Raw genomic sequence first — 57,671 nt, forward strand, 5'->3', positions numbered from 1 at the left:
CATCTTCCCCGAAGGGTAAGGTAATAATGAGTTTTCTTTTTTTATCTTAACTCGTTGCCTCGTTAAGCGGGTGCAAATATAAAACCCTTTTTTTAATCTCGCAATGTTTATTTGATTTTTTTTAAGACCGCTTTTGCAAGCTTTCCCATCCAAATCAAATCAACACTCAAAGAACTTTCTATCCTAAAAACGTTGCCGTTTTTAGCGGTTGCAAACTTACAACCTTTTTGTTTAATAACATGCTTTTATTTCTCTTTTTTAAAACTAATCTAAATCCGATAAATAATCTACTGTTAATGAACGTTTTGCTTACCTTTACTACCGTAGTTGACTCGCTAAGCGGGTGCAAATATACATACTTTCTTTCTTAGTAATCTAATGTTTTATAAGATTATTTTGAAATAATATGTAAAGCGAATGTTACTAGAGGGTTATGTGTGGGGAATAATTGGAAATGAAATGTGATTGACTAAAATAGATTCCTTTTAATACTAAATAGACACACTTTATAAGGACTAATTAAAAACAGCCTCTATATATAAAGGAGCTTACTCTTTTCAGGATACTACAATTCTTGGACACACAACCTTAAGCATTAATTTTCAATTAAAAAAAGGCGCATAGTTCGCCAAGAATAAGCTAACATCTACTAAAAACGGGAAAATAAATCTGATGCACATAAGCAGTTAGGAGATAAACTAACAGCTAACACCCGTTGACTCTGCAATAGAAAGACATTATGTTAGCCAGTTAAAAAGAATACATAAACTATCAGATAACAGGGAATTATTCCAAAACACCTAAAAGTACTTATCCTACACCCTATTATATCACATTTTATATACTCTAACATTTTAATGCATTACTATTTCAGACCAGACAATGTATAAAGATAAAAAAGAGCTCATTTTCTATTTTACTTATTTATTAATTTTAATCGAAAAACATTTTGCTAGACCAAACATCACTAACCATAAAATTCAGTTAATTATTTGTGTTGCAGTTAAAACTAAATTCATATTTTCAGACTCAATAAGATGTTCAGCAATTCCTATATAAATAAAGAGCAACTTACCTTCTGCTCTAAACTCTTTATCAAATGCAACTATTTTATATATTAATCATTTACGAGGAATTCTAGAATCTTGTATAATCAATCTTCCTGTATCATCATCTTTAATATGGAGTAAAAGATTAAATCTTGTTTCTTCTATAAAATTTTCACTTTCATCTAAATTATTACTTCAACTCGTTTTATTACATATGTAGTTTCCATTAAAAATCTGTAAAAAACAATTAATATGGAAAAAACATATAATTAAAAATTTCATCAAATTGAATTAAAACCAAGAACAACAATTAAGGAAGATTTAAAATAACTCTATTACAGTTTCCAAAAAATAGGTATTACAATTTTGACATTAGCTTAATCATAGCCTCACAACCTTTTTCTGCACAACCTTTCCTAACTTTCTTGTGTTACTTTCATTCTTAACGCCCCAATAATACTATTCAGATATTAATAATGGGGTACCCAAGATTAAAATGGGGTACCTGTAGAGGTACCAGAAATCATCTAAATACACGATATTCTCCTATTACAAACTATTACCACCTACAACACGAAAACCCTCACTATACACCACACCACTAGCCCCAAAGTATAACGCATAAAAAAAGCCCTACATTTCTGTAAGGCTTTTAGCTAGCTTTGCTCCCTCTCTTGGGCTCGAACCCTAAAGAATAACAATTTAACTATCAATACTTTACACTGCCCTTTATTTTAATGGTATCCGAAAAGAATGCCTTTTTATTTTTTATATTATTTTAAAGTTAGACTTTTTTTGCTAGAATTAAGATGGTTCCCGGTATAATAAATATACCACTTGTTTTTAACCTCAACTAAATCGACAACTGGTCAACTTATGATTTAGAATATCATTTACGATAACTAGATCTACATTTTACTAACTAGCAAAATTGCCATATAAATGTTCTTGAAATCCTATAAAGGTATTTCGAATTGAAGAAATATCTCCTAATTGATTTTTTGCATCTGCAATGGCTTGATATTTTAGAACTAATAAATCACCTAATTTATCGTCGTCTAATTCTTGTACACCAGATTTTATATACTGATCTAATACAAAGTTTAAGAACTCCTGTTGTGCAGGATTATAACTATCGAAATGAATTCTAGCTCGTTCCGCTCTTTCTTTACGGGGAACCAACTCTTTCTGATAGGCAATATATGAAAGCACATCGTATAAATCGCTGTCCTCTCCGTGTATTAATCTTTTTAAATCATCAATCTGAGATTCTGTATACCCTTTTTCAGATAAGGCTTCTATTAGTTTTTTACGCGTATCAGGCAAACTCCAAATACGTCTTAATTCTGCTTCATCTTTAAATAGGCTAGGGATATCTCCATATAATAGTTTAATAAATTCGACAGCAGAAATTTGACCTCCATTCGATGGGCTCCAAAACGTTGTCTTTATCATATGATCTATTTCTAGAGCTTTAGTACTTGACAACTTGACTTTCACCATTCGTACAGGTTCTTCTTCACATACACACGGATCGTTATTACAGACATAACACAATGGATCTGGTTCTTTAGCACACTGACATGGCTTCTGACCACATTCTGTACATGTTTTACCTTCTCCTCTTGGCGTTGGTTCTACAGGATCTAAAGGTTCTCCATCCCATTCAGGGTCTTTAAAGTGTTCGTGTGCTTCTACAAAATCGAATACAGTAAAATAGTCCTTACCATCGAATAAGCGCGTACCTCGTCCTACAATCTGCTTAAATTCTATCATAGATTTAACAGGACGCATTAATACGATATTACGTATCTCTGGTGCATCTACACCTGTACTTAATTTTTTAGAGGTTGTTAATATGGTTGGTATTCGTTTTTCATTATCCTGAAAATCACGTAAATGTTGCTCACCAATCTTTCCATCGTCAGCCGTTACACGACAACAATAATTAGGGTTCCTTGAAGAAGAAAATTGATTAATCAAATCTCGTACAGCTAAGGCGTGTACTTGTGTAGCACAAAACACCAACGTTTTCTGATCTTGATTAATCTCTTGCATAAATAACTTTACACGATAGGCTTCACGCTCTCTAATCTCGATAATACGATTAAAGTCTGATTCTGTGTATTCTCTGCCATCTTCTATTTCTCCAAACTCTACATCGTCATCGTCTGTAAAGGTGTAAGAGTCTAATGTCGTGCTTATCTCTTTTACTTTAAAGGGTGTTAAGAATCCATCGTTAATACCTTCTTTTAGAGAATAGATATATACAGGATCTCCGAAGTACGCATACGTATCTCCGTTAACATCTCGTTTTGGTGTAGCGGTTAATCCTAGCTGAACTGCGGGTTCAAAATACGTTAAAATAGCACGCCAAGAGCTTTCATCTTTAGCTCCACCACGATGACATTCGTCTATAATTATAAAGTCGAAAAAATCTTTAGGATACTCACCAAAATAAGGTGAATCGTCTGGACCCGACATAAAGGTTTGAAATATGGTAAAAAAGATACTACCGTTTTTAGGCACACGTTTCTTTTTCTTTATTTCTGAAGGATCAATACGCACCAAAGCATCTTCTTCGAATGCATTAAACGAATTGAAAGCTTGATCTGCTAAAATGTTACGATCTGCTAAAAACAATATTCGTGGTCTACGGCTTGCATCTCGCCTAAGATTCCATTTAGAATGAAATAACTTCCACGCTATTTGGAACGCAATAGCAGTCTTTCCTGTACCTGTAGCAAGCGTTAATAATATTCTGTCATTCTTTTCTGCAATAGCATCTAACACCTTTGTAATGGCGTTATTTTGATAGTAACGTGGTTGCCATGTACCGCTTCTATCTTCGAATGGCACAGCCATTAAACGCTGTTTCCATTGTTCTATTTCTACCTTATAATCTTCTTTAGGCTCAGGAAACGTCATCTCCCACAACTCGTCTGGTGTCGGGTATTTAGATACATCGCCTTCTATGCTTTGTTGCATATCGACTCCATAAATCTGAAGTCCATTTGTGGCATACGTGAATCTTATATTTAAACGCTCTGCATAATCTTTAGCCTGACCTAATCCTTCTGTATAATACGAACCTCGTTTTTTAGCCTCTATAACAGCCAAACGCCTGTTTTTATATTCTAATACATAATCTGCTTTTAAGGGAGCTGCACGCTTATTCTGACCAATAAGACGCCCTTTAGTAATAGGAAACTCTAGCCAAATACGACTACCTTCTACACTTCCCCAACCAGCTTCTTTTAAAGCGGGATCTATATAATCATATTTGGTTTGAGATTCGTTCATACTTTTTCACTTAAAATCAAAACTGAATCAAGAAACAAAAACCCATCAATCGCAATAGTTTTCAATACCTTATCAAAATTTTGTGTTTTTTTATCCCTTTGAGTCAAAACTGAATCAAGAAACTTTTATAACTTCTATTTCCAGAGCTTTATTTATAATGTTGCTTATATGTTACCAACTGTTGCTTAACAGCTAGAAACCGCCTAAAAATAGACATTTTTATTAATTTTTGCCTGTTGCTTAATTGGTACTACTTGTTTTTTAATGTTGCCTTTTAGCCTGCAATCAAATAAAAAACGCTTGTATTTCTGCACTTCATCTCAGTTATTAACACCTCTCATCAAATAACCATCAAATAAGATTATTGCGTTCATTGTCGTTTAAACCACCACCTCTTTATTAGTTAACTCACCCGCAAAAGCTTTTTGTAAAATTGATTTTTTAAGTTCCTCTAAATCTTTTAGTTTTTGAATATAATTTAATTCAATTTGCATTGTTTGTTTACCTAACTCCTCCATTTTTGGAATAATTTGTTTTTGTTCTACAATGCTAGGATATGAAATATTTATCCTCCGTAAATCAGAATTATATAATCTTGAAATTGTTGCTCCTTTAGAGGGGTTCCAATCACAAACTCCATAAAACTGATACAGATATTCATTAGTTACAAATTCTTCATTATTATCAATCCAAACAATATTAGAATCCTGAAAATAAGCTGGCATACCATCATATATTACTCGTCTCCCTATTGTACCTGAAGCAGAAATTAAGATATCTCCAACCTTTGGGAAAGAATATTTACTTTTAAAATCATCGTAAATCTCTTTTGAAATAAATGCATTTGCCTCTTTTCCAAATGTTCCTATTTTATAAAATGGAATTTCGCCATTAGGTGTAGTTTGCTTCTTCAAAATTCGCTTACACATTGAAACTTTACCCAACTCGCCCAAACTTTTCTCTTCCCAACCATCACCTGTTTGACTAAAAATGTCATTAAGTTTAGACTGAAACAACTCCTTAGCATTTTCTATATTTTTTTCAATATTAGCTTTGGCTTGGTCTATTGCGGTAAATGCTTCATCTAAAATCGCTACTATTTGTTGTTGTTCTTGGAGTGGTGGGATTGGAATTTGGATTTTTAACAAATCTGATTTAACTAAACTAGGTCTTCCTGAACCTTTATCTAAAGTCGTAAAATCAAAAGACTGACAGAAATAGAATAAATAAAATTTATTTAACCCATCTAAAGCATGCAAACCGAATGCTGTATCAACATTCCAAAATTTCGTTTCAATAAACATAGGGTTATTTATAGTCCCTTTACGTCCAATTATAGTTGTTCCCTCTTCACATATGTAATCATTTGCATAAGCCATTATTTTACCCGCACTACCAAGTATTGGATATTTACCTTTAGTGTCTTCAACTCCTTTTTGATTTCTACCACTTCTAATTTCAAGTACTTCTTTCCAATATTTCAAATTCGAATCGTTGCTCATATCAATTCTTTAATTGAATTCAAAATAGAATTGGTTTCCATATCCAAACGCTCCATTTCAGCTAGAATCACTTCTGGTGTTCGTAATGGAGCTTCTTCAGGTGTATTAGGGTTTTTAACAGAAAGATAGAACGTTGTGTCGTCTATATCTGCTATTTTAATATTCCAAGACTGTTCTGTTTCAGATTTTGTTTTTTGTGTGGTAACAAATGCCTCTAAATCTTTATCGTTTAAAGGATTTGTTTTACCCATATTACGCCCTGGGTTTAATTGGTAATACCATATGTTTTTAGTTGGTTCTCCTTTATCGAAGAACAACACTACCGTTTTTACACCGGCACCTAAAAATGTACCTCCGGGCATATCTAGAATAGTATGTAAATTACAGCTCTCTAATAGTAACTTACGTAAAGCAACGGAAGCATTGTCTGTATTACTAAGTACCGTGTTTTTAATAACTATTGCAGCGCGTCCTCCTGTTTTTAAACTTTTTAGAAAGTGTTGCATAAACAAGAATGCAGTCTCTCCTGTTTTAATATCGAAATTCTGTTGTACTTCTTTACGCTCTTTACCTCCAAATGGTGGGTTAGCTAATATAACATTGTAACGGTTTTTCTCTTGTATTTCGCGTATGCTTTCACCTAAGGTATTTGTATGTATAATGTTTGGTGCTTCGATGCCATGAAGGATCATATTCATAATCCCGATAACATAAGCAAGGTTCTTTTTTTCTTTACCGTAGAAGGTGTTTTCTTGTAGCGTTTTGAGGTTAGTCGTGTTCTTTTCCATACGCTCGTACATGTACTCGTATCCCTCGCACAGGAAGCCACAAGAGCCTGCTGCACCATCGTAAACCGTTTCTCCTATTTGTGGATCTATAACATTTACCATCGCTCTAATAAGCGGTCTTGGTGTGTAGTATTGCCCACCATTTCGACCTGCATTACCCATATTTTTGATCTTGGATTCGTACAGGTGGCTTAGTTCGTGTTTATCTTTTGAGGAACGAAAAGGCAACTCGTCTGCGTATTCTAAAATCTCACGTAAATTGTATCCGCTTTGAATTTTGTTTTTAAGTTCAGAAAAGATTTCACCTATTTTATATTCTATAGTTTGTGCACTTTCTGCTGTGTGCTTAAACTTTGCTAAATACGGAAACAGTTCGCCATCTACAAATTGTACTAAGTCGGGTCCCGTTAAAGAGACATGTATATCTAGTTTACCATCTGCGTCTTTAGGCATTGCCCAGCTTCCCCAACGGTATTTATCATCTAAGATGTAATTGTACTCTTGACCTCTTAATTCAGCTTCGTCTGCTTTATCTTGCTCTAGCTCATCTAAATACCTAAGGAACATCACCCACGAGGTTTGCCCAATGTAATCTAACTCACTATCTGCTCCTGAATCTTTATATAAAAGATCGTCTATATTTTTAAATGTTTGTTCGAACATTGATTGCTTTATAATTAATCTTCTAAAATAAAGAAAAGGGAGCTATTATGCTCCCCTTTCTTGGTTTAAATTTTTTAATAACTCCAAAGATAACCACCACTTTGTTTCCGTTCTCCTCTGCACGCTCTAGCGATACTTGTTTTGGATAAATTATTAAGTTTTGATGCTTGTGCTACTGACTTATAAGTTGACAACTTATCACCTTTTAAATTATACTGATGCACTTTCTTTTTCCGGAGATCCTCCTTTAATACATACGGCACAGTTAAATCGTAACTCCAATAAAAACCTTTGCACGTTTTGTTCTGACCAATGCACGTATTACCTATTGAGTTTTTACAGACTCCAACTGATTTGGATGCGTTTTCTAAACAATCGTATGTATTTAAAAGGCTTCCGTCCTCCACACTATATTGATAAACGGATTTTTTAAAACCTCCACCAGCATCTGCATTATAACCATTAGTTTTAGAGTTTAAGGCTTTAATTGTTTCCTTTTCCTTTCTAGCTAACTCGTTTGAATCTGATGCCGTATCTGTTTGCTCCCACATAAATGCATCTGCACCATAGGTTGCTATAGCTTGTGCAAAAGGTTGCTTCTCTCCCCGATTTGCTCGTTCTATATGATCTAATTTACGTTGTTGCATTGAATTTGTAGTTGCCCCAACGTAAGCTTCTCCTGTAATTTTATTCTTTACAGTATATATAATTGCTATTTTGTTATTTTTCATACTCTAATACTTTAATTTTAACTGTAACGCACTTCATTTTCATGTATCATATTACTGACTCCTACGAGCAAACTTCCAAATCTGCTTTCCATATCACCTCTAATGATTTTTTTAGCGTTAGTTGTAATCTTTCCAGCCATATGAGGACTATATAAACTGGTCCTCCCCATATTTTCAATTAACTTAGAATCCTCTTCAGACATAGTAAACCCTTTAAACTTTGGCACTATGGCTTTTAAACAATCATAAATTTGATTTATACATTGCCTGTAATCTTCTTCCTCAATAGGATAAGCATTTTCAATACTTTTAAGCTTTTCAATTAAATCTTCTAATTCACTTTGCTTATCATATAAATCATCCTCTTCAATCACCCCATTTATGGGGTTAGTAAGATTATTAGTAATCTTGTTCTTAGTATTCTTGTTCTTAGTTGTAGGAGAATTTTGATATTCTTGAAAGTCATTTTCTTCACTTCCTGAAAGGTAACTTTCAACCTTCTTACTGTTTTCGACACTTGGCACGGCATTTTCATTACGTACATCTAACCTCCATTTCTCGTATGCGGGCTCATTGTCTTTAATATATTCATGGATATAATTTATATCTAAATAATAATAATTTGGTTTACCTAAACCTTGTTGTGCAGTTTCAATTAATCCTGCCTTTTTTAATTGTTTAATTCTCTTTTTAATAATATTTTCAGAGAAACCTGTTTCTTCTTTAATATCTGAATAGCTTATATAAAACCCTATTTTTCCTTTATATGGTTCTAACTTACCTTCTTCTTCCCAGTATTTATGTTTATAGATTAATACTGCTAAAATATCGGCAGTAGCTGGGTCAAACATTATTCTAACCACCTTCGATGTTGCTATAAAATCATATGGAATTTCAGTGTTTTTACTCTGTTTATTTTTATTTAATTTTTTCGTCATTCTTCTAAATTTTAAAATTAAATGTCCTGTCCGCTCCATTAATAAATAACGCCGAACTTTTGTATTTAATCAATCCTTCTGATTAAATTTATTAATAAATAATTGTTAAAAATTTTTGTCGAGGCATTTGAACTTGCCTTAATAGAGAGCAGTACCTCTGCCTCTGTAGTATATGTGAATTCTTAATATTTAATTTTTATAGAATTCATTTACAACCTATTATCTATTATTGGACCATATAATTAAAAGAATAAAAAATTGTCAATTAGTCATATTTACTTTTACTAGGACCCTCATTTTTCGTGCCTGACAAAATAAAGGACTGACAAAAACATCAGCCCTTTTATTAATTGCAATTGCATTTTCAGGGGTTTTGTGTTTAGAGTGTAAAAACCATCTCAAAAGCTTGATTATCCAAAATACAGCATAAACCACTTTATTCTATAGCAAAATGTAAAAATGATAGTAGTAATACGCTTCTCCGTTTATAATAAAAACGGTCGTCATATTGGTTGAAATTTTCACGCTAGTTACCTGACATACATCATTCTTTTTTGACATTCCAATGTCATGTTTAACCTCAACATTGAAAGGACATTTTAATTCGATTACTCTATTTTCACTATTTACCACCAGAATACTTTTAGGCGAAGCGTATTTTAATAACTCCGCCCATTGTTTTGAATTCATAAAACCTGTTGAATTATGTATTATTAATTATTTAAGAACCAATTTGAACGCTCATTTTCTAACGAATTACATAGATCTCGTGTAAACTTAAAAGCGCACAAACTACGTTCTAGATAATTATCGATGTAGGATGACTTGTTAGCTTCAGTCAATAAATTGTATACACGCCACATGTCTATAGAGCCGTTTTCAGCTCGTTTAAAGTTTGGACAATTGTAATACTCCTTAACCATTTTAGTTATCTGAGAATCGTTCATATTAAACTTAAAAATATTATGTTGCTCAGATTTTGGCATACTTTGGAACATTCGGATCTTACCAATTAGATGTGCAAATTGTGATTCGTTAAGCACATAATTCTGCATCTGGTTTAATTCCTCTAAATGTTGTTTAAAATCGTATCCGTTAAACAATTTCTCCATACGTTCGTCTAGCTCTGAAATCGAACTAATCCGTATATCATCACATAACCCATCTGTGCTAACGCAAAGGTTCGTACACACCTTATTCGTGTACCCTATGAATATCTTGAACTTCTCAACTGACTTTCTACTATAAAGGTTTTCTTGATTTAAGCTTCGAACACCGCCTACACTTAACGTTAGTTTGTTACCGCTAACAGTACTCGTTATATCTGGTATATTAATTAGAAACGCACAGCGTTCATAATAAATGGTTTTTTCATTATCCAATAGCTCCTTTGCTGGCTTACCAATTGCAGAAGGAATTCTACCTTTAATTACATGACTAACACGTATGTCTGGCATATTCACCTTAATACCAGGAAAACTCGATTTAACGGCTTGAAAAGTTTGATCTACAAATTGAAAATGACTTATCGTACTTTCATTATCTTTAGAAAACACAGGTATAATACACTCGTCTCTTAAATGGTTTAATGTAACCGATTCCGTATTTGCCTCTATAAATCCACTCTTATTATTTGCTTTCATAACCACAACATCTTCAATGACGTGGCTTGAATTATTATTTAGTACTAAATCCATATTATCTATTATTTAAAATGTTATTAGAAGAAATAACTTGAGAGGTTACGTTTTCTATTTCTGTCTTGCGTTTAAGAATACTAGGCTGAATTGAATCTTTAATCGCTATATATTTCTGATAGATATGACGTAACCCTTCAACCGTTTCACAATTATTAATATCTATTTGAGCTTTGGCAATTAAATCATCTAGCTCGCACCACATTTTTAATTTTCTACCTGTAGATCCATTAATAATAAATTCAGGCTTCCCTGTAAACAATCCTGTTCTATCTTTACTTGATATAGCCATATGATTATCGTTAATTAATTCGAAGTTTACTGTAAGTTCATATTCAAAACCATCTCGTGTAATTTCTTTTGTTCCATGCTTAACCACTTTAGTTTTGCCGCTTGAATTAACATCCATAGAGTAGTCTATCTTACGTCTTGTTGTCGTTAAAACATGGCAAGACGACTTTAGTATAGCATCTATAAAAGATTGATGTCGAGGCGTTATTTTAGCCCAATCCTGAAACCTACCTCCAAGCTTTTCGTGGATTTGCAAACAACCTCCTGTACCCATCCATTCGTGAGATACACTATCGATTATCACGACTTCCATACCTGCATTTTGACACGTATTTAAAGCCTCAATATATCTTTCTGGGGCATATGGTTCCTGAAGTTGCAAGACGTTAAACTCGCCTAGATTAGCGTATAAATTAGCGCTATTATTCTCTGTATCAATGATTGCTATTTTACTCCAATCGTTTGTTATACCATACGCTAACAACAACGCAGAAAAGGTCTTTCCGAAGCCACTTGCTCCACTTAAACCAATTCTTAATTTTACCTGTTCTCTTTTTGCTACTTGTAATTTCATATTCTTGATTTTTAAATTGTTTTACTTCATTTTTGGACATAAAAAAAGAGCTCCATTTCTGAAGCTCTCCTCTATATGTTTTGTTACTAACTCTTAATTAATACTGTCTGATTGCTGGATGACATGATCCTGCAATACTTCTAAACTTTCGTCGACAAACTCCCAACGATGTTTTAATTCAATCAGCTCACCTGTAGATTCAACTACATAGGTGTACGGATCACACATTACTTTCTTAATCTGACCATCAAATTGAGTACCGAGGATGCTTTTACATACAGCTTCATCGAATGTAGTCGGAACAGTTGCAGTTCTTACCGTAAAGTACAACCTCCCAGTCTTCTGACTTTTAACTGACTCTACTCCACCTTGAACGATAAGTGCATGAAACACCTCACCGTTTTCTTTCTTAATTGTTTTAAAATCTTTAATTGTAACCATTGTGTAAATTTTTAATTGTTAAACATAAGGCGGGGTATCCCGCAATTTACAAAGGCTGGGGGGTTGATATATGGATTAGTAGGTTCTTGTAGAAATTGAAAAATTATTTTAAAAAATTACAAAAAAAAGAGCCTCATTTCTGGGGCTCTTGGATTATATTATTTTAAAAATAAATTTAATGCTTAATGATCTTTTTAACTTCTCTTCCTTTTTCTGAATCTATCTGAATAATGTAAATTCCTGTTGAAAGATTATTGACCTGAATGGTTTTTGGATTAGAATTAAAAGATTGTAATTCCTGACCTGATAATGAATAAACACGAACAGCCGTAATATTTAATGGAGATGAAATTGTAATAGTCTTAATAGAGCTACTGTAATATACTTTGCTATTCAAAGAATTGAAATCTTCTATACTTAGAGTACTACATTCTTCTTCATTATTTACAAATGTAGAATTAGCGTCAATATCAGTCCAATTTGCAGCACTAAAAGAGGCATCATCAACATAAATACATGTTAATTCAGGATTATTTTTTGAATTATAATGCCAAATTTCAGTATTATTTCCGTTTCTTAGATCTAGATAAGTTAATTGATTATCCTCACATCTAAACTGCCATAAAAAAGAATTAGAACTCAAATCCAACTCTTTAAGATAATTACCCTGACACCATAATAATTCCAAATCAGGATTTAAACCTACATCCAAACTACCTATTTGATTTCCCGAAAAATCTAGTTCTGCTAAAAGGAGATTTTGACTTACATCTATACTTTTTAATTGGTTCCCCCCGAACCACAACTGATGTAAACGCGTATTTAAATTTACATTTAAACTCGTTAACTGATTCCATTGACAATAAAGCTGGAGTAATTCCAAGTTAGAACTTAAATTCAAACTAGAAAGTTTATTCCAAGAACAAAACAAGGCATCCAACTTAGTATTTAAACTTATATCTAAACTGACTAATTCATTCCTTTCACAATACAACCACCTTAAATTAAGATTTGAAGTTACATCCAATTGACTAAGCTGATTATTATTACAGAATAAAAACATTAGGTTCACATTTGAGGCTACATCCAAACTGTTAATCATATTTTCATTACAATTTAAACTAGTTAAAGCTATAAAATCTTCTAAACCTGTTAAATCTGATATATTTTTATTAGAAACATCTAACTTATCAATTACGCTTATATTAGAAGTAAACACAACACCATTAATAATAGGATCATCATCAATACCTAGATCTATTAAAGCTTGTTCAAAATTAGGATCAGGTATCGCTGTTGTTTGCCCTTGCATAGATACATAAGTGAACAGCATTAAAAATAATGGTATTAGAGTAATTTTTTTCATATTGATTTGGGTTAGTTGTTATAACATCAAAATTAATTTATTCCCTACGATATATTTTACGACTACCCGTAAACCTAGTATTATAATATTGAAGTAACTTCTTTCGATAAAAATTATCCTTTTAAAAAATTTTTGAAATTTTCAAAATACAAAGACAAGTAAGGGTTATTAATTTTTAATAACTGATTTTCATAATTTCTAACTAACTCATGAAGAGTTTCAGACCTATATGGATATAATTTAGCTTGTTTTAAATGATGCTTATCCTTATAGGTATGACATAGTTTACATAAAATTTGTAAATTATCATTAGAACAATCGTTTTTATCGTAACCATTTACATGATCTACATCAAAATAAAATGCTTTATGTTTATCGTTTAATTTAAAACCACAATCATCACATTTCAAACCGTGCTGATCTTTGAAAGCTGAAGCTATTTCTTTCCAGTTAATAGGGTAGCCATATATATTATGCTGATTATCTGGAATTATATTAGTGGTTTTATCTTCATCATAAAACTCAACACTATCATTGCTATCAAAAAATTCTTCAGTATCTGAAATATTTTCATTTAACATTTTAGAACAAAAACTACACAAGGGCAACACCAAGTCTTCTTTCCATTGGTGATTTGCTCGTTCAAGAACTTTCACAGAATCAGCATTAGACCAATGATAATCACCGATAAACATAGATTTCTGCTTCATAGTTTGACAATTAAAAAGATGAAATCTAGGATTACCAAACTCCTTAATTTTATATGAATTCATATAATAATACCCTCTAATCCAATTCCCTCTATGTTTAAGATAAACTCCATCCTTTCTAAATTCAATATTGCCGGCATCCTTAGCTTTTATAAAATCAACATCTTTTAGCACTACATTACTATCGTAGAAATCTAATCTTGGAACATTTATGTTATCCAAAAACTTATGTGAAATATTGAAGGAATGAATTGCCATTATTTAAGCTGTTTTAAAATTTCATCAAATGCTTCTTCTGTTCTAGTCACGATTTTAAACTCTACACGCCTTGAATAAATATCATTTGGTTCATTTTTAGTAACCTCCACTAACTCCTTATCATTATCAAGCATCCTTCCAAACGACAACCCATTAGATGTTAGCATAAACAATAATTGGCTCTTATAATTTTGACTTAAATTATTATAATAATCTGAATCTTTAAAATACTTTAAAACCTCAGTCGACCTCTCTTGGGACAACATAATATTACTTATATATGGATCCTTATCGTATGCCCATGCAGTACTCTTATCGGTATGCCCTTCAATTCTAATCTCTAATATTTTTGATCGATATTGATCTGAAAGTAATATATTAAAATACCTAGGTAAGAAACTATCTAAAACCTCTCTGAACTTTGGTCTTAGATTTTTCTTCCCTTTCGCAAATAATATATCTGGATTAGTGAATTTAATAGATAAATTATCATCCATCTCGACATTCCAATCTTGAAAATCTTTACTGAATTCATTTTTTAAGTCTACTAAAAGACTATCCTTAGTATTTTGAAAATCATTTAAAATAATCTCAACTTTATCTTTTTCTTTTTCAACTTCGGAAATATAGGAGATCGCAATAAACATAAAAATCACCATTAAAGCGGTCATTAAATCTGAAAATGATATCCATGAGGATTCTGAATTTTTAATCATTAGTTTCTTTGATTACGCATTAACCTCTGAATTAACTCATCCAAACTCGTTAAAGTTGAACTTAACTGAGTTTGAAATTCTCTATTAATACCGTTTAAGCTAGAATTAAGCATATCCGATGTATTACTTATTACACCTACACCTTCATTTAACTGTTTTTTGGTCTGCTTCCAAAAATCTCCATTATACTCCTTTATCTTACTTATATCCTCTAATTGGGCCATTAATAATGAAACAGATTGTTTTACACCTCTCTCCTTATCTATCCAATCATTTAATTTATGTGTTGTCTTATCGAATGCATTAATATTTTTCTCTATTTTACCAATTGCATCTAAAAGGTTCTTTGTCGAATCCTTAAAACGATTATCTTCTAAAATGACTTGTTTAAGCGTATTAATTAAAGTAATTAATTCACTGTTCTTATTCGTTAGTTTATCAGTATTAACAACTATTTCAGAAGACACTTTAGAAAATTTTTGAATGTTTTCAGAACTTATTTTAAATTCATTTACAGTCTGCGTGTGCTTCTTAGTTAAGTCTGCAACCATCTCTTTATTCTCCATTTGCCAATCATTTAGTGTTTTAACACTATTATTTAACTCTTGAAAATTCTCCTGAACCAACTTATTTATCAACTCAGACATTTGTGCATTAAACTGTTCTGTAACACTTTTCATAACCTCAACTAATGCTTCTGTATTATTTTTGGCAAGCAATGTGCTAAATTCATCAAATTTGGTTTGAATTAGATTACTGTTTTTAGTCATATGATCGACAACTACCCCTACTTGCACATTTAAATTATATGAAGCATCTTTCTGAGATTCATAAATCTTTAATTGATTTTCACCAGAATACGTACTTGCTCTCTGTAAAAAATCATATACTTTTTTATTGTCTTCAAGAACCAGTTTATTATGGTTAACTCCCTCTAATCTAAGTTTCTTTATTTGAGTTAACAAGCTATTAGCTTGATCCGTACCTAATGCCGTTGAAATCTTATCTAATTCAATATTTTGTTTTTGAAATTCTTTATAACTTTCTAATTGATCCATTCTCATATTAAATAAAATACTACCAACGGAACCCTCCTGTGAACCACTTAACACTTGCTTTAATTCACTTAATTTTTCTGAATTAGAAATATTAAATCTAGATACTTCCTGAATTAGTAGATTTAAGGCACTAACCTCATCTGTGGGTTCTGGTTCTTTTTTACTTTCTGAATAACCTAAAACAATTTCACTAATTCGACCAAAAATAATTGAAAGCATTATCCCCAAAATAGATGTAACAAACGCACCTTTTAACCCCTCAAGTAATGTTGGAATGCTAGCTGTAATATCAGTAGGATTAAAATCTTGCAGACCAACATAAATACCTATGAATGTACCTAAGACTCCTAATGTTGTGAAAACGTTTGGAATTGCATTATATAAATAAGGGTTAACTCGTTCATTGGTAAAAGCCCAATACATTTGAAAAAAGGAAACAATCCCCCAAACAACAAAAGCTCCATAAATAATATTCGTCCACATATATTAACAATTAAATAATTGTTATAAATTTAAATATAAAGCACTTAGCTATTTTACGGTTTCCCGTAAAACGAAATTATAATTTACTCTTTAACTTAATCATAGCCTCACTCACCTTCTTTTGAACCACCTTTCCATAACTTTCTTGTGTTACTTTCATACTTGAATGCCCCAATAATTCACTAACAATCTCCATAGGAACATCGTTATAAAGCAGCACAGTAGATGCAAATGTTTTTCTGGCTATATGTGTCGTTAAATTCTTTTCTACACCTATAACCGGAGCTATCTCTTTTAAATATGAATTGAATTTTTGGTTACTGATTTTAGGGAAGATTAGACCATTTTCTTGCTTGTATTTATCTACTAGGACTCTAGCTTTTGGAAGCAGTGGAATACTGATAGGTTTAGATGTTTTATCTCGAATCATATTTATCCATAAATTATTATCAAACCCAATTGAAATGTGTTTTACTTCTAATTTAGAGAGCTCATTATAGGCTAACCCTGTATAACAGCAGAATACAAATAAATCCTTTACTAGATTTAGTCTAGCTTGTGTAAAGCCATAATTCTCTAGCTTCAACAACTCCTCTGTAGACAGAAATACAACCTGTTTTTTAACCGTTTTAGTCCTGTGTAGTACAAATGGATCTTTTTCTAAATAACCTTCAGCTACAGCTATTCTAATAGGCTTTCTAAACCGCTGTATAGCCTTATTTGTAGTAATTTGCTTTTGGTTCTTTTCTGTTTTTAAATAGTATTCAAAATCCTCTAAAAACTGTAGACTTAGTGAACCTAACGGAATATCCTTCTTCTTATATTTAGCATACACAAAGCTTTCAACATCGTTACATACGTATTGAAACTTATTAATTGTAGATTGTTTAATTTCTTTCCCTTCGAGCTTATCCAGTTTCTTTAAATACCTTTTAAACGTATTTACCACCGTATCTTCTAATTTGATATTACGACCAAAATATGAATCGCAAATATCCTCTGCATTAAAGTCAATGCTATTAAGTTGTATATTCAAATACACTTTTTTAAGCTTTTGTTGAATAATTAAAAGCTCACCGTTTAAGATATTACTGTTAGGATCTTGTGAAGTTACTTTCTGAGATTTACTATTCCAATGTTCAGGATTTACGAATTGTCCTGTTGAAAACTCCCTTCTTTTCTTTAGATATGTTACCCTACATTTTATAGGACAAATACCTTTACTGTTTGTTTTATCCTTCTTAATTACGAATAAAACCTTCATTGTTTGTTGTTGCATAACCAATTGTATTAAGATTTGACAATTGGCATTCTTTTCAAAGTTATAAAATGGGGCACCAGAGAATAAATTGGGGCACCCGTAGGGGCACCAGAAATCATCTAAACACACGATATTCTCCTATTACAAACTATTACCACCTACAACACGAAAACCCTCACTATACACCACACCACTAGCACCAAAGTATAACGCATAAAAAAAGCCCTACATTTCTGTAAGGCTTTTAGCTAGCTTTGCTCCCTCTCTTGGGCTCGAACCAAGGACCCTCTGATTAACAGTCAGATGCTCTAACCAACTGAGCTAAGAAGGAGTGTTTTGCATTAGCGAGTGCAAATATAGAACTTTATTTCAATTGCACAAAGCTTTTTAAAAAAATATTTAAAAAAATTATTTAAACACTGCTTTAAAGATATCATTTCCGTTCGCAAACAGCACTAACGCTATAAGAATGAAGAATCCAACCATTTGTGCATTCTCTAAAAATTTATCGCTTGGTTTACGTCCAGATATCATTTCGTATAGTAAAAACATAACATGCCCACCGTCTAGCGCTGGAATTGGTAATAAGTTTAGCACACCTAACATAATCGACAAGAATGCTGTAATGCCCCAGAATCGTTGCCAACTCCACGTACTAGGAAAGACATCAAAAATAGCTTTAAATCCACCTACTCCTTTATATGCACCTGTATTTGGGTTAAATATCATCCCTAACTGTGCCCAATAGCCTACAATCTGATCTTTAAACATAGTTGCTCCTACTCCAATACTTTCTACTACTCCGTATGTTTTAGTAATTACATTATAGTAACCTAACTCCTGAAGTGTTTCTGCACTAGCTGTTGGAAAATAAGAAATACCAAACCTACCATCTTCATCGACTTTAAGTGCTCTAGAAAAAGTTTCATTATCTCTTAAAACTTCAACATTTACTGTTTGTCCTTTAACAGATTCTAAAATAGAACGGAACTCGTCAAAATATTTTAATTTAGTATTATTTACGGCAGTAATAATATCACCTTGTTTTAGGTCTACGCCTTTATTAGCAGAAGAATCTGGAACTTGTGCCACTACAAACGGCATACGTAATTCAAACAATGTTCTGTCTTCGCTTGTACTTAATTGTCCTAAGAAATCTACTGGAGTGGTCAAGGTTATTTCTTCCCCATTACGGTTAATAGTAATGGTTTTGGCTTCAATTAACTTCGGCCTCATAGCTAAATACCCTGTTACAGGATCACCATTTATAGCCAGAACCATATCTCCTGTTTGCGCACCCATATTTTCCAGAATAGGATTTGTAATTAAATACCCATCTGTAATACTTTCTGTAGCAATATCTGTTTCACCATAAGCAAATGCCATAACCATATAAATAAGTGCTGCTAGAACAAAATTTACAGTTACACCACCAAGCATAATAATTAAACGCTGCCAAGCTGGTTTAGATCTAAATTCCCAAGGTTGTGGCGGTAAAGCCATTTGTTCCTTGTCCATGCTTTCGTCTATCATTCCTGATATTTTTACGTAACCACCTAAAGGCAACCACCCAATACCATAAACCGTATCTCCTATTTTCTTTTTAAATAAAGAAAACTTGACATCGAAAAACAAATAGAATTTTTCGACACGGGTTTTAAATAATTTTGCAGGAATAAAATGGCCTAGCTCGTGTAATACAATAAGAAGAGAAAGGCTTAATAGAAATTGAGAAATCTTAATTATAAACTCCATGAAGTTTTTACGGTTATATTTTAACGCGCAAAAATACGTTTTTTAAAGTCGTAAAAAAAAATAAACGCAATAACACCTCTTTTTTAACACGCTTTTATTATAAAAAGGAGTCCGTTAAACTTAATTTAACTTGTATTTTTGTACCCCTCACGATTAAAACAAGAATATGTTATCATTTTTTAAAGATTACAAATACTTCGCCATCGTTTTTTTCCTTATTTCGGTGGTAATCATTTCTATTATTTACAATATTTTGGATGTCGAAAAACCGCTACCTATTTATCAACCGTCGCAAGTTGAACAGGAATTGGTAGACAGTACACTTTACGATGTTAGAAAATATCATAAAATAGCCGACTTCAGTTTAATTAATCAAAATGGAAAAACTGTTACTCAAGACGATTATAAAGATAAAATTTATGTAGCCGATTTCTTTTTTACTACCTGCCAAACTATTTGCCCAATCATGACGGACCATATGGCCAACATTCAAAAAGAAATTTTAAATGACGACGAGGTTATGTTACTCTCGCACTCCGTAACACCACAAATTGATAATGTTGCCCAATTAAAAAAATATGCTTTAGAAAAAGGCGTGAATGATGCCAAGTGGAATTTAGTTACAGGCGATAAAAAACACATTTACGAACTGGCTAGAAAAAGTTATTTGGCAGTAAAAACCGTTGGAAACGGCGATGAATACGACATGATTCACACCGAAAACTTTATGCTTATCGATAAGAAAAAACAAATCAGAGGGTTTTACGATGGCACAGATCCTGAAGCAATAAAACAATTATTAATAGACATAGAAATCCTTAAAAGGGAATATAAAAAGTAGTTTTAGTGTCACAATTTTTTTAGCATTACTTTTTACCTTACTTTTGCTTCTTTAAAATCAATCTAAATAAGTTTGCAAGTAACTCTAGCTCATCTAAAACGTGGTGAAACTGCTGTAATAACAGATGTTTCATCCGATCAAATTCCGTTAAAACTATTAGAAATGGGTTGTCTTCCGGGCAATCAGGTAGAACTTGTGCAAATTGCACCTTTTAAAGATCCTCTTTATCTAAACATTAATGGCACACATTTGGCGATAAGAAAAGATACTGCAAGCCATATTTTAATTGAAAAATTATCGCATGAGTAAACAAATCAATGTTGCTTTAATAGGAAATCCTAATACAGGAAAAACATCGGTATTTAATGCCCTAACGGGATTGTATCAAAAAGTAGGAAACTACCCTGGGATTACTGTTGAAAAAAAAGAAGGTATCTGCAAATTACCACGTGGTTTAAAAGCACATATTATAGATCTTCCAGGAACGTACAGTTTAAATGCGTCTTCTTTAGATGAAAATGTGGTTATTGAATTACTTCTGAATAAAAACGATAAAGATTTCCCCGATATCGCTATAGTTGTTAGTGATGTGGAAAATTTAAAACGAAATCTACTCCTTTTTACACAAATAAAAGATTTAGAAATTCCGACCATTCTTGTTATTAACATGTCAGACCGAATGATACGTCGTGGAATTACATTAGATATCCCGTATTTAGAATCGGAATTACAAACTAAAATAGCGGTTGTTAGTACCCGAAAGAATGAAGGTATAGATCAAATAAAAAATCTAATTGCTAATTACAGAGAGCAATCTACAACGCCTTGTTTAAATGCTTCGGAAATAGATAAACCTTATTTTGAACGTTTACAAAAAGTATTTCCAAATCAGTTACTTTACAAATTGTGGTTAGTAATTACTCAGGATGTAAACTTCGGAAAAACCGATAGAAACGAATTTGAAGCCGTTTCCGATTTTAAAACAAAAAGTAAAACAGACTTAAAGCGATTACAGCAAAAAGAAACCATAAAACGCTATCAGTTTATTAATAATACGCTTAAAAAAGGACAAACTATAGATCCATCTAAAGCGAAAGATTTACGTACTAAATTGGATCGTATTTTAACGCATAAAGTTTGGGGATACATTATCTTTCTTTTCATTTTACTAACCATTTTCCAAGCTATTTACGAATGGTCTAGCGCACCAATGGATTTTATCGATTCGTCTTTCGCAGCTTTTAGTGAATGGGTTAAAAACGAACTCCCAACTGGAGCTTTCACAAGTTTATTAGCCGAAGGAATAATTCCTGGACTGGGAGGAATCGTTATTTTTATTCCACAAATTGCCTTCCTATTCTTATTCATTTCCATTTTAGAAGAAAGTGGATATATGAGTCGTGTCGTCTTTTTAATGGATCGTATTATGCGCAGATTTGGATTAAGCGGAAAAAGTGTTGTGCCCTTAATTTCTGGTACAGCTTGTGCTATTCCTGCAATTATGGCAACCCGTAATATTGAAAGTTGGAAAGAACGTTTAATTACCATTCTAGTTACTCCTTTTACAACCTGTTCTGCTAGGCTTCCTGTATATTTAATTATTATTTCGTTGGTAATTCCTGAAGGAAGATTTCTAGGACTTAGCTACCAAGCACTTACTTTAATGTTATTGTATTTACTAGGATTTGGAACAGCCATTTGTGCTGCTTATGTTCTAGACCGTATGATGAAACTTAAAAGCAAAACGTTTTTTGTGGTCGAAATGCCAAATTACAAATTGCCATTATTAAAAAATGTCGCTTTAACTGTACTTGAAAAAACAAAATCGTTTGTATTTGGAGCTGGTAAAATTATTCTTGCTATTTCTATTATTCTTTGGTTTTTAGCTTCTTATGGTCCTGGTGAAAATTTCAATAATGCAGATAGTATAATGACTGAAAAATATGCTTCGGAAAATTTATCTCAAGACGATTTAGATCATAAAATAGATTCTTATAAACTTGAACATTCATATATAGGTATTGCTGGTCATGCTATCGAACCTGCAATTAGACCTTTGGGTTACGACTGGAAAATTGGGATTGCCCTAGTAAGTTCGTTTGCAGCTCGTGAAGTATTTGTTGGAACGTTGGCAACAATTTACAGCGTTGGAAACGACCAAGAAGAAACAATTAAAAACCGAATGGCTGGCGAAGTAAACCCTATTTTGGGAGGTCCCCTCTTTAATTTTGCTTCAGGAATTTCACTATTATTGTTTTACGCGTTTGCCATGCAATGTATGAGTACTTTAGCCATTGTAAAAAGAGAAACCAATAGTTGGAAATGGCCTGTGTTACAATTGGTAGTTATGACAGGAATGGCTTATTTTTCAGCTTTAATAGCTTTTCAGATTTTAAAATAAAGAGTGAAAGTATTTACTTTAAAAACGACTATTAAATTATGAATACCATCATCCAAAACATACTAGTTTTTGCGTCCTTGGGATTTGCAATTGCCTTCATAATTAAAAAATACTTTTGGAAAAAAAACAAGCCAAAAAAAGCTTGCGGTTCTGACGGTGATGGCTGTGGCTGCCATTAAACGATACTAATTCATTAATAGTTTTTGTATTAATATTTTCAGTCATATCTAATAAGACACTGCAAAGCCTTTGAGATCTTAATTTTTATACCTTAACACCATTATTCTATACTCCTATAAAAACTATCATTTGTCTCTGATTAAAATTCTTGATTTCAGCTTAAAGCACTGGTATGAAAAAATTTATAATAAAAATCAATCGACTTACTTTTTAAAATATAAGTATTTATGTCTGTTTTATTAACAGATAAATTATTACTAACATGTATTTCAACCAGTTACAATCAAGTCTTTTGTCTTATATCTAACAACGGAGCGGTCTTGTTTCTTTTAGCGGACAACAATGAAAAACTATCTGATATAGCTTCCTGAAGTTTTGAGTAAATTAGACAAACTTATATACCTTGCGGCACTAAATCCTTTTGGCATATCTCCAAAAGTATGTTCTATTTTAAATTTAATAGATCCAATAATTCACCAGAAGTGTAATATTCAAAAACTCTATTTTTTACTGTAAAATCTTTATTTAAAATAATCGTGGCTGGTATTGAAAAAGGAAAATCGGCTCTTGCAGCTAATAAGAGTGGAATTTCATGTATGCCATTACGTTGTGTAAGCGATTGTTTATTGGTGAATACAGTATTGTCAAAGACAATAGAGTCTTTAGTTTCTACATCCATTTGTACGGCATAATAGTCGGCATTAATTTCTTTTATAACATCTGATTTTGTAAATATTTTACGTTCTATTTTTTTACAATAGGCGCACCATTCGGCATTAAAAAAGATGAAAACAGGTTTTGGGTTTTCGTTTAAAGCGGCTTCTAATTCAGAAAAGGTTTTCCAATGAATCTCGTCGAAGTTTTGCGAGATTGCATTGGAATATCCTCCCAAAATAACAAATGAATAAAGTAGTAATCTTAGCATTGTACGATGTATTTAAAAATCTCCAAATTTTAATCCAACATAGACTGTTCTTGGTTGGTTAGGGCCGTAGATATAAGTAGAATCACGTCCTGCACCAGAATCAAAATCATCTTGATAGCTGTTAAAAATATTTTGCACTCCACCACTTACTTCTACATGGAAAGCATCCATAGGATCAAAGTGATAGGTTAGTTTAATGTTCATGTCAAAGAAGTCATCAGTATCAACTAATTCCATATATCCAGTATCACTTATAATATGAGGAACTACCATAGTACCCGTGTAGTTAGCAGTAACATCGAGTCTTAAATCGTCAATCATTTCCCAGTTCGCCATTATAAATCCATAAACATTAGGGGAGCGTGGAAATTCTTCTAAAATAACATCATCTTCACCAACTACACTTCCGTCAGATTCAAAAAGTAACTGGTCTTCCTTATAAACTGATTTTTGGATCGTTATTCCGCCTTGAAAAAATAACGCTGAATTAGGTGAAACCGTTAACTCTAAATTCGTTCCTGCAACATAGGCACCTTCTCCATTACGTGTTTCTTCTAAAATAGAACCATTAGGTAAAGGTGTTCCTGTGCTTACAATAGTGAATGGGTTTTTTAGTGTGGTATAAAAACCTTCTGCTAAGAAGTTAGCTTGCGTCTTATTAAAAGTTTTAGTGAAATTTAAAGATGCTGTAAAGGCATTTGAAAATTCACTTTCAAGATCGTCAGATAGGATAACAAAACTTTGTTCTCCACCTACAGATGCAATATGAAGGTCTTCATTAAATGCTTGTGGTGCGCGGAAACCTCTAGCATAACCTCCTCTAAATTGAATGACATCGCTAATATTGTATAAAAGAGTTATACGTGGGCTCAATACGGTTTCATTTACTTCAGAGGAACTCTCTATGTCTTCTATAGTGTAGTAACCATCAACATCTACATAATCCAGACGGGCACCTAATAAGGCGGTAAAACGCTCTGTCGGCTTCCATTCATATTGACCATATAACCCATAATTATTAACTGTTTGGTCAATTAAGCGGTTATAACCATTAATAACATCTTTTGTGTCATTCATTTGGTATTCTATTCCTGTGATAAGTATATCGTTATTCTTAAAGTTATGGATGAATTTTACTCCAGCAACTACAGCCATATCTTTAGTAGAACCAAAGGCATTATTGGCAGCGATGGAATCTGCATGTGTGCGTCCACCTCCTAATCCACCATAATAACTGCCACGATCTGTGTTTTGTACAGAGACATAAGCGGTTAAGGAATTTGTTCGTGCATCGTTGAATAATTCGTAATCAAGGCCAGCAAATATAGTATTATGGTCTAGTTGTTCTGTTACATCTGTAAATTGTGGAGAAAGATCTAATTGATCTCCACCACGTCTATATTCGTTAATTGCTGTAAAATCTATTCCAATTTTACTGTTATCATTAGGTTTTATAAATGCTTTTGCACCAAGCGAGTTGTTGGTCAATTCTGTAATTTCACTAAAACCATCATCATTTGCGTCGTATGCACCTCTATTACGATACATACCATATACAGTAACTCCAGTTGTTAACGCTTCGTTTACAATAGAGGCGTTCATATTCACGACACGGTCTGGTGTTTGTCCGTCAATATATCCAAGATATGAACTTATATCCCAAGAGTTATTTACAGGTTCTTTTGTTATAATGTTAACCGTACCCGCAATGGCGTTAGATCCAAAAAGGGCAGAACCTCCACTTCTAACCACCTCTACACGATCGATAATACTTACCGGTATTTGTTCTAAACCATAGACACCGTTAAGTGCACTAAAAACTGGACGACTATTTACCAGTACTTGGGTATATTGGCCGCCAAGACCATTAAGTCTAACTTGAGTGAAACCACAGTTTTGGCAGTTTGTTTCTACACGAACTCCTGGTTGGTAGTCTAAACCATCTGCTAATGAGATGGATTCCGTAGCTCTGAATAATTTTGAAGTTAAAACATTTACGATAACGGGAGCCTCCTTTTTGGTAATTTGATTTCTTGTCGCGGTTACAACTATTTGGTCAAGACCTAAAGCATCTTCGGTTAGACTAAAATTAATGGTTTGATTAGCACCTGGAGTTACAGTAATTTTTTTTGATTGTGTGAGGTACCCTTGGTATTTAACGACCAGAGTGATTTCTCCTAGAGGAACGTTTAAAGAATAAGCACCATTTTCGTCTGTGTCGATGCCTTGGATTCCTGATTTAACATAAATACTAGCAAAAGCAACGGGTTTACCTTCGGAAGTAATAGTTCCTGAAATAGTTGTATTAGATTGTTGTGCCGAGACGACAAATCCTATCAAAAACATAAAGCAAAATATACATTTCATTTGTTCTAAATTTATTTATTTGGTTAGCTAATTAAAAGTTTAGACAAACCTAAATAAATATTATGAAGATAAAAAACTTATCTTTGTGTTTATAAATAAAAAAATATTTACACAAAAAATTGATTTAAAACCTATAGCGTCCTAAACGATTATTCTCTTTTTCAAAAAAGATATAACGACGTTGACTTTATAGAATTACTTGTACTGAGGGGATACTTTTTCTATGTATGTTGAATTTTGTTTTTTTTGTTGGCCTATCGAAAATTTATCGTAAAATTTGAAGAGAAAGTATCGTGAAATTTAAAGCTGTTTGAGCTAAACAAATGTATCTACTTATCTGAATTTAAGTTTCGAGTTCTTTAAATTTAGATGGTGAACGAAAAATTTAGATAAAAGTTCGTAAGCCTAGATTTTTTTGGTTCGTTTTTTTATCAATGAAAAAAATGAGCATTTAATATTATTTAGGACACGATTGATTTAAAACCTCTGTATTATATAGAGCAAAAAACATTTGAGAGAGTATTCACTTGTAATCTTCTAAATACTTTTAGGATAAGCTCACATCTGTAAATAAAATAACTGAAGGTTCCGCTATTTAGATAGCATATAGAAAACACTTTTCTTTCGCATGATTAACATATGGAAATAGGAGTAAAATTAAAGGAGAAAGTCTTATCGAGGTCTAATCTGTTCAGATAAATCTAGATTACAGAAATCATGGCATTTAGAAGATTATAATGATTTTTATTTATTAACCTGAGTTCGATTAATAATTAGATATTATTTTGACATTAAAAAAGATAGATTTTCAATAATTTAAAGTGCTGAAATTCAATTTATTAATCTAAAAATCTATCTATGATAATTTACACTAAAGTTACTGAAATTTTCTGTTTGGTTGATGAGTTTTCAAAGGAATATGACCTAGTTGTAGAAAAACATCTTTTAGGGAACCCCGCAAAACAACCTTCAATAATGTCTAAAAGTGAAGTGGTTACTATCACTATCTTATTTCAATTAAGTGGGTTTAGAACCTTTAAGCATTTTTAAATTCATTATGTCCAAAAGCATATGCAACAAGAGTTTCCTAATACGGTATCATACAATAGATTTGTAGAGCTAAAGCAGCAAAATTTAATGATGATGACCTTGTTTTTAAAGACATGCTACTTAGGGGAATCTACAGGTATTTCTTTTGTAGATTCTACCCTTGTTAGAGTATGTAAACCAAAGCGAATAAAAAACAATAAAGTGTTCAAAGGTATTGCTACTACTGGAAAATCTACCATGGGATGGTTTCATGGATTTAAACTTCATATTGTAATAAACGATAAAGGGGAGATCTTAAATTTCACTATTACTCAAGCAAATATAGATGACAGAACACCTTTAAAAAATAAAAACTTCTTAGAAAAATTTACGGTAAATTATATGCAGACAAAGGGTATGTTGGTAAAGATTTAATGCAACTTCTCTTTGATGATGGAATACATTTAATTACCCACATTAAGAATAACATGAAGAACACTTTGATGACAATGAGTGATAAAATTTTACTCAGAAAACGCTCTATTATTGAAACTGTAAATGATGAACTAAAAAACATCTCTCAAATAGAACATTCCAGACATAGAAGCTTTACCAATTTCCTGTCGAATATTGTGGCAGGTCTTATTGCATATAGCTTCCGGCCTAAGAAACCTTCTATCAAATATCAAACTGTAAAGCCAAATCAAATTTCTCTGTATTAATCGAACTCAGGTTTTTCGATTATTCGTATATTTGGATTAACGAACTAAGACAACCTATGTATTCTAAAATTAAGTACACTTCCCTATTGCTCATTTTCACGAGCTTTATCTCTACAGCTCAAAACACATCGCAAACCATTAATTTATTAGATGAAAATCTAAGTCAATTTGATATATGGATAGGCGTGCCACATACAACTGTTAAAGACCTTCCTGAAGGCACTTACCAATCGGATAACGTTCATAAAGGGACCGCTTTAGGACTAAACAACGATATTAAAGATGTGTTTACAGTTTCGAACGAAAATGGTGAAATTGTTTTAAATATTAGCGGAGAAATTCTAGGTTGTATAAGCACAAAAAAAGATTACGAAAATTACCACTTAAGTACATTGTTTAAATGGGGTGAAAAAAAATGGGAACCAAGATTAGAAGATAAGCGTGATAGTGGAATTCTTTACCATTGCTATGGTGAGCAAGGTGCCTTTTGGAAAACATGGAAAACCTCTCTAGAATTTCAAGTGCAAGAAACCGATTTGGGAGATTTTATTCCCTTAGGTGGAAATACAGCGGAACCCAAAAGAGGTGCTCCAATAACAGAGGTTAGAGGAGATTTAAGTAACGCTAAGAAATACAATCCAAATTCTGATTCTTATTTTGAGGCTAGCGGATATATACATGCAGATTCAGAACATGATTTACCTAATGGTGAATGGAATCATTTAGAAATTTATGTTTTAGGAAACACTGCCGTTCATGTCGTAAACGGACAAGTTGTTATGGTTGTAGAAAATGCAAAAAAAGATAATGGAGAGATTCTAAACATAGGGCAAATTCAGATACAATCGGAAGCTGCCGAATGTTATTATAAGGATCTGACCTTAACTCCAATTAAAAAATTCCCAAAAAGCATTAGAAAACAAATTAAACTTAAATCTTAAGTTGAAGTTGAAGTTGAAATTTTCAGAAGCTAAGAGCAGAATCAACTAAAATACATAGCTGTATTATCTTTTTATTATTTTAAACTTACATTTCTTAAACACGAACATATAAAAAAAGCCGATAGAATTTCACAAGAAGTTCTATCGGCTTTAAGCTTAAAATAAATCATAAGACGATTATTGCATTCTAAATTATTTTAAATTTGATAATTAATTAGAAAATCAATCTCCAAAACTGAGCGACTAGAAAACAAACCACAAAGCCTAAAATAACAGGCATTATAGAAGCAACGATAGTCCATTTAGCACTATTTGTTTCCTTATAAATCGTATAAATTGTGGTACTACACGGGTTGTGCAGTAAACTAAAAAGCATCAAATTAATTGCGGTTAATAAAGTCCAACCTCCTGCTCTTAATATATCGCCAGTAGCATTTATGGAATCTAATTCGAACATAACTCCTGCACCTGCTCCTCCGCCTATTTCTGTAACCATTACAGTAAGCATCAAAATAGTTGGAATCACAATCTCATTTGCAGGAATAGCAACAATATATGCTAACAGAATAACACCGTTCAGTCCTAATAAAAATCCGAAACCATCCATTCCGTTAATTAACCAAGCAGCAATTGTTTCGTCTCCAATATATATATTAGAAATCAACCAAATTAAAGCCCCTGCAGGTGCAGCAAATACAACTGCTCTCCATAACACAATTAAAGTTCTATCTATTAAAGATGTATAAATGGTTTTCCAAAAACGTGGTGGTCTATATGGAGGTAGTTCCAAATTAAAAGTAGAAACCTCACCTTTTAAAACTGTTTTAGACAACGCCCAAGACACGCCAAACATAAAAGCCATTCCTAAAACAGCAATACTAATTACCGCTAATAATGATGCAAAACTAGATATCGAATCCGGAACTACAGCACCAATAAAAATAGTTGCTATTAAAATTTGAGTCGGCCAACGCCCGTTACACAACGAGAAATTATTTGTAATAATAGCTATTAAACGTTCACGCGGACTATCTATAATACGAGTTGCGACAACACCTGCGGCATTACAACCAAAACCCATACTCATTGTTAAAGCTTGTTTACCATGTGCACCAGATTTATTAAACAACGAATCTAAGTTAAAGGCCACTCTAGGTAAATATCCAAAATCTTCTAATAAAGTAAACATGGGGAAAAATATAGCCATTGGTGGCAACATTACCGCAATAACCCATGCCACAGCTAAGTACACTCCATCTATTAAAAAACCCGCGAGCCACCAAGGCATACTTATGCTTGCGGCTCCACTTTTCAAAATAGGATGAATAGTATCTAAAAGCAACTCTGCAAGTAAAGATGATGGGTAATTTGCACCAATAATAGTAAGCCATAATACAGTTCCTAATATTAAGAACATGATAGGAAATCCCCAGGTTTTACTGGTAACTATTTTATCTATTTTAGAATCTAAACGAAACCGCTTCTCACCATCTTGTGTTTTTACCGAATCTTTTACAATATCGGCGGCATCGGCATAAATACTCTCAGTAAGATTATCATGAAACTCATCGCCAATTTGCCAACGTAGTTCGTTTGATAATTCGATGATATTATCAATATTATTATCTTTCATGTTGTTGAAAATTTAAAGAAACTCTCCTGTTTTTAAGGCATTAATAATTTGCTTATCCCCTTCTAATAATCTGAATGCAATCCAACGACTATTCGGGATATTAGGAAACTCTTTTTCTATTTCGACAGTTAAGGTTTTAACTGCTTTTTCTATATTTTTTGGTACATTTTTAATGCGATGTGGCTTACAAACAATCTCTCCACTTGCTATCTCACTAATGGTTTGAATTAACTCTGGAATACCCTGATTAAATCTTGCACTGGTAGGCACAACAGGAATACCTAAATCTCTTGCAAGCGTTCTTAAATCTATGTCTACTTTATTACGCTTTGCTTCGTCCATTAAATTTAAACACAACACGGCTTTGTCTGTAATTTCAAGAATTTGAAGTACTAAATTTAAATTACGTTCTAATCGATTTGCATCAGCAACAATTACGGTTACATCTGGTTTTCCGAAAAGAATAAAATCTCGAGCAGCTTCCTCATCTTCAGATGTTGAAAGCAGAGAATACGTTCCTGGTAAATCTACCAGTTTATATTTATTAGTATTATATTCGAAACCACCTTCTGCACGTGTTACTGTTTTTCCTGGCCAGTTTCCGGTATGTTGACGCAATCCTGTTAAAGCATTAAAAACAGTACTTTTTCCTGTATTTGGATTTCCTGCTAAAGCCACAACAAAATCAAAATTATCGGTGTGAATACCAAGTTTTTTTAAACCTTCTTTATTAAACTGTGAACACGTTTCGCAAGCGCTCTTTACTTTTGTTTCCATCGTTTAATCTTTTTTAATTAAGATTTTTGAAGCCTGATCTTTTCGTATCGCAATAGAAGTTCCTTTAATTAAATACGCATTGGGATTACCTAAAGGATTTAAAAGATCGATACTAACACTAGAACCTTTTACAAAACCAAGATCTAGCAAACGTCTTCTACTATCTCCTCTATTCTCTCTAGAAATTCCAATAATTTTTGCGGTTTCATTTATCTTTAAACTGGACAAACGTGCTATATTCTCTTCTATTACAACCTCCTCTTCTATAAGTGCTACTGTTAAGTTTGCAGCAACTATAGGTGCTAATTTAAATTCTTCTCCTTCCGATTGAAATACTATTCTTGTCGGATTATTTTCGATGACTTTAAGTATAGATCCCATATAGATATTCTCGGCTAAAATTTGCTTATAAATCACATCAGGTTCATCTTCTATGTGTGTGATTTTCCCAACAGACCCCACTGGTAAAAGCGGTAATTCTACACCATGAACAAGTGCCATTTTACCTGTTTTTGTAGGAATAGGATCTCCATGAGGATCGAATTTAGGGTGACCTAAATGTGCCGCTAATTCGTCTGCTTCATCATGGCTTAAACGATGCTCCATAGATTCTGCTCTATCGTGCCATTCTTTCTTATGTATTCCTGTTTTATCTGCTAAATAACGTTCCCAAAGACGGTGTACTCTAACAATACGTAGGGCATAATCTCGACCTTCATCGGTTAACTTTAAAACATCAGATTCTGAATAAATCAAATCATTAATAGTCATTTTTTTTATGGCCTCGACAATACTATGATTATTAAAATCTAATACCTGCACTAAGGTTTTCATGTCTATTTTACTATTGGACGTTTCAAAATGATAAAGTTGTTTTAAAATATCTTCTATAATTACTTTTTCGTCACTTTTAAATGCTTTTCGAATAATCCAAAACCACCCTTTTAATGGCCTAAACAAAACATATAATAGTGCGACTACTATAAAAAACATTATGAGTGCAGTTAATGGGCTATATGTTTCCATGCTATAAGCTTAGGTATAAATTTTTAGCAACCTCCTGTGAAATAATCATTTTTTGAGACGCTGTCTCTATGGTTAAAGAGTTATCGAAAGGTTCAAAATCTAAAACCTTAATCGTATCTCCTAATGCTAAATTATTTTTGTTTAAGTATTTTAAAAACACCTCGGAAGAATCTTTTACAAATGCCAAAATCCCTTCTGAGCCATTTTTAATTTCCAATATGTTTATGCTTTTTATTGGCGAAATGTTTCCGTCTTTATCCGGAATAGGATCGCCATGAGGGTCGTGTGTAGGACATCCTAAAAAGGCATCTAACTCGTTTACCAATTTTAACGATTTTATATGTTCCAGCTGTTCGGCAACAACATGAACCTCATCCCAAGAAAAATTTAATTTTTCTACTAAAAAAACTTCCCAAAGTCTGTGTTTTCTAACCACCAATGCAGCGATCAATCGTCCTTTTTCGGTTAATGAAACGCCTTGATATTTAATATAATTAGCCAATTTTTTTTCAGCCAATTTTTTTACCATATCTGTAACGGAAGAAGCTTTAGATTCTATTTTTTCGGCAATAGCATTTGTGCTAACTGCGACCGAACCTTGTTTTCCTAAATGGTAAATTGCTTTTAAATAATTTTCTTCTGATAATGTAACCACTTAACTTTTTATTTACCACAAAGATACACTATTTACTTAAACACAAGTATATTTTTAGTTAAGACTAAAAATATGTTTTATTGTTCAAAATAATATTTTCACGAAAGAATATACACAAACGCAACTTATTATTATTGTGGCACTTCCATATTCATTTAAAATACAGTAACGGTATTAAAAAGTAAAGTCTATACTTTTATAAACAGAAATATTTTAACAAAACACACAGATATACAAGCTTTGAATATAATAGTTCCATACTTAAACCTATAATATTTAGTACAAGAGAGCGTAATAATTCTTTCACAAGTATTACAGATAAAACTGTGATGAATTATAATAGCAGATAATCTGTATGTTTTTAGTGATGGCAATCACTTTGCTGGAACTGATGATGAACGTTGCGAAGATTTCCAAAATGCCATAGACAATCCGAATGTTAAAGCCATTTGGTGTGCTCGTGGCGGTTATGGGTCTGTTCGAATTTTAGATAAATTGGATTGGACAGCGTTTAATAAAAACCCGAAATGGATTATAGGCTATTCGGATATTACAGCAATACACAGCGATGTTAATAATTTAGGATTTCAATCGCTACACGGCATGATGTGCACCAATTTACAAGACAGCCCTGAAACGATTAAAGAAACCATTACAACCTTTAAAGACGCTCTTTTTGGCGCGCCATTAGCTTATGTTTTAGAGGGCTCGCAATACAATAAAACAGGAACGACTTCTGGTGTATTAGTTGGTGGAAATTTAACCATTTTACACACCATGTTAGGCTCTAAATCTAGTTTAGATACTTCAGGAAAAATTCTTTTTATTGAAGAAATTGGCGAATACAAATATCATATAGACCGCATGTTACAAAGCTTAAAACGAGCTGGTTATTTTGATAATTGCAACGGTGTACTTATAGGCGATTTTACTAAAACTAAGAAAAACACAACCTCTTGGGGAACCTCTATTCAACAATTAATTTTAGATGTTTTAGCCGATTATGATTTTCCCGTTGCTTTTAATATGCCAGCAGGACATGCCAAAGATAATCAAGCTTTAATTTTTGGAAGAAACGTAGAATTGATTGTGGAAAAAGAAAAATTGTTGGTTGGTTTTGAGGATTAATGAGTTACAAAAATTTTAAGACACGTTAAACCAAATAACACATTAGGTATATCTATTTATTTGTAATAACTTTGTAATAACAAAATAATTTATCATGGAAGTATCTATTATCCAAATAGGAAATTCAAAAGGTATACGTATTAGCAAAACCATACTTGAAAAATACAACATTAAAGATAAAGTTAATTTAATACTTGAAAAAGGTAAAATTATTATTCAGCCGATAACAACTCCAAGAAATGGATGGGAAAATTCATTTAAGGAAATGAATGAAAACGGCGATGATCATTTATTATTTGACGACTTTCTTGATGATGAAATTTTTGAAGAATGGAATTAAATCAATATGAAATTGTATTAATTAATCTTAACCCAACAATAGGAAGTGAGATTAACAAAACACGTCCGTGTGTCATTATTTCACCAAACGAAATGAATAAATTTTTAAGAACAATAATTGTTGCTCCAATGATGACAAGCTCTAAAAATTATCCAACAAGAATTGAAATAAAACACAATGATAAAATAGGATGGATTGTCGTTGACCAAATAAGAACTATTGATAAAGAAAGAATAGTTAAAAAACTTGGAAGAATGACAAAACCTGAAATAAAGGAATTAAAGTCTGTTATAAAAGAAACCTTTGTTGACTAACACTTAAATTTATTTTATCTCAAGTTCTATACTTCTTGAATTTCTTAAAAACCTTTCAACCTGCTTAAAATTGCAATAAAACAGAAACTGTTTCTGGTGAATTAGTTGGTGGAAATTTAACCATATACTATGTTGGGTTCTAAATCGAGTTTAGATACTTCTGGAAAATTATTTTTATTGAAGAAATTGACGAATACAAATACCATATAGACGGCATGTTACAAAGTTTAAAACGTGCTGGTTATTTTGATAATTGCAAAGGTGTTATTATTGGAGATATGACCAAAATTAAGAAAAACACTTCAAATCAGAAACAACACCTGAAAATGATATTTTTGTATCTTTGATAAAAAGCGAATACAATGGATTTACAAACAAGAAAATTGAAGCTTATTCAAGAATTTTTAAAAATTCAGAGTGAAGATGTTATTTCACGACTTGAAAAAATCCTGAAAAAAGAAAATAAAAATTCAGATAAAGAAGATTTTGAACCCATGACAGTTGAGGAATTTAATTCTCGGATTGATCAATCTATGGAAGATTCAAAAAACGGGAGATTAATAGCATCTGATGAATTAAAAGCTAAAATTGATAAATGGAATTAAAACTATTTTGGACTGATTTTGCTCAAAAAGAACTTGAAAACATTTATAGTTTTTTTCGAAAAAAAGCAGGCTCTAAGATTGCTAAAAAGTTAATTAACGAGATTTACAGTGAAACATTAAAACTGAAAAATCAACCAGAAATTGGACAAATTGAAGCACTTTTAATAAATAGAGAACAAAAGTTTCGCTTTTTAGTTTTTAAAAATTATAAAATCATTTACTGGATTAACGAGAAAGAACATCGGGTTGAAATAAACGATGTTTTTGACACCCGACAAAATCCTATAAAAATAGAACGAACAAAATAAAAGTTAGTTTCAAACCATATAAGTGATTGATTTCTTTCCTGCCTCATATTAAAAATTCAGTTTACAACCTAACTTATTGACTAAACTCAAAACCATAATAATGTCATTTAAAATGATTCAAATAAAGTACATTCTCGTACTCTTTTCACTTTTAAACCTAACAACGATTCATTCTCAAAATACTATGAATTATACTCCAAAAGACCTTAAAACAAAAAACAAAGACGAGTTAATTCAAATAGCAAAAGACTTATTAAAAGAAAAATATCCAGAAGTTATTTTAAATCCAAACGATTATGAAATTAAGGTTTGGAAAACTAGACACAGTAAAACAGAAATCATTTTTAAAAGAGCGATACGTTATGTTTCTAATAAAGCTGAAGCTTTTGATTATGATATAACTATAAATCTGGATACCAAAGAAATCATCCCTTTTGATAATCAAGAGCTACCTTTTTACGTGGCTTCAAAGGAAGGAGAACAAACCATTTCGGCATTAAAAGAAAGCGGATTATTACCAAAAAACAATCAACCAGATATTGAATATACCATTACAGAAAATGAGGAATATTACTTAATTTCTTGTTTTGATAATCTTCATCATATCGACAAAAATGTATTTGGCAATACCGAACACCCTTTTTTAAGTAAAACGCTTATAAATAAACAAACTGGTGAAACGCTATTTTTTAAAGGAAGTAATCCGTTTTACTACCTTCACCAAATATCTTGTAAACATTATTACGAAGACGATTTATATACCATTTTAAAAGCGGAAAACACATCGGATAAAAATGATGAAATCACTAAAATTGCGACCTCTATTTTAAAAGAAAAATACCCTGATTTAGAATTAAACCCCAACGATTTTGAGATTGTTATTTTAGGAAATTATAAAGATATTATTGTAAAATACAGACGTTTCATCAGGTTTAATAAACGTAATGAAAAGCACGTTTTTGATCTTGCTGTTAATATTATTACTAAAACGGTTTCTCCTTTCGACACTTCGGAAAATTCATTTTACACCCCATCATCATCAGACAAAAAAGCGATTAAAAACATTAAAAAGTCTATTCCTTTAGAGCTTGGTTCGAATATGGAGCACACGGTTTCGGAAAACGAGGATTATTTTTTGGTTACAAGTATATCTGCAGCATCAACAAAAAAATATTTTATTAATAAAAAGGATAACGCGATTGTTTGGACTAATGAATCTTACACCTTACAAATGAATAATCGTGAAGACCTAACACTACAAGAACATTACAAAAGAGAGAATGGTTTATATAGCACGACGAAATCAGAAAATATGGAGCCGTTAATAGAAATGGCTTCCGCAATTTTAAAAGAAGAACAATTCATTCCAAAAATTAATCTTGACGATTATAGCATCACATCTAAATCTGGTAAAAATGAAGTTGAAGTGACCCTTACTCGATTAGTAACATTTATACCATTAAAAAACAAAAGGAACTTCAAAACTTATTACAACTTAAATGTTAATCTTGTTGACAGAATGGTAGACCAAAAGCCTGAACAGTTTTATTTCCCTCCTGAAGAAGATGCCATGATGTCCAAATTAATAGAAACTAAAGCAGTAGCATATTTTAAAACCATTGATGAAAGTGATGAAACCTATTATCCTATGGAAATTTATGAAGCAGAAGACTATTTTAACATCAAAATTCCATCGAGTCATTCTTTAAGAGGAAACTTCCGAAAGGAGTATCATATGGATAAAAAAACAAAAGAAATAGAAGTGTTTTTATCACCTAATAACTTCTTTCCATCTCCAGCGATGCCCCCAAGTACGCCTATAGAAATTACAGATTAATATCTAAGACAAAAAATGATTGACATAAAAAGCATAATTGACGAAGGACATTTAGACCAAATCAAAGAAGCAGTGACTAATGGATTGGATCCTAAAACACGTCTTGAGGATGATGCCACATTACTTCATTATGCAGCTAAACAAGGTCAAATTGAAATTATAAACTATTTACTTGATCTTGGTTTAGATATTGAAGCCAAATCGAGCGATAGTGTCAGTCCGTTACAAATGGCTGTAGATGGCGAGCATCTATCCGCTGTTAAACTTCTATTGGAACGAGGTGCAAATATTCACGCGCACTCCGAAAAAAAACATCAAGCCATACACACCGCATGTTTTCATAACCAACCAGAAATTCTTCAGTGCCTTATTGATTATGGGGCAGATGTTAATGCTAAAATTGATGAAAATGGCATCCCTCTTAATATTGCTGTTGAAAATAATTGGATTAAGCTCATTGAAATTCTTATTGCGAATGGAGCCAATGTAAATCATATTGATGATACATTCTTTACACCGCTTTTCTATGCGCTCAAACAAGACCACGGTGAAGTGCTCGAACTTCTCATTAAAAACGGTGCAGATATGCATCATACAGTTCCTAAAGATATCACTGCCCTTATGTATTGCGCTAAAGGAGCAAAAAGCAACTGTGTAAAACCTCTTATTGATGCGGGATATAACTATCGTGAAGAAGTAAATAGTGAAAGCCCACTACACAGTGCTGCTATTGAAGGCTATGGATATGTTCTTGAAATGGCAGCTAAAGCGGGAGTAAATATGAATTTCAAGGATGGTAAAGGCAAAACCATGCTTGATTACACCCTTGAAAACAACAACGCTTTTGCTATAAAAACACTACTAAAATCAGGAGTTGTTCTCACGGAAGCTCAAGTACAATTAGCTGCTCAAAATGGTGATTATGATGCGCTGGCAAAATTAGTTGCAACAGCCCCAGACACCATTTTTAATAACAATACGACACTTATTCATAAACTGATTGAAGAAGGTGAACCAGAACTTCTTGAAGAACTGCTTAATACATCAACAAAAATGATTGATGTACAAGATGACGAGGGAAACTGCCCGCTTCATTTAGCAACTTATGCGTATAATCAAACATTCACACGACTACTGATTAATGCTGGTGCTGATGTTACTTTAATAAATAATGACGGTTATAATATTATTAATAAGATGCACCCAGATATCTCATCTGAAAACATTCTACTCCTTAAAGATCACCCCGAATTATTCACCCATAAAAACCCATATAACCAAACGCCTTTTGAATACGCCTTAGGCAATAACTATATTAAATCATTGGCAGTCTTTGCTCAGATTCTTTATAAAATGAAGGACGCTACGGTGTACGCAAATGGGTTTACAGCCATACAAATGGCAGCAGCTTTGGGAGAGAAAGAAGTATTAGATGAATTGGTGAATGAGAATTGTTTAAATGATGTTAATGAAAATGGCGAAAATTTACTTTGGTTTCTCAGAGCATTAGAAGCCCATGATAAAAAACACAGTAAAATAGGAACACTAATTGATAAAGGAATAGCCGTAAATCATAAAGATAAATCAGGTAATACAGCGCTTATTCAAGCGACTATAAAAGGGAATTCTTGGACAATAGATGCGTTACTGAAAGGTGGAGCAGACACAGAAATACAAGACAACTCTGGAAAGACAGCACTACACATTGCTACTGAAAAAGAGAGAGAATATGTAATTACAGAACTTCTAAAATATGGTGCAAATCCAGAAATTAAAGATGATCAAGGGTTAACTGCTCGCGATATAGCAAAGGCTTCTTCCAATGAAGGAATCACAGAATTATTTACAAATTACTAAATATTAAAATGATTAAGGAAAAGAGAAAACGTTAGTTTTATTTAAGGACTAACGTTTAGTATCTCAAAAAAATCACACTTTATACAAACAAAATACAGAAGCTTGTAATTATCCAATATAAAGGCTAATTTTGCCTTATTATAATATCACATATGACAACAATTTTTTCTACATACAAACAAGCTACGCCTTCAAGGCTACTGTTGTCATTGTCTTATTTACATGATGATATTTTTCTAAAAAATTCCAAAGAGTTTATTTAATACCCCCTGTCAAGACTCAAGACAGGGACTTTTTATCGGTTTATTAAATAAATTATAACACCTATTTTCTTTTTAAAGTCGTTTTTACAGTTAAACAACTGTAGAACAATCTGCGCTATGTTTAAATGTTTGAGTCCGAACAAAAACTTCAAGAAAAGAGAATGTAAATATCATTATTATGTCTGAGAATGTCATTTTAACAACAGGAATTTACGATATGATTAAAGATCACGTAAGAAGAAAAAAAGTAACTATACAAGAAGAAGAACTTTTATTAGCAGAACTAAGAGGTGCCAAACAAGTGCTTCGCAGAGATTTGCCAAATGATGTTGTAACTGTTAATAGAAAAGTTACCATTATGAATCACACCGATAATAAAATGGAAGACTATATTTTTGTTTCAACAGACAAAAGAAAGGAGAAAAAAGGAAAATTCTCAATTCTTTCAGCCCGTGCTGTTGCAACGGTTGGACGAAAAGTTGGCGATAAATTCGATTGGCCTTTTAAAACAGGTACTAAAAATATCGAAATATTAAAAGTTGAATTATTTCAACAAGCTTAAAATGAGTGCAAAAAAACCCTTGATTATTAATAATCAAGGGTTTTTTAGTAAAATCACAGTTGAATATCTTAAATCCCACGCTCTTTCTGGATTTGCTCATAAGCCTCTTGAACTTGCTTGAACTTTTCTTCGGCGCCCTTTTGATACTCTTCGCCTAAGTGGAGTACTTTATCGGGATGGTATTTTTTAGCCATTTTTCGATAAGCTTTTTTGATTTCTTCAGGTGTAGCAGATTTTTCGATCTCAAGAATTTTATAGGCATTATCACTACTGTTATAAAACATTGCTTTAATACTTTCGAAATCTATTGCACGAATACCTAAATAATTTGAAATGGTATAAATAGCATTAACTTCTACTTCACTTACATTCCCATCGGCTTTAGCGATTCCGAATAAAAAATGAAGCAACTGAAGACGAGATGGGTGATCCATCATTTGCTTAATCTGCAAACACACATCGCGAACAGGTATATCTTTTTGCTGACTTATATTTTTAAATAATTTAAACGCTTCGTTTGCACGATCTTTACCATACATACCAACAAATTGAGCTCGCACAAAATCTAATTCTCTTTTATCACTAACGCCATCTGCTTTTATAACAATAGCTGCTAATATTAATAAGCTAACGTCAAATTCACTAGACTTTGTTCTTGTAGGTCTTGGCGCTTGGTAAGGAGAACCTGTATTTACTTTAATGCCTCCGCTAGAAATTCCGTCGACCATACTACCTAATGCAAATCCTAAAATCGCACCTATTGGCCCACCAAACGACAAACCTAAAGTAGCACCTAACCATTTTGAAATACCCATAATTTTATTTTAATTCCCGCAAATATACTACATGTAGTTTTAAGTTGATTACTTCTAATCAATCATGTCCTAAAAATTTAATTTTCAAGTCTAATTTTTTAAACCTAATACATTTAACGGTCTACTATTCTGCGTTAGGGATAGTAGCGGCATCCTTTTTGTTTTCTTAAAAACAAAAAGATATAGCGTATAGCCCGACCTTGCCCAAGCAAGGTAACGCCCAATTTATTTACAGCTTAACCTTATGTTACGATTCGTTAAAGTCGTGATGGCTTCTATTTTAATTATGTATATTTGTACTTTAAAATGTTAAACATAAAATTTAAAATATGTACCCAGCAGAATTAGTAAAACCAATGCGTGAAGATTTAACCAAAGTTGGTTTTGAAGAATTACACACCGCCGAAGCTGTAGATGCAGCGATAGCAAAGGAAGGAACAACTTTAGTTGTTGTTAATTCTGTTTGTGGTTGTGCTGCAGCAAATGCACGCCCAGGTGCAAGCATGAGTATAAAAAACGATAAACATCCTGACCATTTAGTAACGGTTTTTGCAGGTGTAGATAAGGAAGCTGTAGATGCAGCAAGGGGTTATATGATTCCTTTTCCTCCAAGTTCTCCTTGTATTGCCCTGTTTAAAGATGGCGAATTAGTACACATGTTAGAGCGTCACCATATTGAAGGGCGTCCTGCAGAAATGATTGCAGAAAACCTTAAAGATGCTTTTAATCAAGTTTGTTAAGACTTTTTTATAAAAATTATAAACCACGCTTTTGGCGTGGTTTTTTTATATCTTATTTTTGCTGCAACACAAAACCTCGAAAAACCAATTAATGAAAATTTTAGCATACCCCTTAACCGTTCTATATGCTTTTACTTTTTTTTTAAGCATAACTATATTCCATCCTATTTTATGGATTAGTCATCGTGTATTTGGTTATAACACGTTACAAAGTAGCGTGAATGCTTTACAGTTTTTATTAATGCGTTGTTTAAATATTTTGGGCACACGTTTTACTTATATAAACCATTTTGAAAACGATATTCCGAAAGACACTCCTTTAATTATAGTCTCTAACCATCAAAGTATGTACGACATTTCGCCGATACTTTGGTATATGAGACAATATCATCCAAAATTTATTAGTAAAATTGAATTGAGTAAAGGCATCCCAAGTGTATCGTATAATTTACGTCATGGTGGCTCGGCTTTAATTGATAGAAAAAACCCGAGACAAGCAATACGTGCTATTAATGAGTTTGCAAAATTTATAAACGAAAAAAAATATTCTGCCGTAATTTTTCCAGAAGGCACAAGAAGTAAAGATGGCCATGCAAAACCGTTTCAACGTCATGGTTTGCAAACCTTAATAAAAAATATTCCTACTGGTAGCGTTATACCATTGACAATAAATAATTCATGGAAAACGTTAAAATACGGAAAATTTCCTATGGGTTTGGGCGCTCATATAACTATTACTGTTCATAAACCCATAAATTTATCTACCTTTACAGGCACTACAGATACTTTAATTGATGAAATTGAACGCACTGTAACACAAAGTATAAACCATTAAAACTTAACATTATGTCATTAAAAAATGTAAGGTTAGAAGTGATGCAGTTTTTGGAAAAAGACGTAGACGCTTTAATAGAAAAATATTTAATTCCGATAGAAACGATTTGGCAACCAACAGATTTTTTACCAGATTCTGAGAGTCCAAAGTTTTTTGATGAAGTTAAAGAAATAAGAGAATTAGCTAAAGATTTACCTTACGATTTCTGGGTTGTTTTAGTTGGAGATATGATTACCGAAGAAGCCTTACCAACTTACGAGTCTTGGCTTATGGATGTGGAAGGAGTCGGCCAAATAGAACGTAACGGTTGGTCTAAATGGGTGCGCCACTGGACAGGTGAAGAAAACAGACACGGAGATGTACTTAACAAGTATCTTTATCTTTCTGGGCGTGTAAATATGCGTGAGATTGAAAAAACAACGCAATATTTAATTGCCGATGGTTTTGATATTGGTACAGATCGCGATCCGTATAAAAACTTCGTATATACCAGTTTCCAAGAGCTAGCCACATATATTTCTCACAACCGCGTAGCAAAACTAGCTAAAGAACGTGGAAACAAACAACTAAGCAAAATGTGTAAAATTATTTCGGGAGACGAAATGAGACACCATCATGCATATAGTGAGTTTGTAGAACGTATTTTCGCGGTAGATCCTAGCCAAATGATGATGGCTTTTCATTATATGATGAAGCAAAAAATCACAATGCCAGCTCACTTTTTGAGAGAATCTGGAGGACAAGTAAGTTCTGCTTTCGAAGAATTTTCGAACACAGCACAACGTATTGGAGTGTACACATCTATGGATTATATAGATATTCTTGATAAACTACTTGTACGTTGGGAAATTGAAAAAGTTACCGGCTTAACAGACGAAGCTGAAAAAGCAAGAGACTACCTTATGAAACTTCCAGGTCGTATGATGCGTGTAGCAGAACGCATGAAGGTTCCTGAAAATTCATTTCAATTTAAGTGGGTAGAACCTGCAAAAATGTAATTAAAATATACTTTTAACTTAAAAATTCCTTTCTCTCTCAGTTAGGAATTTTTACTTTTATAGCTATGACAAAAGCCGAACAAATACAAACTACAATTAACTTTGTAAAAGAACAATTAGAAGGTGCCGAAGGTGGCCACGATTGGTTTCATATAGAACGTGTTTATAAAAACTCAAAATTAATCGCGAAAACTGAAGCTGTCGATTTGTTTGTTGTAGAACTAGGGGCTTTACTACACGATATAGCCGATAGTAAATTTCATGATGGAGATGAAACTGTTGGTCCTAAAGTCGCTTCTGCTTTTTTAAAAACTATTGAAGTAAATGAAACCACTATACAGCACGTAATTAATATTATTGAAAACATATCGTATAAAGGCGGTAATTTTAAAGCTACATTTTCTTCTCCAGAATTAAACGTTGTGCAGGATGCCGACAGATTAGATGCTATTGGTGCTATTGGAATCGCTAGGACTTTAAATTACGGCGGATTTAAAAATCGCGTTATTTACGATCCAGAAATCGCACCCAATTTAAATATGACAAAAGCCGAATATAAAGCCTCTACTGCTCCAACAATTAATCATTTTTACGAGAAGCTTCTCCTTTTAAAAGATAAAATGAATACAGAAACGGGAAAACACATCGCAGAACAACGCCATGATTATATGCTTGGCTTTTTAGATCAGTTTTATTCCGAATGGAATGGAGAAAAATAGTTTCAGATTAAACTATTTAAAAAAATTAGAGTCTTATATAAATAACAACAAAACTCTAGTTCGATGAAATTTAAAACAATAACATTCGGAATATTAAGCTTAGCCTTTTTCACTGTTTCATTTTCAGCTCAAGCACAAGATCAAAAACAAGATAAACAAGCGCCTAACCCCGAAAAACAGATGGAACGCCTAGATACAGACCAGAACGGCACAGTATCTTTAGATGAATTTAAATCTTCTAAAAGAAAAAACGATGTTGATCCAGAACGTTTGGAAAAAAACTTCAGCAAAATGGATAGTGATTCTAATGGAGAATTATCATTAGAAGAATTACAAGCACAGCCAAAAGGTAAAAGCAAAAAGCCTGAGTAAATTATTTACTATACCTATAGATACAAAAAACCTCAAATTCAATATGAATTCGAGGTTTTTACTATTATATATATGCTCGATTAAAGCTATTGAATAATACGAGTCATCTCACTTCTATACTTTGAGGCACTAGTTCCTGTTATTTCATTGAAAAATTTATTAAAATGCGAGAAGTTATTAAATCCGCATTCAAAACAAATATCGGTGATACTCATTTCGCTTTCCTGTAATAATTTGGTTGCATGTACCACACGGTATTCATTCACCAATTTAGTAAATGTTTTTCCTGTAGCCTTTTTAAAGAATCGGCAAAAGGCGGGAACAGTCATGTTTGCTTGATCTGCAATTTCTTCTAAACTTATATGTTGCTGAAAGTGATTATTTATATATCTAAAAATAACATCGACCTTGGCACTATCTTGTGGCTCGGTTTCAAAAGCAACACCGTCAACATTTAATAAGCTATAATGCTCGGATACGGCCAAATCGTTTAAGATTTCTAATAATTTTAAAACACGATTAAATCCTTGGTAGTCCATTAAAGCTTCAATTTTAGGACCAACTATTAATTTTGTTTCGGGTTTAAATAGCACACCTTTCTTAGCACGTTCAAAAAGCATAGAAATACGCTCTGTTTCTGGCAACTTTAAAAATGTATCGCCTAAAAAGTTAGGTAAAAACTGCACAATAGTCTCAGAACCACGCGAAGTAAGTCTGTCTGCAAAGCCATTATGTGGTAAATTAGAGCCTATTAGTATAAGCTGACTATTATTAAAGTACGACAAATGATTTCCTATGTGGCGTTTCCCTTGTCCTTTATTAACGTATACCAATTCTAATTCGGGATGAAAGTGCCAAAAGGCCTTACTCTTATGGGCTTCTTGCGTATGCTGCCTAACAACCAACGAGCTTCCAAAACTGGGCGTTACTTTTTCGTAAGTTGGTTTTAACTTCATAAGAATCTCTCATTTGAATTGCAAAAATACGAAATGTATACGGGATAGCGTGTGTAGAATTAACTCTAAAGTATACTATTTTACCTCCGCAGAAGCTTAACATTTTATTTACAGTTAATATAGCACATAAAGTAGCCAATATAGATGTTTTCCACCCTCTAGTTCTGCCATATCTTTGTCATGTAATTAAGTTATAAAAATTTATAATTATGAAAAGAATATTAGTCCTTAGTATATATATGTTTGCAATGGTAACTGGAATAGCTACTTACGCAAATGCTTCTTCAAAAGATGGTGAAAGAAAAAAATCAGAAATCACTTTAACTTTAAACGATGTTAAAGAAGGTCAATTATTATCTATTAAAGATATAAACGGAATTGTTTTATACAATTCTACAATTGCAACTTCTGGTCTTTACAATAATAAATTCGATTTAACAGCTTTACCTAACGGTACGTATTATTTCGAACATGAAAAAGGTTACGAAATAAAAATTATCCCTTTTACAGTTTCTATTGGTGAAGTTACTTTCAACAAAAAAAACGAAAAAAGCATATTCAAGCCTGTTGTTAATTTAAAAAACAACAACCTTTACTTAACTCAATTATCTCTAGATAAGTCAGATGTAGAAGTAAAGATTTATTACACTAGTGATAATTCAGAATTCAACTTAATTCATTCTGAAGACATTTCTAATACAACAAATATAAATCGTATTTACAAGTTAGCTGAAAAACGCACTGGTAATTACAAAGTAATAATAAATGCTAACGGAAGAGATTACGTTGAGTATTTTACAATATAGTTTTAATTTTAAATAGATAGTTAGTTAGTTTAACTATGTCAATTAGTTAGTTTGTTTGTAAGAGTGGGACTGGTTATCTCACTCTTTTTTTATGCCTTTTTTTTAGATGACTGTCTTTAAATGTTTTAAATTTAAAGTAATTAATTTCTGAATAAAAATCATGACATCATGAAACACATTTCAAACTATCAACTTCCAGGAACACACGGTAAACCCATTTTAACCGATTTATATTATACTGAAAATAACACACCAAAACCCATACTTATCTTTTGCCATGGCTATAAAGGATTTAAAGATTGGGGCGCTTGGAATTTAATGGCAGAAGCTTTTGCTGAAGCAGGCTACTTCTTTATAAAATTTAATTTCTCTCACAATGGCGGCACGCCAGAACAACCCATAGATTTTCCCGATTTAGAAGCTTTTGGTCAAAATAATTACACCAAAGAATTAGACGATTTAAAATCGGTTATAGATTGGATCACTACAAACACCAATTACAACACTCAAGCAGACACTAATAATATTACTCTTATTGGCCACAGCCGTGGCGGAGGTATTGTTACTGTAAAAGCCGAAGAAGACAATCGAATTACGCGTGTAATTACCTTAGCAGGTGTAAGTGATTACGCTTCTAGAATGTCTAGCGGTGAAGACCTAGCACAATGGAAAAAAGATGGCGTACAATATGTTATTAATGGTCGCACCAAACAACAAATGCCGCATTACTATCAGTTTTATGAAGATTTTAAAACCAACCAAAACCGACTAAACATCCAACGTGCAGTTTCACATTTAAAAATTCCTTATCTTATAATCCACGGAAATACAGATACAAGTGTTTTAATAGAAGAAGCTTACAATTTACACGAATGGAGTCCTAATAGTGAATTAAAAATTATAGAAGGTGCCAACCATGTTTTTGAAGCCGCTCACCCTTGGAACCAAAACCAATTACCTATTCAATTACAAGAGGCTATTAATAATGTTATCTCCTTTATAAATTAGGTTACCATCGAAAAACAGAAATACTTAAGATACTTCAGTGACATTTAAAGACGTAGTAAGTTGATCATATTCTAAACAAAGTAAAACACCATCCTCTTCTTTTTTTGAAATTATTGATCAGATCTACAAGTGAAGGATTAAGCCTGGGAATAGATTGAATGGAAATATCGCTTTCCTGATACTGAAGTAAAGTAAGTACTAATAATTATTAAAGAGAAAAACAGAGTATAGAATTATAATAAGTATACAATAGCGACAACTCCATTTAATTAAACAAACCAGACTTATACTAATTGCATCTTCAAAATAATACACTTCTATACCAAATTAACTTCTTCATTTAGGCAAAACCCAATAGAATCTTTACACTATTACCCCAAACCTATACTATATTATCTTCACAATTACGTAACACTAAATTAACGGTTAAAATAGCACACAAAGCTACCAATATCGATGTTTTCTAACAGCTAAAACGCACATATATTTGCAGTGTTAATCGTTAAGAAAAACAATTATGAAAAAAATAATTACACTTAGTATTTGCATGTTAGTAATGACTTCTAGCTTCGCATCAACTTTCTCAGGGATCGCATTTTCTAAAAAAGGAGATGGATCGAAAATGGAGATTACATTAACATTAAACGATGTAAAAGCTGGTCAAAAATTATCTATAAAAGACAATAAAGGAACATTACTTTTTAATAAAACTATTGAAAAATCAGGAGCATTTAATAACAGATTCGATTTATCTCAATTACCAGATGGTACTTACCATTTCGAACATGAGAAAAATCATTATGTAAAACATATTCCTTTTACAGTTTACTTGGGAGAAGTTACTTTCGACAAAGAAAATGAAAGCATAGTTTACAAGCCTGTTGTTCGTGTAAAAAACAATCTTATCTACTTATCTAAACTAGATTTAGAAAAAGAAAATATTGAAGTTCGTATTTATTATACTGGAAACGATGAAAACGAATACCAATTATTACATTCTGAAAACATTACAGACACAATCAAGGTTGAGCGTGTGTATCGTTTATCTGAACAATATAAAGGTGAATACAAAATTGTTATCAATACCAACGACGAAAGTTACGTTGAGCATTTTAAAATATAGTTTTTAATAGATAGTATTTATACTATTAAATTTAGTTAGTTTGTTTGTAAGAGTGGAACTGGTTATTCCACTCTTTTTTTATGCGCTAAAATGAGCTAATTCTGTTCTTAATATATAGTTTCGAACTTCATAAAACTAGCTGCACATAATTAAAATATCATTTTAATTATAAACACAATCTCCTAGTGTTTCAAAACCTCTTCTTTAGAATACGTTCTAATTCTATTCAGTACTCATATTACCAATTTTTATAATCTCAAACTCTAATCAATCCATAGTAAAAGAGTAGAATCAGCTCTGCTTTAAAGAACTCGATATATCAAAAAGGAAGTATAGATCCAAAAAAGTTCCTTTTAAATAGAATACATCAAATTTCACAAAAATATTGTCTCTACTCAATCTGTGCTAAATTATCCGTTATATTAAAAATTAACTCAGATGTATTCTATATTAACTCTTAAAATTCATAATTCCAATTAGCGCGTTAAAATAGCATATAAAGCAGCCAATTCTGATGTTTTTAAATACGGCCTATCTATCTATATTTGAATATGTTAATCGATAAAAAAAATTGAATTATGAAAAAAGTAATGACACTCAGTATTTGCTTGCTAGTAACGATTACTAGCTTAGCATCAAGTTTTGCCAGCAACTTATCATCCAATTTTGATGATAGAGATAAAAAGGAGATTACATTAACATTAGACGATGTAAAAGAAGGACAGCTCTTATCTGTTAAAGATGTTCATGGTTTTGTCTTATATAAAAAGACTTTTGAAAAATCAGGAATTGTAAATAACACATTCGACTTTTCTGCCTTACCAGATGGAACTTATTTTTTCGAACACGAAAAAGCATATCAAATCAAGATTATACCTTTTAATGTCTCTTTTGGAGAAGTAACTTTCGACGCTACAGGAGAAACCATTTTTTACAAACCAGTTGTTCGCATTAAAGACAATCATGTTTATTTCTCTAAACTAGAGTTAGCTGCAGAAAATGTAGATGTAACACTTTATTACTTAAGTCCTGATAATCACGAGTTCAAAGTTCTTCATAAAGAAAACTTTAAAGACATCACGAATATCCAACGTGTATACAGTTTATCAAAAAAACAATCAGGAAATTATAAAATAGTTATAAATGCAAACGGAAGAGATTATATTGAAAACTTTACGATATAAAGCAAATAAGATTTCAAACATTTTTTAGAGTGGACTTCCTTAAAAAGTCCACTCTTTTTTTGTGCCCATTTATTTTGAAGAAGCACCATGCGTTACCTTAAAGTCATTACAAAATAACGAATAATTTGTTGCATTTGGATCTTTTATAACCAGCTCTAAGTTAGATGCCAAAAGCAAAAATATAAATTAGTGATATTTTCAGGTTAGATGATCACTTTTATTTTCTGAATGATGACATATAAAAACACATAATTCAGTTTAATTTCTGAATATTCATCTTCAAAACATTTACTCAAACATTAGTGTTTCTATCTTCTTTTCAGATGTATTACAACACCAAAACACACATCAACTTGTGAAAGAATTACAGGTAATTACATTAAACTAATATTCATTTAATCTAAGCGCAAATTCAGCATAACTCACATCAAAAACAAAACGCTTAAAACCCCCGTTATATCTAGGATTACCTCGAACATATGCTAAATTAACTTCACAATTACATAACCCAAATTTAACGGTTAAAATAGAACATAAAGTAGCCAATATCGGTGTTTTCAGACGCCCTTAAACACCATACATTTGACTAAGTTAAATAATTAAAAATTTGAATTATGAAAAAAGTAATCACACACAGTATTTGCATGTTAGTATTGGTTACTAACATCGCAACAAGTTTCGCCACAAACCTTTCTACTATTGATAGAGAAAAAGGAAACATGGAAATTACGTTAACACTAGACAATGTAAAAGCAGGACAACAATTATCTATAAAAGATGTAAACGGATTAGTTCTTTACAACAAGACTATTGAAGAAGAAGGCATTTTTAGCAATAAATTTGACTTAACAGCTTTACCAAACGGAAAGTATTTTTTCGAACACGAAAAGGATTATCAAATTAAAATTATTCCTTTTAATGTGTCTTTTAACGAAGTAAAATTCGACAAAGAAAACGAGAAAATTATTTTCAAGCCTGTTGTACGTGTTAAAGGTAATCACATGTATTTTTCTAAATTAGATTTGGAAAAAGAAGATGTAAGAATAAAAATCTACCTAGAGGGTAACAAAAACAGTTCAGGGTACAATTTAGTACACACTGAAGACTTTAAAAACATGGAAAAGATAGAACGTATCTATAGTTTATCGAATACACGCCAAGGGAACTACAAAGTAGTAGTTAGTGCAAATGGAAGAGAATATGTTGAATATTTTAGCATCTAAGCAAATACTCAATAATTAACAAAACTTAGTAGAGTGGACCTAAACAGTCCACTCTTTTTTTATGTCTATTTTCCTGTAAATTCTGCTTTACGTTTTTCTAGAAATGCTGTTGTACCTTCAGTAAAATCATCAGTTCCAAAACATGTACCAAATCCTTTAATTTCTTTTTTATATCCGTTAACTCCAGACTTAAAACCAGCATTTACAGCTTTAATAGCTTCTCCAATTGCTTTAGGTGAGTTCTTTTTAATTTTATTAGCAATCCCAACACAGAAATCTATTAATTCATTTTGAGCAACCACATGATTTACTAAACCATAATTTAAAGCCTGTTCGGCATTAATCATTCCTGCTGTCATAATCATTTCCATAGCTCTACCTTTACCAACCAATTGCGGCAAACGTTGTGTACCACCATAACCAGGTATAACTCCTAGAGACACTTCTGGTAAACCCATTTTTGCATTTTCACTAGCCACTCTAAAATGGCAAGCCATCGCTAATTCCAATCCGCCACCTAATGCAAAACCATTTACTGCTGCAATAACTGGAGTTGATAAATTTTGAACAAAATCGAATAAAATCTCTTGACCTTTAGCTGCCAATTTAGATCCCTTTGTAACATCAAAATTTGCAAACTCACTAATATCTGCACCTGCAACAAAAGCCTTTTCTCCAGTTCCTGTAACAATAATAACTCGCGTTTCGTTGTCCTGGTCTGCAGCTTTAAAAGCCTGATGTAATTCCTTAATGGTCTCTTTATTTAACGCATTAAGTTTTGTTGGTCTGTTAATGGTTATTGTAGTAATACCATCCTGAAATTCTGATAAAATATTAAAAATCATAATTTATGTTTTAGGAAAGGTAACAATAAATGTAGTTCCTTTATTTAGTTGTGTCATAAAAGTAATGTTTCCGTTATAGGTTTCAACTATATTTTTAACCATCGCTAAACCAAGTCCGGTGCCGCTCGTTTTGGTTGTAAATTTGGGCTCAAACACTTTCGTTTCATTACCATCTTCAATCCCAATTCCATTATCTGAAACCGTAATTTTTATAATACCATCATGTAATGATACATGCACCACAATTTTAGGAACACGTTCGTCTGGAATAGACTGAATGGCGTTTTTAACAAGATTAGTCACAATTCTAATCAGTTGTGTTTTATCAAAAGTGGTAATAATTTCTTCACGTTCGGCAAGAAAAACAATATAATCTTTGTTGAAAATATCTAATGAAAGTCGAACTGTATTTACAACATTAAGCGTTTCGTTTTGCTGAGCCGGCATATTTGCAAAGTTAGAAAACGCTGAAGCTATAGAGCTCATGGTATCTATTTGCTGAATTAAAGTTTCAGAATATTCTTCCACTTTTTGATGGATATTAGGATCGTCTGGACTAAACTTTCGTTGAAAATTCTGAACTGTTAATCGCATTGGTGTCAACGGATTTTTAATCTCGTGAGCCACTTGCTTTGCCATTTCTCTCCAGGCCTCTTCCCGTTCGCTTTTTGCCAACTTTTTAGCACTCTCTTCCAATTGGTCGATCATACTATTATACGATTGTACTAAGGTCGAAATTTCCTCGCTAGCATCTTCAACATCAATACGCTCATTACGCTTTTCTAAAGTTGTCGTATTAATTTTATCACTTATTGTTTTAATAGATTTAGTAATATAATTTGCTAAAAAGAAGGCTATTGCCGAGGCTAAAACCAGCATAAACAAATAGGCATAACTAATGCGTTCTAAAAATTCGTCTAATTCTTTCGCTAAAAAATCGTCATCTTCAAGATATGGTAAATTTAAAATTGCCAATGGCTTAAACTTCTGATCTGTAATAATTGAATAAGACGACTGAAAAACTTTATTATTTTCACTTCGTTTTTCAACAAAAGTATGCTTAGCCGTATTAGAAAGTGTATTTAAAATATCTGTATTTATACAATGAGGGACAGAATCTTGTGCAAAACCTGCACGAGAAGATGTTAGGATAGAACCATCTAATCCGTAGATATTAATTTGCAAACTGTGAATATTTGCTATTTCGTAAATCTTATCTTTAAAAATATATGGAATTTTTTCCGTTTTTACCTCGTAAGATGTCTGTTGGATTATAAAATTAAGATGGGCTTTTATATTCTTTTCCTTACGTTCCAAACGTTGTTGATGGTAATCTATAGCTTCTTCTCCATATTGATGAATTGCAACACCAACTATTAAAATAGAAGCTAAAACCACTACAAAAAGCATGGCCACAAAGATGCGAAGCCGTAAAGAAATTTTTTTAAGTTTCATAAGTTTTTAACGTGACCTAAAACTAACAATAATCAAGCCATTGTTTTAGGCATTTGGGTTATTAGCTCGTATGCGTTTGTAAACTTTAAAACCTAGCATTATGAGTACACCAAGAACAAAAATTCCAACAACTCCAAAAATCCAATTTATACTGCTTTTCAAAATCACCAAAAAAACAACTGCGAAAAGAATAAAGGTCGCTCCTTCGTTCCAAAGTCTCATAAAACCAGATGTTTTTCTAACATCGTCTTGTTGTAATTGTTTAAAATATTGATGTGTTTTTAAATGGTAAAAAATTAATAACACCACAAATCCTAACTTAACATGCATCCAAGATTCTTGCAACCATCCCGGCACAAGAATTAGTAACCAAATTGCGAAAATTGTTGCTAGAATAGCAGATGGCCAAGTAATAATGTACCACAAACGTTTAGACATTAACTTTAACTGTTCTCCTAAAATTTCTTTATCAGGAGATGGTTTATGAAAGGCTTCAATTTGATACACAAACAGTCTGGGAATATAGAAAAGACCAGCAAACCAAGTGATAACAAAAATAAGATGTAACGATTTTATATAATTGTAATATTCCATAATTATGGGTTAAGCTATAATTGTACTTTTTGTGATTAAATCTGATTTTATCTCTTTATTTAAAAAATATCCAGTGACTATTGTCGATAACACATCGGAAATTGGAAACGACATCCACACGCCTAATTCACCGTAAAACTTAGGCAGAATTAAAATTAGTGGAATAAAGAAAAATCCTTGACGTGTTAATGTTAAAAGCAAGGCCGGTTTAGCCTTACCAATGGCCTGGAAATAAGCTGCACCAATTAATTGTAATGCAATGATTGGTGTGGCTGCAAAAACCCAACGCATAGCCGATGGAGTTTGCTCTAAAACATCAGCATCTTGTGTAAACATTTTGGTAATGACTTCAGGAAATGCCATGAGTAATATGAATACTAAAGTTGCTAAAATGGCTGCATATTTTATTGCCGTATTTATGGATTCTCGAACGCGATCGTATTGTTTTGCGCCATAATTATATCCTGCAATTGGCAGAAACCCTTGGGTAATTCCAAATACAGGAAACAGCGCAAACATAAGCATCCGCCCAACAATTGCATAAGCGGTTACAGAAACTTCTCCACCCAAATCGAATAAAATATTATTCATAAATAAGTACGTTACACTTACCACAGCTTGACGAGCAAGTGTTACAAAACCTAGCGAACCTATTTCTTTAATCATCTCCCATTTTAATCTTAAATAGGACCAGTTTATTTTTAAAGCAGAATTATCTGAAGCGAAATACCATAAAATATATAGAAAACCTATTAGGTTTGAGACTGAAGTTGCCCAAGCTGCTCCTGCCATTCCCATATCCAAAATATTAATTAAAATATAATCGAAAATAAGATTCCCAAGCGAAGGAATCATCATAGCATACATCGCAAATTTAGGGTTTCCTTCAGATCGGATAATATTATTCCCCATCATAGTAAATCCTAAAAAAGGAACACCATACATTACAATGTTATAATAGGTTTTTGCGGGTTCGAAAATATCGCCTTTCCCTCCAAAGGCTAAAATTATTTCATCATTAAAAAACAAGCCTAAAGAAACGAAAGAGGTAATTAAAATCAATGTTAAGGTAATTTGATTACCAAATGTAACCAAGGCTTTTTCTTTATTACCAGCACCTAAAGCACGAGAAATAATTGAAGAACCACCTATACCAATAGACATTCCTAAAGCCGCAATAAAAAAAGAAACGGGTAATACGACATTAATTGCTGCGATCGCAATAGACCCAATCCAATTTCCTACAAAAATAGTATCTACAAGTACATTTAAAGACATTACCAGAATCCCGATAGAAGCGGGCACAGATTGCTTAATTAAAAGCTTACTAATGGGTTTTGTTCCTAAATCGATCGATACATTTTCCTTCATTTTATGCGGTAACAGATTTGTCTGCCCAGACCTTAATCCATTTTCCTAACAATGCAGACCATTCATCATCATCATTTAAACAAGGTACAGTTGTAAACTCTTTTCCGCCAACTTCATGAAAAAGCTCTTGGCCTTCCATAGCTATTTCCTCTAACGTTTCTAAACAATCGCTCACAAAAGCAGGCGTTATTATCGCTATGTTTTTGGTGCCTTCTAGCCCTAATCGTTCTATGGTCCTATCTGTATATGGTTGTAACCATGGATCGAAACCTAATCGGGACTGAAACGATGTTGAATATGTTTCTGGTATAAAATTAAGCTTTTCTGCAACTAAACGTGTAACTTCTAAACACTGATGTTTATAGCAGAATTCGTGTGCTTTTGATGGTGTTACACAACATGAGCCATCAATTTTACAATGCGATTTTGTAACATCGCTTTTTCTAATGTGACGCTCTGGAATACCATGATAAGAAAACAATACATGATCGTATGTTTTTCCTTCTAGATGATGCTTTATTGAATCGCTTAAAACTTCAATATAATCGGGTTTGTTATAAAATGCTGGAAGATGATCAATTTTAATATTCGGAAAATGTGCTTGGCGAAGTTCTTCGGCCAACACTAAAATAGTTTCCGTTGTAGCCATAGCGAATTGAGGGTAAAGTGGAATTAAGAACACCTCATCTACACCTTTATCAACCAATTCCTGAAGACCTTTCTTAATGGTCATTGTTCCATAGCGCATGGCTAAGGCAACCGGATAATCTACTTCCCTTTGCACTTTTTTTTGTAAACGCTCTGAAAGGACTATTAACGGAGATCCTTCGTCCCACCATATTTTTTTATATGCTGCTGCAGATGCCTTAGGTCGTGTTTTTAAAATGATTCCTTTTACAAGTGCTGCTCTGGCGATAAATGGAAGATCGATAACGCGTTCGTCCATTAAAAATTCACCCAGATACGTTTTTACATCTTTTGGAGTAGGGCTTTCCGGAGACCCTAAGTTAACAAGTAAAATTCCTTTTTTCATAATGCAAAAATACAATAGAAATTACAATCATACCACGATATAATCATAGTATTATCTTATCAACTATTAAATCAAATTGATACAGAAAATTTGATAAACTATTTGTCTTTAGTCTTGGTTTTTTCTTGCTGTTTTGGAACTGGAATAACTTCATTGGCATTACAATCTTGAAAAATGCCGCAAGACACACCAGGTCTTACTAACGATTTAGTATCTAATTGTTTTGACCAAGCTTCGATTTCTGGAGATAGATATTTCATAATTAATGGCTTATAGTACTCTAAAAATAAAAAAAATTATCGTTTTAAACAATAATCTATTCCTCCTAAAAGATGTAATCTAAAATCTGGATCCTCGTACGCTTCTAAAGTATGTCCAAGACCCGTGTAAAAAGCACGTCCTCCATCAAATTCCTGATACCAAGCTATGGGATGAAAATCACCATTTTCCCCACCTTCGTAAGATGTTTCGTCCAACATAATAAGCGGTTTAATATCTGGACTTATGTTTTTAAAATTGTACCACTCGTCGAAATGCTCCCACTCAGCGTCTAAATGTTTTGTAGACTGATGATTTGCATCTGTTATTATTAGGTTGGCTTCGCAAGATTTTGGATGACTTACAAAATAAGCACCAACAAGTTGTCCATACCAAGACCAATCATACTCTGTGTCTGAAGCAGCATGAACACCTAAATAGCTTCCACCGTTATTTATAAATGTTTTAAAAGCATCCTGCTGTTGGTTGTTTAAAACATCGCCTGTAGTATTTAAAAATATAACAAGTTTATATGCTTTTAAAGCTTCCGAATTAAACACTTTAGCATCTTCTGTATGTGTTATTACAAAGTTATTTTCTGCGCCCAACTCCTCTAAAGTTTTCACACCCAATTCTATAGATTGATGTCTATAGCCTTCTGTTTTTGAAAACACTAAAACTTGATCTGCTGCTTGATCTGCTGGCGGATTAACCTGAGTTAACCAACCCAAAACGAAAACGATTAGAAATTTCATTTTTTACTTAATTTGTAGATTGTAAATATTTTTTTGGTGTTGTACCGTATTTCTTTTTAAAGGCTGCTATAAAATGACTCGACGTACTATATCCTACTTTTAAACCAACTTCGTTTACGTTCATACTGCCCGTTTCCAACAGTTTTCTAGCTTCTTCCATTTTATAATCGAATAAGAAACTAAAAACCGAATCTCCATAAATTTGCTTAAAACCTTCTTTAAGTTTTTTAAGACTCAGTCCAATCTCGTCTGCAAGCTCTTGTAAACTTGGTGGCTCTGCCATTCT

The 57,671-nt window shown here is 32.4% G+C and carries 51 protein-coding genes, 1 tRNA gene and 2 pseudogenes (1 of these 54 running past the window's edge); 24 read left to right on the forward strand and 30 right to left on the reverse strand.

The window, feature by feature from the left end; genetic code table 11:
- Positions 1 to 1,967: 1,967 nt before the first annotated feature.
- The 15 genes from hsdR to rseP form a co-directional block, all read right to left on the reverse strand.
- Complete coding sequence (hsdR, locus tag R6X41_RS11525) at positions 1,968 to 4,352, reverse strand: EcoAI/FtnUII family type I restriction enzme subunit R (protein ID WP_318500409.1); 2,385 nt, start codon at positions 4,350 to 4,352, stop codon at positions 1,968 to 1,970.
- Between the two features lie 380 nt (positions 4,353 to 4,732).
- Entirely contained in the window at positions 4,733 to 5,836 is a 1,104-nt protein-coding gene (locus R6X41_RS11530) for a restriction endonuclease subunit S (RefSeq protein ID WP_318500411.1), read from the reverse strand.
- Between the two features lie 14 nt (positions 5,837 to 5,850).
- Positions 5,851 to 7,305, reverse strand: a complete 1,455-nt coding sequence (locus tag R6X41_RS11535; protein ID WP_318500413.1) for a class I SAM-dependent DNA methyltransferase — start codon at positions 7,303 to 7,305, stop codon at positions 5,851 to 5,853.
- A 74-nt stretch (positions 7,306 to 7,379) separates the two neighbouring features.
- Entirely contained in the window at positions 7,380 to 8,036 is a 657-nt protein-coding gene (locus R6X41_RS11540; RefSeq protein ID WP_318500415.1) for an NUMOD1 domain-containing DNA-binding protein, read from the reverse strand.
- Positions 8,037 to 8,053: 17 nt separating this feature from the next.
- Entirely contained in the window at positions 8,054 to 8,974 is a 921-nt protein-coding gene (locus R6X41_RS11545; RefSeq protein ID WP_318500417.1) for a winged helix-turn-helix domain-containing protein, read from the reverse strand.
- A gap of 713 nt (positions 8,975 to 9,687) precedes the next feature.
- Positions 9,688 to 10,671 carry a DUF3871 family protein gene (locus R6X41_RS11550; protein WP_318500419.1) on the reverse strand — a complete coding sequence of 328 codons (984 nt, stop codon included), beginning with the start codon at positions 10,669 to 10,671 and terminating at the stop codon, positions 9,688 to 9,690.
- A gap of 1 nt (position 10,672) precedes the next feature.
- Positions 10,673 to 11,536: an AAA family ATPase gene (locus R6X41_RS11555; protein ID WP_318500420.1), complete on the reverse strand. Its 864-nt coding sequence runs from the start codon at positions 11,534 to 11,536 to the stop codon at positions 10,673 to 10,675.
- A 93-nt stretch (positions 11,537 to 11,629) separates the two neighbouring features.
- Positions 11,630 to 11,977, reverse strand: coding sequence for a hypothetical protein (locus tag R6X41_RS11560; RefSeq protein ID WP_318500422.1), 348 nt, complete (start codon positions 11,975 to 11,977; stop codon positions 11,630 to 11,632).
- A gap of 175 nt (positions 11,978 to 12,152) precedes the next feature.
- Positions 12,153 to 13,343 carry a T9SS type A sorting domain-containing protein gene (locus R6X41_RS11565; RefSeq protein WP_318500424.1) on the reverse strand — a complete coding sequence of 397 codons (1,191 nt, stop codon included), beginning with the start codon at positions 13,341 to 13,343 and terminating at the stop codon, positions 12,153 to 12,155.
- A 113-nt stretch (positions 13,344 to 13,456) separates the two neighbouring features.
- On the reverse strand, positions 13,457 to 14,311 hold the full coding sequence (locus tag R6X41_RS11570) for an HNH endonuclease signature motif containing protein (protein WP_318500426.1): 855 nt from the start codon (positions 14,309 to 14,311) through the stop codon (positions 13,457 to 13,459).
- Positions 14,311 to 15,027 (reverse strand): OmpA/MotB family protein, encoded by a 717-nt coding sequence (locus R6X41_RS11575; RefSeq protein WP_318500428.1) that lies wholly within the window; start codon positions 15,025 to 15,027, stop codon positions 14,311 to 14,313. Before R6X41_RS11575 ends, R6X41_RS11570 begins: the two co-directional genes overlap by 1 nt.
- On the reverse strand, positions 15,027 to 16,568 hold the full coding sequence (locus R6X41_RS11580; protein WP_318500430.1) for a MotA/TolQ/ExbB proton channel family protein: 1,542 nt from the start codon (positions 16,566 to 16,568) through the stop codon (positions 15,027 to 15,029). Before R6X41_RS11580 ends, R6X41_RS11575 begins: the two co-directional genes overlap by 1 nt.
- A gap of 76 nt (positions 16,569 to 16,644) precedes the next feature.
- On the reverse strand, positions 16,645 to 17,847 hold the full coding sequence (locus R6X41_RS11585) for a site-specific integrase (protein WP_318500432.1): 1,203 nt from the start codon (positions 17,845 to 17,847) through the stop codon (positions 16,645 to 16,647).
- A 239-nt stretch (positions 17,848 to 18,086) separates the two neighbouring features.
- Positions 18,087 to 18,160: transfer RNA gene (locus R6X41_RS11590), tRNA-Asn, on the reverse strand.
- A 77-nt stretch (positions 18,161 to 18,237) separates the two neighbouring features.
- Positions 18,238 to 19,584: an RIP metalloprotease RseP gene (rseP, locus tag R6X41_RS11595; RefSeq protein ID WP_318500434.1), complete on the reverse strand. Its 1,347-nt coding sequence runs from the start codon at positions 19,582 to 19,584 to the stop codon at positions 18,238 to 18,240.
- Between the two features lie 166 nt (positions 19,585 to 19,750).
- Between rseP and R6X41_RS11600 the strand changes: the two genes are divergently transcribed.
- The 3 genes from R6X41_RS11600 to feoB (R6X41_RS11610) all read left to right on the forward strand — a co-directional run bounded on the left by R6X41_RS11600 (position 19,751) and on the right by feoB (R6X41_RS11610) (position 22,826).
- The gene (locus R6X41_RS11600) at positions 19,751 to 20,425 is read left to right on the forward strand and encodes an SCO family protein (RefSeq protein WP_318500436.1); all 675 of its coding nucleotides are present in this window, start codon (positions 19,751 to 19,753) and stop codon (positions 20,423 to 20,425) included.
- 72 nt (positions 20,426 to 20,497) lie between these two features.
- Positions 20,498 to 20,734 (forward strand): FeoA family protein, encoded by a 237-nt coding sequence (locus R6X41_RS11605; protein ID WP_318500438.1) that lies wholly within the window; start codon positions 20,498 to 20,500, stop codon positions 20,732 to 20,734.
- A complete protein-coding gene (gene feoB / locus R6X41_RS11610) occupies positions 20,727 to 22,826 on the forward strand; it encodes a ferrous iron transport protein B (protein ID WP_318500439.1) in 2,100 nt (699 codons plus the stop codon). Before R6X41_RS11605 ends, feoB (R6X41_RS11610) begins: the two co-directional genes overlap by 8 nt.
- 625 nt (positions 22,827 to 23,451) lie before the next feature.
- Here the strand turns inward: feoB (R6X41_RS11610) and R6X41_RS11615 are convergent.
- Together R6X41_RS11615 and R6X41_RS11620 are read right to left on the reverse strand one after the other, a co-directional pair.
- Positions 23,452 to 23,931 carry a thioredoxin family protein gene (locus tag R6X41_RS11615; protein ID WP_318500441.1) on the reverse strand — a complete coding sequence of 160 codons (480 nt, stop codon included), beginning with the start codon at positions 23,929 to 23,931 and terminating at the stop codon, positions 23,452 to 23,454.
- Between the two features lie 12 nt (positions 23,932 to 23,943).
- Entirely contained in the window at positions 23,944 to 26,298 is a 2,355-nt protein-coding gene (locus R6X41_RS11620) for a TonB-dependent receptor (protein WP_318500442.1), read from the reverse strand.
- Positions 26,299 to 27,156: 858 nt separating this feature from the next.
- On the opposite strand from R6X41_RS11620, the pseudogene R6X41_RS11625 reads away from it, so the two are divergent.
- Both R6X41_RS11625 and R6X41_RS11630 read left to right on the forward strand, forming a co-directional pair.
- Positions 27,157 to 28,049, forward strand: a pseudogene (locus R6X41_RS11625) (IS982 family transposase).
- A gap of 56 nt (positions 28,050 to 28,105) precedes the next feature.
- Positions 28,106 to 28,990, forward strand: a complete 885-nt coding sequence (locus R6X41_RS11630; RefSeq protein WP_318500444.1) for a 3-keto-disaccharide hydrolase — start codon at positions 28,106 to 28,108, stop codon at positions 28,988 to 28,990.
- Positions 28,991 to 29,204: 214 nt separating this feature from the next.
- On the opposite strand, the pseudogene feoB (R6X41_RS11635) reads toward R6X41_RS11630, so the two are convergent.
- From feoB (R6X41_RS11635) to R6X41_RS11645, 3 genes and pseudogenes are all read right to left on the reverse strand, one after another.
- Positions 29,205 to 31,400, reverse strand: a pseudogene (gene feoB / locus R6X41_RS11635) (ferrous iron transport protein B).
- A 3-nt stretch (positions 31,401 to 31,403) separates the two neighbouring features.
- Positions 31,404 to 32,426 (reverse strand): metal-dependent transcriptional regulator, encoded by a 1,023-nt coding sequence (locus R6X41_RS11640; RefSeq protein ID WP_318500445.1) that lies wholly within the window; start codon positions 32,424 to 32,426, stop codon positions 31,404 to 31,406.
- Position 32,427: 1 nt separating this feature from the next.
- Entirely contained in the window at positions 32,428 to 33,081 is a 654-nt protein-coding gene (locus tag R6X41_RS11645) for a metal-dependent transcriptional regulator (protein ID WP_318500447.1), read from the reverse strand.
- Positions 33,082 to 33,432: 351 nt separating this feature from the next.
- Between R6X41_RS11645 and R6X41_RS11650 the strand changes: the two genes are divergently transcribed.
- From R6X41_RS11650 to R6X41_RS11690, 9 genes are all read left to right on the forward strand, one after another.
- Complete coding sequence (locus tag R6X41_RS11650; RefSeq protein WP_318500605.1) at positions 33,433 to 34,209, forward strand: S66 peptidase family protein; 777 nt, start codon at positions 33,433 to 33,435, stop codon at positions 34,207 to 34,209.
- A 94-nt stretch (positions 34,210 to 34,303) separates the two neighbouring features.
- The gene (locus tag R6X41_RS11655; RefSeq protein ID WP_318500449.1) at positions 34,304 to 34,549 is read left to right on the forward strand and encodes an AbrB/MazE/SpoVT family DNA-binding domain-containing protein; all 246 of its coding nucleotides are present in this window, start codon (positions 34,304 to 34,306) and stop codon (positions 34,547 to 34,549) included.
- Positions 34,540 to 34,863, forward strand: a complete 324-nt coding sequence (locus tag R6X41_RS11660) for a type II toxin-antitoxin system PemK/MazF family toxin (RefSeq protein WP_318500451.1) — start codon at positions 34,540 to 34,542, stop codon at positions 34,861 to 34,863. The genes R6X41_RS11655 and R6X41_RS11660 overlap by 10 nt, the downstream gene beginning before the upstream one ends.
- A 176-nt stretch (positions 34,864 to 35,039) precedes the next feature.
- A complete protein-coding gene (locus tag R6X41_RS11665; RefSeq protein ID WP_318500606.1) occupies positions 35,040 to 35,210 on the forward strand; it encodes a hypothetical protein in 171 nt (56 codons plus the stop codon).
- Positions 35,211 to 35,225: 15 nt separating this feature from the next.
- Complete coding sequence (locus R6X41_RS11670) at positions 35,226 to 35,468, forward strand: hypothetical protein (protein ID WP_318500453.1); 243 nt, start codon at positions 35,226 to 35,228, stop codon at positions 35,466 to 35,468.
- Complete coding sequence (locus R6X41_RS11675; RefSeq protein ID WP_318500455.1) at positions 35,459 to 35,776, forward strand: type II toxin-antitoxin system RelE/ParE family toxin; 318 nt, start codon at positions 35,459 to 35,461, stop codon at positions 35,774 to 35,776. Before R6X41_RS11670 ends, R6X41_RS11675 begins: the two co-directional genes overlap by 10 nt.
- Before the next feature lie 184 nt (positions 35,777 to 35,960).
- Entirely contained in the window at positions 35,961 to 37,613 is a 1,653-nt protein-coding gene (locus tag R6X41_RS11680) for a hypothetical protein (protein ID WP_318500457.1), read from the forward strand.
- Between the two features lie 15 nt (positions 37,614 to 37,628).
- Entirely contained in the window at positions 37,629 to 39,470 is a 1,842-nt protein-coding gene (locus R6X41_RS11685; protein ID WP_318500459.1) for an ankyrin repeat domain-containing protein, read from the forward strand.
- A gap of 441 nt (positions 39,471 to 39,911) precedes the next feature.
- Positions 39,912 to 40,295 carry a GreA/GreB family elongation factor gene (locus R6X41_RS11690; protein WP_318500461.1) on the forward strand — a complete coding sequence of 128 codons (384 nt, stop codon included), beginning with the start codon at positions 39,912 to 39,914 and terminating at the stop codon, positions 40,293 to 40,295.
- Positions 40,296 to 40,363: 68 nt separating this feature from the next.
- On the opposite strand, the gene R6X41_RS11695 is transcribed toward R6X41_RS11690, so the two are convergent.
- A complete protein-coding gene (locus R6X41_RS11695; protein ID WP_318500463.1) occupies positions 40,364 to 41,110 on the reverse strand; it encodes a DnaJ domain-containing protein in 747 nt (248 codons plus the stop codon).
- Between the two features lie 329 nt (positions 41,111 to 41,439).
- On the opposite strand from R6X41_RS11695, the gene R6X41_RS11700 reads away from it, so the two are divergent.
- The 5 genes from R6X41_RS11700 (at position 41,440) to R6X41_RS11720 (ending at position 44,774) form a co-directional block, all read left to right on the forward strand.
- A complete protein-coding gene (locus R6X41_RS11700) occupies positions 41,440 to 41,850 on the forward strand; it encodes a BrxA/BrxB family bacilliredoxin (protein WP_318500465.1) in 411 nt (136 codons plus the stop codon).
- A 91-nt stretch (positions 41,851 to 41,941) separates the two neighbouring features.
- Positions 41,942 to 42,685, forward strand: coding sequence for a lysophospholipid acyltransferase family protein (locus tag R6X41_RS11705; protein WP_318500467.1), 744 nt, complete (start codon positions 41,942 to 41,944; stop codon positions 42,683 to 42,685).
- A gap of 11 nt (positions 42,686 to 42,696) precedes the next feature.
- Entirely contained in the window at positions 42,697 to 43,683 is a 987-nt protein-coding gene (locus tag R6X41_RS11710; protein ID WP_318500469.1) for an acyl-ACP desaturase, read from the forward strand.
- A 65-nt stretch (positions 43,684 to 43,748) separates the two neighbouring features.
- The gene (locus R6X41_RS11715; protein WP_318500471.1) at positions 43,749 to 44,402 is read left to right on the forward strand and encodes an HD domain-containing protein; all 654 of its coding nucleotides are present in this window, start codon (positions 43,749 to 43,751) and stop codon (positions 44,400 to 44,402) included.
- A 63-nt stretch (positions 44,403 to 44,465) separates the two neighbouring features.
- Entirely contained in the window at positions 44,466 to 44,774 is a 309-nt protein-coding gene (locus R6X41_RS11720; RefSeq protein WP_318500473.1) for an EF-hand domain-containing protein, read from the forward strand.
- A gap of 86 nt (positions 44,775 to 44,860) precedes the next feature.
- Here R6X41_RS11720 and R6X41_RS11725 read toward each other — a convergent pair whose 3' ends face one another.
- Positions 44,861 to 45,730 (reverse strand): helix-turn-helix transcriptional regulator, encoded by an 870-nt coding sequence (locus R6X41_RS11725; protein ID WP_318500475.1) that lies wholly within the window; start codon positions 45,728 to 45,730, stop codon positions 44,861 to 44,863.
- Between the two features lie 209 nt (positions 45,731 to 45,939).
- Between R6X41_RS11725 and R6X41_RS11730 the strand changes: the two genes are divergently transcribed.
- The 5 genes from R6X41_RS11730 (at position 45,940) to R6X41_RS11750 (ending at position 51,074) form a co-directional block, all read left to right on the forward strand.
- Entirely contained in the window at positions 45,940 to 46,536 is a 597-nt protein-coding gene (locus tag R6X41_RS11730; RefSeq protein ID WP_318500477.1) for a hypothetical protein, read from the forward strand.
- Between the two features lie 168 nt (positions 46,537 to 46,704).
- Positions 46,705 to 47,544, forward strand: a complete 840-nt coding sequence (locus R6X41_RS11735) for an alpha/beta hydrolase family protein (protein WP_318500479.1) — start codon at positions 46,705 to 46,707, stop codon at positions 47,542 to 47,544.
- A gap of 517 nt (positions 47,545 to 48,061) precedes the next feature.
- Entirely contained in the window at positions 48,062 to 48,667 is a 606-nt protein-coding gene (locus R6X41_RS11740) for a T9SS type A sorting domain-containing protein (RefSeq protein WP_318500481.1), read from the forward strand.
- Between the two features lie 578 nt (positions 48,668 to 49,245).
- Entirely contained in the window at positions 49,246 to 49,851 is a 606-nt protein-coding gene (locus tag R6X41_RS11745) for a hypothetical protein (RefSeq protein WP_318500483.1), read from the forward strand.
- Positions 49,852 to 50,465: 614 nt separating this feature from the next.
- Entirely contained in the window at positions 50,466 to 51,074 is a 609-nt protein-coding gene (locus tag R6X41_RS11750) for a T9SS type A sorting domain-containing protein (RefSeq protein ID WP_318500485.1), read from the forward strand.
- A 65-nt stretch (positions 51,075 to 51,139) separates the two neighbouring features.
- On the opposite strand, the gene R6X41_RS11755 is transcribed toward R6X41_RS11750, so the two are convergent.
- The 8 genes from R6X41_RS11755 to R6X41_RS11790 form a co-directional block, all read right to left on the reverse strand.
- Positions 51,140 to 51,919, reverse strand: a complete 780-nt coding sequence (locus R6X41_RS11755; protein WP_318500487.1) for an enoyl-CoA hydratase/isomerase family protein — start codon at positions 51,917 to 51,919, stop codon at positions 51,140 to 51,142.
- 3 nt (positions 51,920 to 51,922) lie between these two features.
- On the reverse strand, positions 51,923 to 53,374 hold the full coding sequence (locus R6X41_RS11760) for a sensor histidine kinase (protein WP_318500488.1): 1,452 nt from the start codon (positions 53,372 to 53,374) through the stop codon (positions 51,923 to 51,925).
- 45 nt (positions 53,375 to 53,419) lie between these two features.
- On the reverse strand, positions 53,420 to 53,968 hold the full coding sequence (locus R6X41_RS11765) for a CopD family protein (protein WP_318500490.1): 549 nt from the start codon (positions 53,966 to 53,968) through the stop codon (positions 53,420 to 53,422).
- A gap of 9 nt (positions 53,969 to 53,977) precedes the next feature.
- Entirely contained in the window at positions 53,978 to 55,339 is a 1,362-nt protein-coding gene (locus tag R6X41_RS11770) for an MATE family efflux transporter (protein ID WP_318500492.1), read from the reverse strand.
- Position 55,340: 1 nt separating this feature from the next.
- Complete coding sequence (hemH, locus tag R6X41_RS11775) at positions 55,341 to 56,372, reverse strand: ferrochelatase (protein ID WP_318500494.1); 1,032 nt, start codon at positions 56,370 to 56,372, stop codon at positions 55,341 to 55,343.
- Positions 56,373 to 56,470: 98 nt separating this feature from the next.
- Entirely contained in the window at positions 56,471 to 56,632 is a 162-nt protein-coding gene (locus tag R6X41_RS11780) for a hypothetical protein (RefSeq protein WP_318500496.1), read from the reverse strand.
- Between the two features lie 36 nt (positions 56,633 to 56,668).
- A complete protein-coding gene (locus R6X41_RS11785; protein WP_318500498.1) occupies positions 56,669 to 57,385 on the reverse strand; it encodes a ThuA domain-containing protein in 717 nt (238 codons plus the stop codon).
- A 7-nt stretch (positions 57,386 to 57,392) separates the two neighbouring features.
- Positions 57,393 to 57,671, reverse strand: the final stretch of a protein-coding gene (locus R6X41_RS11790; RefSeq protein WP_318500499.1) for a helix-turn-helix transcriptional regulator. The gene runs 627 nt beyond the window's last position; only the last 279 of its 906 coding nucleotides appear in the window; its start codon lies off the right edge, out of view; it ends in the stop codon at positions 57,393 to 57,395.

Origin of the sequence: Formosa sejongensis, assembly GCF_033447105.1 — a bacterium.
GTDB lineage: Bacteria > Bacteroidota > Bacteroidia > Flavobacteriales > Flavobacteriaceae > Formosa.

What these genes read in the sequence shown, in the direction of transcription:
- R6X41_RS11615 (WP_318500441.1), bottom strand. Translation starts at nt 23,931, where the DNA reads ATGCTAAGATTACTACTTTATTCATTTGTTATTTTGGGAGGATATTCC.
- R6X41_RS11555 (WP_318500420.1), bottom strand. Translation starts at nt 11,536, where the DNA reads ATGAAATTACAAGTAGCAAAAAGAGAACAGGTAAAATTAAGAATTGGT.
- R6X41_RS11640 (WP_318500445.1), bottom strand. Translation starts at nt 32,426, where the DNA reads ATGGAAACATATAGCCCATTAACTGCACTCATAATGTTTTTTATAGTA.
- R6X41_RS11585 (WP_318500432.1), bottom strand. Translation starts at nt 17,847, where the DNA reads ATGCAACAACAAACAATGAAGGTTTTATTCGTAATTAAGAAGGATAAA.
- R6X41_RS11755 (WP_318500487.1), bottom strand. Translation starts at nt 51,919, where the DNA reads ATGATTTTTAATATTTTATCAGAATTTCAGGATGGTATTACTACAATA.
- R6X41_RS11685 (WP_318500459.1), top strand. Translation starts at nt 37,629, where the DNA reads ATGATTGACATAAAAAGCATAATTGACGAAGGACATTTAGACCAAATC.
- R6X41_RS11695 (WP_318500463.1), bottom strand. Translation starts at nt 41,110, where the DNA reads ATGGGTATTTCAAAATGGTTAGGTGCTACTTTAGGTTTGTCGTTTGGT.
- R6X41_RS11570 (WP_318500426.1), bottom strand. Translation starts at nt 14,311, where the DNA reads ATGGCAATTCATTCCTTCAATATTTCACATAAGTTTTTGGATAACATA.
- R6X41_RS11690 (WP_318500461.1), top strand. Translation starts at nt 39,912, where the DNA reads ATGTCTGAGAATGTCATTTTAACAACAGGAATTTACGATATGATTAAA.
- R6X41_RS11785 (WP_318500498.1), bottom strand. Translation starts at nt 57,385, where the DNA reads ATGAAATTTCTAATCGTTTTCGTTTTGGGTTGGTTAACTCAGGTTAAT.
- R6X41_RS11565 (WP_318500424.1), bottom strand. Translation starts at nt 13,343, where the DNA reads ATGAAAAAAATTACTCTAATACCATTATTTTTAATGCTGTTCACTTAT.
- R6X41_RS11600 (WP_318500436.1), top strand. Translation starts at nt 19,751, where the DNA reads ATGTTATCATTTTTTAAAGATTACAAATACTTCGCCATCGTTTTTTTC.
- R6X41_RS11560 (WP_318500422.1), bottom strand. Translation starts at nt 11,977, where the DNA reads ATGGTTACAATTAAAGATTTTAAAACAATTAAGAAAGAAAACGGTGAG.
- R6X41_RS11545 (WP_318500417.1), bottom strand. Translation starts at nt 8,974, where the DNA reads ATGACGAAAAAATTAAATAAAAATAAACAGAGTAAAAACACTGAAATT.
- hemH (WP_318500494.1), bottom strand. Translation starts at nt 56,372, where the DNA reads ATGAAAAAAGGAATTTTACTTGTTAACTTAGGGTCTCCGGAAAGCCCT.
- R6X41_RS11780 (WP_318500496.1), bottom strand. Translation starts at nt 56,632, where the DNA reads ATGAAATATCTATCTCCAGAAATCGAAGCTTGGTCAAAACAATTAGAT.
- R6X41_RS11540 (WP_318500415.1), bottom strand. Translation starts at nt 8,036, where the DNA reads ATGAAAAATAACAAAATAGCAATTATATATACTGTAAAGAATAAAATT.
- feoB (WP_318500439.1), top strand. Translation starts at nt 20,727, where the DNA reads ATGAGTAAACAAATCAATGTTGCTTTAATAGGAAATCCTAATACAGGA.
- R6X41_RS11680 (WP_318500457.1), top strand. Translation starts at nt 35,961, where the DNA reads ATGAATTATACTCCAAAAGACCTTAAAACAAAAAACAAAGACGAGTTA.
- R6X41_RS11770 (WP_318500492.1), bottom strand. Translation starts at nt 55,339, where the DNA reads ATGAAGGAAAATGTATCGATCGATTTAGGAACAAAACCCATTAGTAAG.
- R6X41_RS11705 (WP_318500467.1), top strand. Translation starts at nt 41,942, where the DNA reads ATGAAAATTTTAGCATACCCCTTAACCGTTCTATATGCTTTTACTTTT.
- R6X41_RS11550 (WP_318500419.1), bottom strand. Translation starts at nt 10,671, where the DNA reads ATGGATTTAGTACTAAATAATAATTCAAGCCACGTCATTGAAGATGTT.
- hsdR (WP_318500409.1), bottom strand. Translation starts at nt 4,352, where the DNA reads ATGAACGAATCTCAAACCAAATATGATTATATAGATCCCGCTTTAAAA.
- R6X41_RS11740 (WP_318500481.1), top strand. Translation starts at nt 48,062, where the DNA reads ATGAAAAAAATAATTACACTTAGTATTTGCATGTTAGTAATGACTTCT.
- R6X41_RS11730 (WP_318500477.1), top strand. Translation starts at nt 45,940, where the DNA reads ATGAAAAGAATATTAGTCCTTAGTATATATATGTTTGCAATGGTAACT.
- R6X41_RS11675 (WP_318500455.1), top strand. Translation starts at nt 35,459, where the DNA reads ATGGAATTAAAACTATTTTGGACTGATTTTGCTCAAAAAGAACTTGAA.
- R6X41_RS11580 (WP_318500430.1), bottom strand. Translation starts at nt 16,568, where the DNA reads ATGTGGACGAATATTATTTATGGAGCTTTTGTTGTTTGGGGGATTGTT.
- R6X41_RS11720 (WP_318500473.1), top strand. Translation starts at nt 44,466, where the DNA reads ATGAAATTTAAAACAATAACATTCGGAATATTAAGCTTAGCCTTTTTC.
- R6X41_RS11715 (WP_318500471.1), top strand. Translation starts at nt 43,749, where the DNA reads ATGACAAAAGCCGAACAAATACAAACTACAATTAACTTTGTAAAAGAA.
- R6X41_RS11725 (WP_318500475.1), bottom strand. Translation starts at nt 45,730, where the DNA reads ATGAAGTTAAAACCAACTTACGAAAAAGTAACGCCCAGTTTTGGAAGC.
- R6X41_RS11745 (WP_318500483.1), top strand. Translation starts at nt 49,246, where the DNA reads ATGAAAAAAGTAATGACACTCAGTATTTGCTTGCTAGTAACGATTACT.
- R6X41_RS11760 (WP_318500488.1), bottom strand. Translation starts at nt 53,374, where the DNA reads ATGAAACTTAAAAAAATTTCTTTACGGCTTCGCATCTTTGTGGCCATG.
- R6X41_RS11535 (WP_318500413.1), bottom strand. Translation starts at nt 7,305, where the DNA reads ATGTTCGAACAAACATTTAAAAATATAGACGATCTTTTATATAAAGAT.
- R6X41_RS11710 (WP_318500469.1), top strand. Translation starts at nt 42,697, where the DNA reads ATGTCATTAAAAAATGTAAGGTTAGAAGTGATGCAGTTTTTGGAAAAA.
- R6X41_RS11750 (WP_318500485.1), top strand. Translation starts at nt 50,466, where the DNA reads ATGAAAAAAGTAATCACACACAGTATTTGCATGTTAGTATTGGTTACT.
- R6X41_RS11670 (WP_318500453.1), top strand. Translation starts at nt 35,226, where the DNA reads ATGGATTTACAAACAAGAAAATTGAAGCTTATTCAAGAATTTTTAAAA.
- R6X41_RS11620 (WP_318500442.1), bottom strand. Translation starts at nt 26,298, where the DNA reads ATGAAATGTATATTTTGCTTTATGTTTTTGATAGGATTTGTCGTCTCG.
- R6X41_RS11655 (WP_318500449.1), top strand. Translation starts at nt 34,304, where the DNA reads ATGGAAGTATCTATTATCCAAATAGGAAATTCAAAAGGTATACGTATT.
- R6X41_RS11630 (WP_318500444.1), top strand. Translation starts at nt 28,106, where the DNA reads ATGTATTCTAAAATTAAGTACACTTCCCTATTGCTCATTTTCACGAGC.
- R6X41_RS11660 (WP_318500451.1), top strand. Translation starts at nt 34,540, where the DNA reads ATGGAATTAAATCAATATGAAATTGTATTAATTAATCTTAACCCAACA.
- R6X41_RS11575 (WP_318500428.1), bottom strand. Translation starts at nt 15,027, where the DNA reads ATGATTAAAAATTCAGAATCCTCATGGATATCATTTTCAGATTTAATG.
- rseP (WP_318500434.1), bottom strand. Translation starts at nt 19,584, where the DNA reads ATGGAGTTTATAATTAAGATTTCTCAATTTCTATTAAGCCTTTCTCTT.
- R6X41_RS11765 (WP_318500490.1), bottom strand. Translation starts at nt 53,968, where the DNA reads ATGGAATATTACAATTATATAAAATCGTTACATCTTATTTTTGTTATC.
- R6X41_RS11700 (WP_318500465.1), top strand. Translation starts at nt 41,440, where the DNA reads ATGTACCCAGCAGAATTAGTAAAACCAATGCGTGAAGATTTAACCAAA.
- R6X41_RS11735 (WP_318500479.1), top strand. Translation starts at nt 46,705, where the DNA reads ATGAAACACATTTCAAACTATCAACTTCCAGGAACACACGGTAAACCC.